Annotated in this window: 65 protein-coding genes (1 of these 65 only partly in view); 42 read left to right on the top strand and 23 right to left on the bottom strand. The window is 72.3% G+C overall.

Translation table 11 applies throughout. The features are described 5' to 3' along the window. The 4 genes from ACIGZJ_RS34625 to ACIGZJ_RS34610 form a co-directional block, all read right to left on the bottom strand. Positions 1 to 770, bottom strand: the 5' portion of a protein-coding gene (locus tag ACIGZJ_RS34625; RefSeq protein WP_396461008.1) for a hypothetical protein. The gene continues 67 nt to the left of window position 1, outside the view; the window shows 770 of its 837 coding nt (coding positions 1-770); the start codon lies at positions 768 to 770; its stop codon lies beyond the left edge, outside the window. A 139-nt stretch (positions 771 to 909) separates the two neighbouring features. Further along, on the bottom strand, positions 910 to 1182 hold the full coding sequence (locus tag ACIGZJ_RS34620) for a hypothetical protein (RefSeq protein ID WP_396461007.1): 273 nt from the start codon (positions 1180 to 1182) through the stop codon (positions 910 to 912). 61 nt (positions 1183 to 1243) lie between these two features. Then, a complete protein-coding gene (locus ACIGZJ_RS34615) occupies positions 1244 to 1405 on the bottom strand; it encodes a hypothetical protein (protein WP_396461006.1) in 162 nt (53 codons plus the stop codon). Positions 1406 to 1691: 286 nt separating this feature from the next. Next, positions 1692 to 2033: a hypothetical protein gene (locus tag ACIGZJ_RS34610; protein ID WP_396461005.1), complete on the bottom strand. Its 342-nt coding sequence runs from the start codon at positions 2031 to 2033 to the stop codon at positions 1692 to 1694. 176 nt (positions 2034 to 2209) lie between these two features. Here ACIGZJ_RS34610 and ACIGZJ_RS34605 point away from each other — a divergent pair, with 176 nt between their 5' ends. The 3 genes from ACIGZJ_RS34605 to ACIGZJ_RS34595 all read left to right on the top strand — a co-directional run bounded on the left by ACIGZJ_RS34605 (position 2210) and on the right by ACIGZJ_RS34595 (position 3878). Then, entirely contained in the window at positions 2210 to 2440 is a 231-nt protein-coding gene (locus ACIGZJ_RS34605) for a hypothetical protein (protein ID WP_396461004.1), read from the top strand. Positions 2441 to 2525: 85 nt separating this feature from the next. Further along, on the top strand, positions 2526 to 2963 hold the full coding sequence (locus ACIGZJ_RS34600) for a hypothetical protein (RefSeq protein WP_396461003.1): 438 nt from the start codon (positions 2526 to 2528) through the stop codon (positions 2961 to 2963). A 327-nt stretch (positions 2964 to 3290) separates the two neighbouring features. Next, the gene (locus ACIGZJ_RS34595; RefSeq protein ID WP_396461002.1) at positions 3291 to 3878 is read left to right on the top strand and encodes an RDD family protein; all 588 of its coding nucleotides are present in this window, start codon (positions 3291 to 3293) and stop codon (positions 3876 to 3878) included. Between the two features lie 25 nt (positions 3879 to 3903). Here ACIGZJ_RS34595 and ACIGZJ_RS34590 read toward each other — a convergent pair whose 3' ends face one another. The 11 genes from ACIGZJ_RS34590 to ACIGZJ_RS34540 all read right to left on the bottom strand — a co-directional run bounded on the left by ACIGZJ_RS34590 (position 3904) and on the right by ACIGZJ_RS34540 (position 14954). Then, positions 3904 to 4254, bottom strand: a complete 351-nt coding sequence (locus ACIGZJ_RS34590; RefSeq protein WP_396461001.1) for a hypothetical protein — start codon at positions 4252 to 4254, stop codon at positions 3904 to 3906. Positions 4255 to 4320: 66 nt separating this feature from the next. Further along, positions 4321 to 4596 carry a hypothetical protein gene (locus ACIGZJ_RS34585; RefSeq protein ID WP_396461000.1) on the bottom strand — a complete coding sequence of 92 codons (276 nt, stop codon included), beginning with the start codon at positions 4594 to 4596 and terminating at the stop codon, positions 4321 to 4323. A 115-nt stretch (positions 4597 to 4711) separates the two neighbouring features. Continuing rightward, positions 4712 to 5293 (bottom strand): telomere-protecting terminal protein Tpg, encoded by a 582-nt coding sequence (gene tpg / locus ACIGZJ_RS34580; RefSeq protein WP_396460999.1) that lies wholly within the window; start codon positions 5291 to 5293, stop codon positions 4712 to 4714. Positions 5294 to 5401: 108 nt separating this feature from the next. After that, positions 5402 to 7744 (bottom strand): telomere-associated protein Tap, encoded by a 2343-nt coding sequence (gene tap, locus ACIGZJ_RS34575; protein WP_396460998.1) that lies wholly within the window; start codon positions 7742 to 7744, stop codon positions 5402 to 5404. A 263-nt stretch (positions 7745 to 8007) separates the two neighbouring features. Continuing rightward, positions 8008 to 9435 (bottom strand): replicative DNA helicase, encoded by a 1428-nt coding sequence (locus ACIGZJ_RS34570; protein ID WP_396460997.1) that lies wholly within the window; start codon positions 9433 to 9435, stop codon positions 8008 to 8010. Positions 9436 to 9522: 87 nt separating this feature from the next. Further along, positions 9523 to 10692: a hypothetical protein gene (locus tag ACIGZJ_RS34565; RefSeq protein ID WP_396460996.1), complete on the bottom strand. Its 1170-nt coding sequence runs from the start codon at positions 10690 to 10692 to the stop codon at positions 9523 to 9525. After that, positions 10689 to 10949 (bottom strand): hypothetical protein, encoded by a 261-nt coding sequence (locus tag ACIGZJ_RS34560; protein WP_396460995.1) that lies wholly within the window; start codon positions 10947 to 10949, stop codon positions 10689 to 10691. The genes ACIGZJ_RS34565 and ACIGZJ_RS34560 overlap by 4 nt, the downstream gene beginning before the upstream one ends. A gap of 369 nt (positions 10950 to 11318) precedes the next feature. After that, complete coding sequence (locus ACIGZJ_RS34555; RefSeq protein WP_396460994.1) at positions 11319 to 12185, bottom strand: DUF1932 domain-containing protein; 867 nt, start codon at positions 12183 to 12185, stop codon at positions 11319 to 11321. Positions 12186 to 12223: 38 nt separating this feature from the next. After that, complete coding sequence (locus tag ACIGZJ_RS34550; protein WP_396460993.1) at positions 12224 to 13426, bottom strand: HAD-IA family hydrolase; 1203 nt, start codon at positions 13424 to 13426, stop codon at positions 12224 to 12226. Continuing rightward, positions 13423 to 14460 carry an AAA family ATPase gene (locus ACIGZJ_RS34545; RefSeq protein ID WP_396460992.1) on the bottom strand — a complete coding sequence of 346 codons (1038 nt, stop codon included), beginning with the start codon at positions 14458 to 14460 and terminating at the stop codon, positions 13423 to 13425. Before ACIGZJ_RS34545 ends, ACIGZJ_RS34550 begins: the two co-directional genes overlap by 4 nt. A 164-nt stretch (positions 14461 to 14624) precedes the next feature. After that, positions 14625 to 14954 (bottom strand): GntR family transcriptional regulator, encoded by a 330-nt coding sequence (locus tag ACIGZJ_RS34540; protein WP_396460991.1) that lies wholly within the window; start codon positions 14952 to 14954, stop codon positions 14625 to 14627. Between the two features lie 184 nt (positions 14955 to 15138). On the opposite strand from ACIGZJ_RS34540, the gene ACIGZJ_RS34535 reads away from it, so the two are divergent. From ACIGZJ_RS34535 to ACIGZJ_RS34440, 20 genes are all read left to right on the top strand, one after another. Next, complete coding sequence (locus tag ACIGZJ_RS34535) at positions 15139 to 15489, top strand: hypothetical protein (protein ID WP_396460990.1); 351 nt, start codon at positions 15139 to 15141, stop codon at positions 15487 to 15489. Between the two features lie 2 nt (positions 15490 to 15491). After that, positions 15492 to 15623, top strand: coding sequence for a hypothetical protein (locus tag ACIGZJ_RS34530; protein ID WP_396460989.1), 132 nt, complete (start codon positions 15492 to 15494; stop codon positions 15621 to 15623). Next, positions 15620 to 15790, top strand: a complete 171-nt coding sequence (locus tag ACIGZJ_RS34525) for a hypothetical protein (protein ID WP_396460988.1) — start codon at positions 15620 to 15622, stop codon at positions 15788 to 15790. The genes ACIGZJ_RS34530 and ACIGZJ_RS34525 overlap by 4 nt, the downstream gene beginning before the upstream one ends. Continuing rightward, positions 15790 to 16083, top strand: a complete 294-nt coding sequence (locus tag ACIGZJ_RS34520; protein WP_396460987.1) for a hypothetical protein — start codon at positions 15790 to 15792, stop codon at positions 16081 to 16083. The genes ACIGZJ_RS34525 and ACIGZJ_RS34520 overlap by 1 nt, the downstream gene beginning before the upstream one ends. Before the next feature lie 172 nt (positions 16084 to 16255). Then, entirely contained in the window at positions 16256 to 16843 is a 588-nt protein-coding gene (locus tag ACIGZJ_RS34515) for a hypothetical protein (RefSeq protein ID WP_396460986.1), read from the top strand. Positions 16844 to 16999: 156 nt separating this feature from the next. Beyond that, a complete protein-coding gene (locus ACIGZJ_RS34510; protein ID WP_396460985.1) occupies positions 17000 to 17131 on the top strand; it encodes a hypothetical protein in 132 nt (43 codons plus the stop codon). Between the two features lie 254 nt (positions 17132 to 17385). Next, on the top strand, positions 17386 to 17619 hold the full coding sequence (locus tag ACIGZJ_RS34505) for a hypothetical protein (protein ID WP_396460984.1): 234 nt from the start codon (positions 17386 to 17388) through the stop codon (positions 17617 to 17619). Continuing rightward, the gene (locus ACIGZJ_RS34500; RefSeq protein WP_396460983.1) at positions 17612 to 18469 is read left to right on the top strand and encodes a hypothetical protein; all 858 of its coding nucleotides are present in this window, start codon (positions 17612 to 17614) and stop codon (positions 18467 to 18469) included. The genes ACIGZJ_RS34505 and ACIGZJ_RS34500 overlap by 8 nt, the downstream gene beginning before the upstream one ends. Positions 18470 to 18471: 2 nt before the next feature. Further along, a complete protein-coding gene (locus ACIGZJ_RS34495; RefSeq protein ID WP_396460982.1) occupies positions 18472 to 19056 on the top strand; it encodes a hypothetical protein in 585 nt (194 codons plus the stop codon). A 24-nt stretch (positions 19057 to 19080) separates the two neighbouring features. After that, positions 19081 to 21333 (top strand): hypothetical protein, encoded by a 2253-nt coding sequence (locus ACIGZJ_RS34490; protein ID WP_396460981.1) that lies wholly within the window; start codon positions 19081 to 19083, stop codon positions 21331 to 21333. 274 nt (positions 21334 to 21607) lie between these two features. Continuing rightward, positions 21608 to 23881 (top strand): hypothetical protein, encoded by a 2274-nt coding sequence (locus ACIGZJ_RS34485; protein ID WP_396460980.1) that lies wholly within the window; start codon positions 21608 to 21610, stop codon positions 23879 to 23881. 155 nt (positions 23882 to 24036) lie between these two features. Continuing rightward, positions 24037 to 24273 (top strand): hypothetical protein, encoded by a 237-nt coding sequence (locus tag ACIGZJ_RS34480; RefSeq protein ID WP_396460979.1) that lies wholly within the window; start codon positions 24037 to 24039, stop codon positions 24271 to 24273. 143 nt (positions 24274 to 24416) lie between these two features. Continuing rightward, the gene (locus tag ACIGZJ_RS34475) at positions 24417 to 25334 is read left to right on the top strand and encodes a hypothetical protein (protein WP_396460978.1); all 918 of its coding nucleotides are present in this window, start codon (positions 24417 to 24419) and stop codon (positions 25332 to 25334) included. A 49-nt stretch (positions 25335 to 25383) separates the two neighbouring features. Then, on the top strand, positions 25384 to 25887 hold the full coding sequence (locus ACIGZJ_RS34470) for an AAA family ATPase (RefSeq protein WP_396460977.1): 504 nt from the start codon (positions 25384 to 25386) through the stop codon (positions 25885 to 25887). A 15-nt stretch (positions 25888 to 25902) separates the two neighbouring features. Continuing rightward, entirely contained in the window at positions 25903 to 26355 is a 453-nt protein-coding gene (locus ACIGZJ_RS34465) for an RRQRL motif-containing zinc-binding protein (RefSeq protein ID WP_396460976.1), read from the top strand. Next, positions 26352 to 26555, top strand: a complete 204-nt coding sequence (locus ACIGZJ_RS34460; RefSeq protein ID WP_396460975.1) for a hypothetical protein — start codon at positions 26352 to 26354, stop codon at positions 26553 to 26555. The genes ACIGZJ_RS34465 and ACIGZJ_RS34460 overlap by 4 nt, the downstream gene beginning before the upstream one ends. Before the next feature lie 17 nt (positions 26556 to 26572). Continuing rightward, positions 26573 to 27424: an ASCH domain-containing protein gene (locus ACIGZJ_RS34455; protein WP_396460974.1), complete on the top strand. Its 852-nt coding sequence runs from the start codon at positions 26573 to 26575 to the stop codon at positions 27422 to 27424. A 334-nt stretch (positions 27425 to 27758) separates the two neighbouring features. After that, positions 27759 to 28505, top strand: coding sequence for a ParA family protein (locus ACIGZJ_RS34450; RefSeq protein WP_396460973.1), 747 nt, complete (start codon positions 27759 to 27761; stop codon positions 28503 to 28505). After that, positions 28502 to 29581 (top strand): ParB/RepB/Spo0J family partition protein, encoded by a 1080-nt coding sequence (locus ACIGZJ_RS34445; RefSeq protein WP_396460972.1) that lies wholly within the window; start codon positions 28502 to 28504, stop codon positions 29579 to 29581. Before ACIGZJ_RS34450 ends, ACIGZJ_RS34445 begins: the two co-directional genes overlap by 4 nt. Before the next feature lie 258 nt (positions 29582 to 29839). Continuing rightward, positions 29840 to 30100: a hypothetical protein gene (locus ACIGZJ_RS34440; protein ID WP_396460971.1), complete on the top strand. Its 261-nt coding sequence runs from the start codon at positions 29840 to 29842 to the stop codon at positions 30098 to 30100. Between the two features lie 10 nt (positions 30101 to 30110). Here the strand turns inward: ACIGZJ_RS34440 and ACIGZJ_RS34435 are convergent, their stop codons facing one another. After that, positions 30111 to 31595 (bottom strand): hypothetical protein, encoded by a 1485-nt coding sequence (locus tag ACIGZJ_RS34435; protein WP_396460970.1) that lies wholly within the window; start codon positions 31593 to 31595, stop codon positions 30111 to 30113. 184 nt (positions 31596 to 31779) lie between these two features. On the opposite strand from ACIGZJ_RS34435, the gene ACIGZJ_RS34430 reads away from it, so the two are divergent. The 5 genes from ACIGZJ_RS34430 to ACIGZJ_RS34410 all read left to right on the top strand — a co-directional run bounded on the left by ACIGZJ_RS34430 (position 31780) and on the right by ACIGZJ_RS34410 (position 37429). Further along, positions 31780 to 32988, top strand: coding sequence for a type IV toxin-antitoxin system AbiEi family antitoxin domain-containing protein (locus tag ACIGZJ_RS34430; protein ID WP_396460969.1), 1209 nt, complete (start codon positions 31780 to 31782; stop codon positions 32986 to 32988). 94 nt (positions 32989 to 33082) lie between these two features. Continuing rightward, positions 33083 to 34009 (top strand): nucleotidyl transferase AbiEii/AbiGii toxin family protein, encoded by a 927-nt coding sequence (locus ACIGZJ_RS34425; protein WP_396460968.1) that lies wholly within the window; start codon positions 33083 to 33085, stop codon positions 34007 to 34009. Positions 34010 to 34292: 283 nt separating this feature from the next. Beyond that, complete coding sequence (locus ACIGZJ_RS34420; protein WP_396460967.1) at positions 34293 to 35195, top strand: hypothetical protein; 903 nt, start codon at positions 34293 to 34295, stop codon at positions 35193 to 35195. A 90-nt stretch (positions 35196 to 35285) separates the two neighbouring features. After that, positions 35286 to 36293 (top strand): diaminopimelate epimerase, encoded by a 1008-nt coding sequence (dapF, locus tag ACIGZJ_RS34415; RefSeq protein ID WP_396460966.1) that lies wholly within the window; start codon positions 35286 to 35288, stop codon positions 36291 to 36293. Between the two features lie 74 nt (positions 36294 to 36367). Next, a complete protein-coding gene (locus tag ACIGZJ_RS34410) occupies positions 36368 to 37429 on the top strand; it encodes a fatty acid desaturase (RefSeq protein ID WP_396460965.1) in 1062 nt (353 codons plus the stop codon). 86 nt (positions 37430 to 37515) lie between these two features. Here ACIGZJ_RS34410 and ACIGZJ_RS34405 read toward each other — a convergent pair whose 3' ends face one another. Both ACIGZJ_RS34405 and ACIGZJ_RS34400 read right to left on the bottom strand, forming a co-directional pair. Further along, the gene (locus ACIGZJ_RS34405; protein WP_396460964.1) at positions 37516 to 37887 is read right to left on the bottom strand and encodes a DUF397 domain-containing protein; all 372 of its coding nucleotides are present in this window, start codon (positions 37885 to 37887) and stop codon (positions 37516 to 37518) included. Between the two features lie 3 nt (positions 37888 to 37890). Next, on the bottom strand, positions 37891 to 38748 hold the full coding sequence (locus ACIGZJ_RS34400) for a helix-turn-helix domain-containing protein (protein WP_396460963.1): 858 nt from the start codon (positions 38746 to 38748) through the stop codon (positions 37891 to 37893). 380 nt (positions 38749 to 39128) lie between these two features. Here ACIGZJ_RS34400 and dapF (ACIGZJ_RS34395) point away from each other — a divergent pair, with 380 nt between their 5' ends. The 6 genes from dapF (ACIGZJ_RS34395) to ACIGZJ_RS34370 all read left to right on the top strand — a co-directional run bounded on the left by dapF (ACIGZJ_RS34395) (position 39129) and on the right by ACIGZJ_RS34370 (position 42073). Then, on the top strand, positions 39129 to 40013 hold the full coding sequence (dapF, locus tag ACIGZJ_RS34395; RefSeq protein WP_396460962.1) for a diaminopimelate epimerase: 885 nt from the start codon (positions 39129 to 39131) through the stop codon (positions 40011 to 40013). Positions 40014 to 40111: 98 nt separating this feature from the next. Continuing rightward, positions 40112 to 40495 carry a hypothetical protein gene (locus tag ACIGZJ_RS34390; protein ID WP_396460961.1) on the top strand — a complete coding sequence of 128 codons (384 nt, stop codon included), beginning with the start codon at positions 40112 to 40114 and terminating at the stop codon, positions 40493 to 40495. Next, positions 40492 to 41439, top strand: a complete 948-nt coding sequence (locus tag ACIGZJ_RS34385; protein WP_396460960.1) for an ATP-binding protein — start codon at positions 40492 to 40494, stop codon at positions 41437 to 41439. Before ACIGZJ_RS34390 ends, ACIGZJ_RS34385 begins: the two co-directional genes overlap by 4 nt. A 19-nt stretch (positions 41440 to 41458) precedes the next feature. Next, a complete protein-coding gene (locus ACIGZJ_RS34380; protein WP_396460959.1) occupies positions 41459 to 41605 on the top strand; it encodes a hypothetical protein in 147 nt (48 codons plus the stop codon). A gap of 112 nt (positions 41606 to 41717) precedes the next feature. Next, positions 41718 to 41903, top strand: a complete 186-nt coding sequence (locus ACIGZJ_RS34375) for a hypothetical protein (protein ID WP_396460958.1) — start codon at positions 41718 to 41720, stop codon at positions 41901 to 41903. After that, positions 41897 to 42073, top strand: a complete 177-nt coding sequence (locus ACIGZJ_RS34370) for a hypothetical protein (RefSeq protein WP_396460957.1) — start codon at positions 41897 to 41899, stop codon at positions 42071 to 42073. The genes ACIGZJ_RS34375 and ACIGZJ_RS34370 overlap by 7 nt, the downstream gene beginning before the upstream one ends. Before the next feature lie 49 nt (positions 42074 to 42122). On the opposite strand, the gene ACIGZJ_RS34365 is transcribed toward ACIGZJ_RS34370, so the two are convergent. Further along, positions 42123 to 42344, bottom strand: coding sequence for a hypothetical protein (locus ACIGZJ_RS34365; RefSeq protein WP_396460956.1), 222 nt, complete (start codon positions 42342 to 42344; stop codon positions 42123 to 42125). A gap of 451 nt (positions 42345 to 42795) precedes the next feature. Here ACIGZJ_RS34365 and ACIGZJ_RS34360 point away from each other — a divergent pair, with 451 nt between their 5' ends. Next, the gene (locus ACIGZJ_RS34360) at positions 42796 to 42990 is read left to right on the top strand and encodes a hypothetical protein (protein ID WP_396460955.1); all 195 of its coding nucleotides are present in this window, start codon (positions 42796 to 42798) and stop codon (positions 42988 to 42990) included. Between the two features lie 63 nt (positions 42991 to 43053). Here ACIGZJ_RS34360 and ACIGZJ_RS34355 read toward each other — a convergent pair whose 3' ends face one another. Then, positions 43054 to 43596 carry a hypothetical protein gene (locus ACIGZJ_RS34355; RefSeq protein WP_396460954.1) on the bottom strand — a complete coding sequence of 181 codons (543 nt, stop codon included), beginning with the start codon at positions 43594 to 43596 and terminating at the stop codon, positions 43054 to 43056. An 808-nt stretch (positions 43597 to 44404) separates the two neighbouring features. On the opposite strand from ACIGZJ_RS34355, the gene ACIGZJ_RS34350 reads away from it, so the two are divergent. The 5 genes from ACIGZJ_RS34350 to ACIGZJ_RS34330 all read left to right on the top strand — a co-directional run bounded on the left by ACIGZJ_RS34350 (position 44405) and on the right by ACIGZJ_RS34330 (position 47886). Continuing rightward, complete coding sequence (locus ACIGZJ_RS34350) at positions 44405 to 44644, top strand: hypothetical protein (protein WP_396460953.1); 240 nt, start codon at positions 44405 to 44407, stop codon at positions 44642 to 44644. A gap of 9 nt (positions 44645 to 44653) precedes the next feature. Continuing rightward, positions 44654 to 45703, top strand: a complete 1050-nt coding sequence (locus tag ACIGZJ_RS34345; protein WP_396460952.1) for a helix-turn-helix domain-containing protein — start codon at positions 44654 to 44656, stop codon at positions 45701 to 45703. 226 nt (positions 45704 to 45929) lie between these two features. Continuing rightward, positions 45930 to 46604, top strand: coding sequence for a hypothetical protein (locus ACIGZJ_RS34340; protein ID WP_396460951.1), 675 nt, complete (start codon positions 45930 to 45932; stop codon positions 46602 to 46604). After that, the gene (locus ACIGZJ_RS34335; protein WP_396460950.1) at positions 46601 to 47335 is read left to right on the top strand and encodes a hypothetical protein; all 735 of its coding nucleotides are present in this window, start codon (positions 46601 to 46603) and stop codon (positions 47333 to 47335) included. The genes ACIGZJ_RS34340 and ACIGZJ_RS34335 overlap by 4 nt, the downstream gene beginning before the upstream one ends. A 278-nt stretch (positions 47336 to 47613) precedes the next feature. Next, the gene (locus tag ACIGZJ_RS34330; protein WP_396460949.1) at positions 47614 to 47886 is read left to right on the top strand and encodes a hypothetical protein; all 273 of its coding nucleotides are present in this window, start codon (positions 47614 to 47616) and stop codon (positions 47884 to 47886) included. Positions 47887 to 48047: 161 nt separating this feature from the next. On the opposite strand, the gene ACIGZJ_RS34325 is transcribed toward ACIGZJ_RS34330, so the two are convergent. Next, positions 48048 to 48731, bottom strand: coding sequence for an HNH endonuclease family protein (locus tag ACIGZJ_RS34325; RefSeq protein WP_396460948.1), 684 nt, complete (start codon positions 48729 to 48731; stop codon positions 48048 to 48050). A gap of 281 nt (positions 48732 to 49012) precedes the next feature. After that, positions 49013 to 49222, bottom strand: coding sequence for a hypothetical protein (locus ACIGZJ_RS34320; RefSeq protein WP_396460947.1), 210 nt, complete (start codon positions 49220 to 49222; stop codon positions 49013 to 49015). Between the two features lie 349 nt (positions 49223 to 49571). Between ACIGZJ_RS34320 and ACIGZJ_RS34315 the strand changes: the two genes are divergently transcribed. Beyond that, entirely contained in the window at positions 49572 to 50291 is a 720-nt protein-coding gene (locus ACIGZJ_RS34315; RefSeq protein ID WP_396460946.1) for a hypothetical protein, read from the top strand. Positions 50292 to 50309: 18 nt separating this feature from the next. Beyond that, positions 50310 to 50813: a Pycsar system effector family protein gene (locus ACIGZJ_RS34310; RefSeq protein ID WP_396460945.1), complete on the top strand. Its 504-nt coding sequence runs from the start codon at positions 50310 to 50312 to the stop codon at positions 50811 to 50813. A gap of 60 nt (positions 50814 to 50873) precedes the next feature. Here the strand turns inward: ACIGZJ_RS34310 and ACIGZJ_RS34305 are convergent, their stop codons facing one another. Continuing rightward, positions 50874 to 53468: a Helicase associated domain protein gene (locus ACIGZJ_RS34305; RefSeq protein ID WP_396460944.1), complete on the bottom strand. Its 2595-nt coding sequence runs from the start codon at positions 53466 to 53468 to the stop codon at positions 50874 to 50876. Between the last annotated feature and the right edge of the window lie 487 nt (positions 53469 to 53955).

Genomic DNA, 53955 nt, shown 5'->3' with positions numbered 1-53955 from the left:
AGGACGCCGCGGTCGACGTACGGCTCGACGGCGGCCATCAGCAGCCGGTGCAGGTCGTCGCGCTCCAAAGCCTCGATCTCCCACTGGACCGGGCGGGCCGGGTCGAAGCCATACTTCGCCGCGAAGCGGGGCCAGCGCGGGTCGCCCTTCTTGCCCTCGGCTGGCGGCAACCCGTACGCGATCCGCTGCTCATTGGTGAGCAGCACCCGCTCGACGGTGTCCCAACAGCCGGTGCGGGCGATCCAGTCCTCCTCGATCCCTTCACCTGAGCAATCGAAGTCCCCGAAGTAGGCCAACCTCACCTCCCGCTCTTCCTGGGCGGTGCGGTCGCGGACCATCTGGACGTAGGACTGGGAGCCGTAGCCGCGCACCACGATCACCGGGATGCCGAGTTCGTCCAGCCAGCCGGTGAACTGTGCGCGCAGGGTGTCCTTCTCCGCCGCGACGTACAGCGCCACGTGCTGGCCGCGGGTGCGGTCCAGGCGGAACCAGCCGGGCATCTGGGCGACCATCGCCCCCGCGTCGTCCCAGGCCGCCGGTGCGTGGACCTGGCGCAGTGTGTCGATCAGGTCTGGGAAGCGGCCTTCGCGGCGGGCCTTCGCCAGGTGGGCGGACAGGTGCTTGTAGGCGGAGGCGGTGTGCGGGATCACCGCCTGGGTGATGAGTTTGTAGTAGACCTGGCGCAGCGTGCAGTCGCCGCCGTAGCCGACCACCACCAGCCGCGCCTGCTCGACCACCTCCGGCCACCTGGTCCGCTCCATGGGGGACATGTACCCATTCCGCGGCGGTATGGGACACGCTCCCCGGCTGCTACGGGCCGGGGTGGACCTCCAGGGCTGTTGAAGGCGGCCAGCAGCACGCCGGTATCGGCGACCGCCAGCACCGGGCCGGGCGGCGCAGTGGGTGGGGTCACCTGCCGAAGCCTTCGGCGAGGTGCTCGTCGGCGTGGGTGGCCAGGTCCGGCGGGCCGTCGAACAGCGCCCAGTCCGCGAACTCCGACTCGCCGATGCTGCTGGTGGGCAGCTTCAAAGTGCCAGCCGCGTACTCCAGCGCCAGTGCCTCCGGTGACCGGCCCAACACGCCGGCCAGCTCGCACAGCACCGCCGCCTCCAGCCCGGTCACCGTCACCTGCGCCGTGATCGGCCGCACCTGCGGCCTCGGCGGCTCTGCCTGCTCGCCCATCACCAGTACCTCTCTGTCCAGGACCAGCCCGGCCGGTACGGCCCGACGCAGCGGGTGGTCGTTATCGGGGCGGCAGCAGGACGCCGAGCTCGACCAGGCGGCGGCGCTTGGCGTCGCACTCGGCGGCCTCCTTCGCGAGGCCGGCGGCCCAGTCGGCGAGCTCCTGGGCGAGCTCGGCCACCGGCCGGCCGGTGTTGAGGTGGTCCTCCCTGAATCGCGTCATCGGCCCGAATCCGCGGCCCGTGCCGGAGCCGAGCCCGCGGAAGGCATCCGAGATGCCGTGCATGCCGCCCATCAGGCCGGAGTGGAGGAGGTTGTACTCCTCAGCCGGCTGCGGTCGAGGTCGGTGTCATCCGTTTGGTCGGTCACGGCGCCAGCCTCCCACCCGCGCGCCCGTCCGAACCGGATTCACCGAACGGGGGACACCGCGGGCCTGCCCCGGCCGCGCTGTTCCAGCCACCAGAGCGCCTCGGCCACGTCCAGGCCAGTCGGCTGTTGGCCTTGGTCGGTCACTCGGCACCCTTGCGGGCCAGCAGTTCGGCCACGGCCGCGTCCACGGCGGCGGCGGCCTCGGGGTCGGCGGCGAAGAACACCCGGCCCCGGTAGTCGGCCACGATCTCACCGACCGCGAAGAGGTCGATCACCGCGCCGACCTGGTCGACTTCCTCGATGCAGTCGACCGGCACCCCGCGCAGCAGCAGCTCGGCGAGCTCGGCGTCCAGGCACTCGGCGTCGCCGGGTGAACCGTGGCCGGCCCGCAACGCGGCGCGCAGTTCCTGGACCGTCTCCATCGGCGGCAGCCCAAAGCTGCTGCCCTGGCCGGATACGTGCTCGGCGGGCTGAGCACTCATCCCTACCAACCCCTCTCCACGTCGGCTGAGCCCGGCGCCGGGCCGAGCCCTGTGCCATCGACGGTAGCCGCCCCGGGCCGATCCGTGGGCCGTTCGGGTCGGCCTCACCCCGTCGCCTCGTATCAGCTCGAGTGCCGTGCCGTCGGCAGCACGGGTGTGCGACCTACGATGGGCCGGTGTCCGACACCGATTTCCCCGCTGACCTGCTCGAACTCCAGCGCCGCTGGTACACCGCCGAGGCCGACTGGGCCGCCGGCCCGACCGAGGAGAAGCGGAGCGCGTTCACCGCGGTCGGTGCCGAGCTGCACGCCCACCCGTACTGGGCCGGTGCCGAGAACCGGCACAAGGCCGCGATGAAGCTCAAGCAGGCGACCCGGCCGAACGCCGTGCAGGGCCCGGCGGCCTGACCGCCGGTCCGCCCTGCGTGTGCGTCGGCCTGCCCCCGGGCCGGGTGATGGTGAAGGGGACCAGCGAGCACTTCGGGAGGCAGCGGTGGCAGGCCAAGTCGGGGCCGACGGGACGGACGAGGCGCACCGCCGGCCGCCGGGCGTGGACGACGCCACCGTGATGGCGCTGGGGATGCTGTCGAAAGCCTTGGAGTACACCGAGCGGGCCCGCGGCCACCTGTATGCGGTGCATCAGATGACCGGCGGCGCCGACCGGATGCTCGCCGAGGCGGTGCGGATGCTGCGCCAGGCCGGGCGCGGGGAGCAGGCCGACCTGGTCGAGCGTGAGCTCCTCGGGCGGGACGTCGTCCCGGGGATGTGGACCTACCAGCTGATCGAGGCGTACGACCGGACCTACTACAAGGTGTTCGCCGCCGTTGAGGAACAGGTTCGACAAGACCTCGCCGCCGGCCGCCGGCACCTTGCCGAGGCCGGGATGCAGCGGGCCGCCCGCTCCCGCCGCCGCGGCTTCAAGGCTCCGTAGCCGTCCGAGCGCCCGACGGGCCAGGGACGGGGCGCAGGCGGCCGGGGCCCCGGGGGACGAGGGGGGCGTTCCGCGGGGCCCCGGCCGGTGGGAGGTCAGCCGCACCCAAAGCCGGGCGCGACTGCTCTGCTGGGCGGCCCAGGAATGCTGTGGCGGGCCGGCCGTGCCGGGAATGCTAGACCCGCCTATCGGCGGGTGACCAGGGCTTTGACCTGCAATATTTCGGCCGCGAACATGCCAGATGAGGGCGCATGGCGTCCGGGGCGCATGACGTGGTCCGCGCCCCGGCGTGGCGTGCCCCGACCCGCCGAGGGGCGTTGACCGGTCATGACCGATCACACGCTGTTCCCCTCCCAACCGCCGACTGTGCCCTGGTGGCACCCCGGCGCGCCGGCCGGCCCGGCCCCGGCCTCGCCCGCGAGGAGGACCGGCATCCCCGGCCTGGCCTCCTGGGCGCAGCGGGCGACGGCGGCCGGGATCGAGGTGGGGATCGCAGGCGGGCTGATGACGGCGTACCTGGCCGCGTTGTCGGCGCTGGCGCCGGCGTTCGCGGCGCTGCAGTTGCTGGCGCTGCTCGCGGACACGGACATCCGGGGCGCGCTGGCGGGCGGGTACTGGGTGGTCGGAGGCGGGTGGCTGGTGCTCCAGTGGGCCGAGCGGGGGCGCACCGGGCAGGGCCTGGGCGGGCGGCTGGTCGGGATCGTGACGGTCGATGAGGACACCGGGGCGCCGATCGGCGCGGCGCGGGCCGTCTGGCGCGGTGTCCTGCACGGCCTGGACGCGCTGCCAGCCTTCGCCGGCTTCGTCCGCCCCGTCACCCACGTGCGGCGCCAGACGTGGGCCGACACCATCAGTCGCAGTGTGGTGGTCCGACGGGAGCTGATCGACCGGATCGCTCTGCCCCGCCAGCAGTAGCCGGCGGTGACGGCCCCGTCCGGTGCTACAGGTGCGGGCCGATCAGCAGCACGGTGAGCACCGCGCCGGCCCCGCGGCCGTGGGCCTGGTCGCCGCCGTCGGCCGGGCCCCAGGTCCAGTAGATCCGCCAGGCGCCGGCGCCGGTCTCGATGTAGGAGTCGAAGACGCGGCGGTGGCCGTGGCCAGGCAGGGCGCGGTAGCGGTGGGTGCGCAGGCCGGGGTGGCGCGGGTCGGCGGCGAGCCGCTCCAGCGCGTGGCGCACCCGGCGCAGTTTCACCGAGTCGGCCCGCCGTCCGCGTTCCAGGCAGGTGAGGGTGCGGGCGGCGGCGGGGTGTAGTGCAGCGTCGGCATCGCGGTCTCCTTCGGTGCAGGACATGCGAAGAGGGCCCGGCTCCCCGGTGTGCGGGGAGGCGGGCCCTCGGTGGGCGGGTTGGGTGGCGGGTCAGTCGGCGGGGTCGGCTTCCCGGCCCGTGGCCGCGATGCACTCGACGTCGAGCTGGTCGGCGTAGCCGGTGAGGTCGGCGGCGTAGAGCTCAGCGGTGCGGCGGCAGTCGGTGTCGTCGCAGGGGGAGGCGGTCCAGCCGGCGGCGATGGTGCGCAGCAGGAGGGTGACGGCGGTGGCCGGGATCATCAGCCGGCCGCTGAGCAGGTCGTGGACGACGGTCAGCGGCAGGGACGGCGGACCGTCGTGGGCGGTGTGGTGGAAGTGGTCGCTCATTGTGTTCTCCGAATTTCGGTGAATTCTGTTCGGGGTCGCGCAAATAGAAAGTCCCGGCCGCTTGGGAGCGACCGGGACGGTGTTTTTCGGCGACACGGAGGGTATCGGGACCGGTCTACAGCTCCAGGTCCATCCAGTTGATGCTGTTCAGCTCGACGTCGAGGCCTCGGGCGCGGCCTCCCCGGGCCTGGAAGTAGTGCTCGCGCAGCGCGTCGGCGAGCAGCTTCTCCTGTTCGGCTTCGGTGGCGCCGGTGTCGCGGGCGGCGTAGAGGGCCTGGGCGACGCTGCCGGGCATCCGGAGGTTCTCCAGGAGCCGGTCGCGGGGGTCGTCGGTGGAGCCGCCGGACGCGCTGAAGCCGAAAGTGGCGGCGAGGTGGAGCGTGAAGCCATTCGTCTCGGCGTCGCGGCGGACCCGGTTCTTCACCCGGGGCTGCCAGGCGGTGCGCACGGCCTGCTCGACCTTGGCCGCGTTCGCCTTGGCCATCGGGATGTCGCCCTTCAGCTCCCCCTCGGCGACGGCCTTGAGCGCGTGCACCCAGCGCTGCGCGGTGCGCACCGAGACACCGGCCGCCTGGGCGAGGCGGGCGGTGTCCTCCTTGGCGACCTTCTCCCACAGGAAGCGCACGCGGGTGTTGAGGTGCACGGGGATGGGGCGGGTGCGCTCGGCGCGCTCCAGGCCCTCGTCGATCTCTCCCACGGGGCATCGGTTCCTTCCTACCGCCCCGGGGTCCGGGGCGGCGTCGCGTCGTGGCGGGCGGTGGGGCGGCCCGCCGGGCGGGTGCCGACGGGCCGCGGTGAGGGCCGGCTATTCGTCGTCGGAGACGACGCCGCCTGGCTTCATGCGGCGGGCCGGGTTCTCGCCGTCGGCGAGCATCCCGGTGATCTCCGGCATCGGGCGGGAGCCCTCGTGCTTCACCAGGCCCGGGCTGACGCCCAGGCGCAGCGCGGTGGTGAGGGTGCCGTCCGGCTTGGTGAGGATGTTGAGGGGGCCGGGGCCGGGGGCGGCGAAGACGGCGCAGTCGGAGAGCACCGCGAAGGCGTGCAGGCCGGTGTCGGCGGTCATCTTGCGGAGTTTGCGGTGGAGGTTGACGGTGGCGGTGTCGATGATGAGGGCGCGGGTGAGCGGTTCCCAGGTGGGGCGTTCCAGGGCGGCCCAGGGGTCGCCGGGCTTGTAGCCGTGCTGGCCGCGGGGGCGTTGCCGGAAGGCGCCGACGGTGGACTTCGCGGTCTGCTTGATGGCGGCCAGGACCGCGAGTTCGGCCGGGTCGCCGGTGGTCTTGAGGGCGGCCATCGCGTCGAGGAACGCGAGCGGGTCGGTGTCGGCGAGGTCGATCGGGATGCCGAGGGCGGCCATGGTGTCCAGGTACGCGGCGCGCAGCCGCTTGTGCCACGGGTCCAGGTAGGGGCCGCTCTCGTGCCGCAGCCACCCCTCGGTCGGCTGGACCTGGGCGCCGAGCTCGATGGCGTAGGCGACCTTCACCGTGGAGTACCAGGCCGGGCCCATCGGCCGCGCGCCGTCGGGGGAGAACGGCGAGGGCAGCAGCGGGTCGGTGTCGACGTGGGACAGGTCGACCAGCCAGGAGCCGGGGACCTTCTTGTCGAAGACCGGGTTCAGCTCGTGCACCGCCCCGGACAGCGGCAGCGTCAGCCGGCCCGCGGCCGCGAGGAACGAGGTGTTCACGTCCAGGCCCACCGCGAACGGCGCCGCCTGCTCCTCGACGGTCAGGTCGCGGCACCAGTCCCACGCCTCGGTCACCAGCTCGCCGCCCGTCTCCCGGCCCTGGGCGAGCGGGTGGATCGAGGGGACCTCCGACGGCGCTGGCTCCAGCGCCTCCTGACGGGATCCCTCCACCGGGCCGGACTTCCAGCCGGCCTCGGTGCGCACCGCCATGGTGGGCGGGCGCAGCGCGGTGACGAGTTCCAGGCCGGAGGAGGCGGTGGAGCCGCGCGGGGTGATCACGCGCTTCGCATAGGTGCCGAGGAGGCGGGCCAGGCCGGGGGCGTCCAGGCCGTCGGGGATGGACCAGCCGCCCGAGGCGAGAGCGCCCCAGCCGGGGATGCACAGCTGCACGCACTGGCGCTTGCCGTCCTCGGGGGTGCGGTAGATCCGCGCCCAGGGACCGAGGCCGCGCTGGGTGAGCTGCCAGCCGGCCTTCTCCAGGGCCTTCACCGTCTTGTGGGTCTTCGCCAGCTGGCCCAGGCGCTGGACGAAGTCCTTCTTCTCGTCGCGGCCCATCGGCGGCAGGCCCAGCTCGGCGAGCGCGGCGTCGGTGAGCACGACCAGGGCGTCGCCGTCCTTGCCGTGCCGGTGCAGACGCGGCGAGCCGAACCTGCTCTCCAGTGCCCACTCCACGACATCGGCGAGCGTGCGCCCGGCCGGCGCGGCCGGCGCCTGGGTGCCGTCGGCGAGGTAGGCCACCAGCGCCCGGCCGGACGGGGCGACGTCCAGCACCGCCAGCGGCCCGTCCGGGAACCGCGCCGCCGCGGCCTGCTCCCAGTCGGCCGGGCCCTCGGCCGCGGCGGCCTTCTTCGCCGGCGCCTTGCGCGCCCGCGAGGACGCCGCCGGACGCGACGACCCGGGACGGCTCGGCGCAGCCGCAGGGGCGGCCTGGCGGGGCGCGGCGACCGGAGCGACCGAGGCAGCCGGCTCCGGCGCCGCCACGGCGACCGGGGCAGCGGAGGGGCGGCAGAACCCGCCCAGGTGCATCGGGTGGCCCTGGGCGCGGTAGACCGACGGCTGCCCGCACTGCACACACGGCGCAGGCGCGGCCATCAGCAGCGAGCCGTCCGGGTTCTGGTCCAGCATCACCAGCTGCGCGGCCGGCGCGGACGGGGCCGGCTGCTCGGCCACCGGGGCGGCGGCGAACGCCTCCGGCACCACGGCCGCCGCCGGCGGCTGGGGCGCAGGGAAGCGGGCGGCCAGGCCGCGCAGCAGCCGGGCGTAGTCAGCGCGCTGCGGCGGCCGCGGATCCGAGCGGCCGGTCTCCCAGGCCCAGATCGTCTCCTCCCTCACCCCGATCCGCTCGGCCACCCGGCCCCGGGTCAGCTTCGCCGCCAGGCGCAGCCGCTTGCGTTCGGCCGGCGGCGGGAGCTCCTCTTCTTCGATCTCCGCGAGCAGCGCGTCGATCGGGTCGATCCCCTCGGTCATGACGTACCTCCTGTCACCCATCGTAGTGCAGTTTCTAAGCCTGGATCTAATGATTTGCTAACCCGCGAGGATGGTTCCGAGCCGCTCGGACTGACCGGGGGGCCTCCCCACCAGCCGCCCAAGACCGGCCGTTTTCAAACGGCCGTCCCGGGCCAAGCCCTAGATCGTCTCCTGGCGGCCGATCTTGACCCCGAACGGAGCGACGGCGCCGGAAAGGGCGTCCAGGTCACCAGAGGGGCCGTCAGGGCCCTTCTTGGGGCGGTTCAGTCGTTGGTCATGGAGGCGAGCCTGGCCATGTGGCCCTGGAAGGACAGCTGGACGATCCGGCCGTTGGGCCCGTTGCGGTTCTTGGAGACGATCGCCTCGACGGTCCCGGCGGTCGGACCGGTGTCGGTGCCGTCCTCGGCGAGCTCGCGGTGCAGCAGGATGATCACGTTGCTGTCCTGCTCGATCGAGCTGGAGTCCTTGAAGTCGGAGACCAGCGGCCGGCGGCCGACCGCGCCGCGGTTGAACTGGGCCAGCGCCACGACCGGGATCTCGAACTCCACCGCGATGTTCTTGAGGCCCCGGCTGATGTCGCCGATCTCCTTGGCCCGGGTGTCGTTGGCCTTGGAGTTCTCCGGGGTCATCAGCTGGAGGTAGTCGGCCACCAGCATGGCGGGCGGGTGGCCCTGGGAGGCCATCCACCGCAGCTTCGCCCGCAGCTTCGACAGGGTCTGCCCGGGGGCGTCGTCCAGGACGAAGTTACGCGCGTTGCGCATCCGGTCGGACACCCGGGCGATGCGCTCCCAGTCGTCGTCGTTCAGCTTGTGCTTGACCAGGCGGTCCAGCCAGACGCCGGACTCGGCGGAGGTCAGGCGGGCCATCAGCTCGTGGCCCATCATCTCCATGCTCGCCACCAGGACCGGCCGGTTGCGGTGCAGGGCGACGTGCGCGGCCAGGTTCATCCCGAACAGACTCTTGCCGCCGGCGGTCGCGGCGCCGATCATCACCAGCTGGCCCGGGAGCAGCTGGACGACCTCGCTGATGTCGGGCCAGGGCGTGTCCAGGGCGCGCGGGTCGACCCCGGCCTCCTGAGCGTCGATGAAGTCCTGCCACCGGTCGGCGACCGACAGCTTCTGCTCCACGACGGCGGTTCCCGCAACCAGCTGCTGGAGCTCGGCCATCGCGGCCTGGACGACCTCGGGGGCCTCGCCGATCGCGGCGTAGCCCCGGGCGGCCATCCGGGTGCCGGTCTCGATGACCTTGCGGAACGCGGCCAGGTCGCGCACCGTCTCGGCGTAGTGCTCGGCGTTGGCCGACGTCGGCACCGCGTTCACGCAGGTGTGCAGGTAGGCCGGGCCGCCGACCTTGGTGAGCTCGCCCCGGGAGGTCAGCTCACCGCCCACCAGGATCGGGTCGATGTCGACCTTGTCGGCCGTGCGGTCGTGCAGGTCCCGGATCGCGTTGTAGATCAGCTCGTGCGCTGGCCGGTAGAAGTCGCCAGGCCCACGCAGCGTGCCCAGCACCGCGTCAATCGCGGGCCGCGACAGCATCATCGCGCCCAGCACGGCCTGCTCGGCCCTGATGTCGTTGGGCTGCTCGCGTTCCAGCGCCTGGCGGGCGGCCGGTACTGGCAGGTTTCCGTCGTCGCCGTCGGGCGCCGGGCCGTAGGCGTCGGCGTAGTCGCGGGAGTCGTCTGCAATGCTCATGGTGGAACTCCTGGTCAGTCAGTGAGTGGGCGGTTCCGCAGGGCGGCTGGACCATGCCGGGTCCAGCCGCCCGCTTTCGCTACCGGGTCAGGCCGTGGTCTGGCACTGCGGGCACGCCTGGAGGCGCAGAATCCCGGCCTTGTCCCGGACACCGCGGGTGCGGGTGATCGGGTCGCAGTCCAGGTCGCCGCAGTGCTGTGCCGGGCGGACGTCGTCCGGCGCGGTCCGGGGCCGGGCCACCGACGGCGCGTCGCGGTCGCGCAGCACCACGTGCCGGGCGCGCAACTTGTCGATCCGGGCACCGATCGCCGAGGACGGGTCCTTGAGGCCACCGGCCGAGCGGTGGGTCAGGTCGTAGACCAGGACGTCGTCCAGCTCGGTGTAGCCGAGCAGCGGCAGGGCCGCCAGCAGCCGGGACGCGAACTTCTTCGCGTCCCGCAGCCCGCACGCGAACGGCGCGGGCAGCTCCATCAGGAACCGGACGACCGCCTGCTGCTCCTCGGTCATGGGCGCGGGGTTGTTGTTCCTCGCGGAGCGAGTCCCGCTCCCCCTCCCCGTCACGGTGTCAGCCGAGACGGAGGGGTCCGTTGTGGCACGGGGGTTAGGGGGGGTAGTTCCTACCTCCGGGGGGTGTGGGGGGGAAGCGCTACCGTGACCGGCAATGCCGTCCACGGTCTGACCTGCGGAAATGCGCTTCTCACCGTGACCGGCATTGCCGTGGGCGGTGCTACCGTGACCGGCAATGCCGTCCACGGTCTGACCTGCGGAAATGCGCTTTCGACCCTTTCGGGCCCCAGCCGTGCCCGGCATTGCCGTCTGCGGTGTGACCTGCGGCGATACCGGAGCTCCATCAGCGCTGAGCGGCTCCGACGGCATCCAGTCCGGGTTGTACGCGGGCCGCCGGTACAGCTCGTACCCGGCTCCGCCGAACCGCCCCTTCTGTCCCTGGGCCTGGCCGATCCGGCGGAGGAACCCGGCCTCGGTCAGCCGGCGGAACGACGCCTGCACCGCGTCGCGACCGATCAGCCCCGAGCCGTTGCCCGCCTGGACCCCTTCGGCCCGGAGAGCGGCCAGCACCTTCGCCGCGGTGGGCGAGGTGCCGCCGGCCACCATGAACATCAAGTGCAGGAGCACAAGCGTGTCCAGAGGATCGGGCAGGTTGGAGCCGTAGACCATGTGCATGTGCACGGTGACTTCGGTGACCGGCTCGGTGCCCGGGACGACCCGCATGGTGTCGTCGTCGTGCGACGTGTTCATCGGGTGCCCCCAAAGTCGCTGGCGGCCTCGCGGATCAGCACGGTGGCGTCCACGCCAGCGAAGTCGAACCACTCACCTCGAAGTCGAAGGGGAAGTGCGACTTCTTCCCGCGGCTCAGGAGCCCAGCCGGTGTAGAACTCGGCGCCGGACCTCACTTTGGCCACCGCCGATCCGGCGGCGGGCACCAGGAGCAGCCCGGCCTGGACGACGGCAGGGTGGTAGGCGGGCGGGTGCTGGACATGAGTGTGGTTCTGCATGCCCCTAGAGGCCGGAAGTCCGGGCACGGTGTGATCCGGGATGGGGTGACGTGCGTCATAGATGGGTGGTGCGGCCGGAGTGACACGGCGGCGCCGGGGGGCGGGGTGGTGCAACGAGTGCTCGCTCTCCCGCCGTTGCCAATCCGTCGGCACCAGGCGCTCGCCCGGCTGGGCGATGAGACAGGTGTCTCTCGCCCCAGGCTGGGTATGCCTGGTACCGTCGGACCAGCAACGGCTGTTTCTTGGGCGCTCACCTGGGTGTCCCTGGTAAGAGCCTGAGTTTTGAGAAGCGCAAGCGGCCCAAGTTTGGCGACTGGGGGCCGCTTTCGCGTTTTCTGGGTCTATATGCCGCCCGTGCGGGCGACCGGCTTAGCTTATTCGTCTCCCAGGGTCCTCGGACTGTTCGTCCTTGGCGTGTCGGCTGGACAGCTCAGCCTCGGCGCGGATCAGTTCATCCAATGCCTGGTCGGCCGACATCTTGGTGTTCTTGGAGTCGTCCCACCGGCTTAGCGTGGATGCTGCCGAGCGAAGCAAATCCTCCGGGAGGCCTGCGACGGCCATAGTGTCGGCGGCTTCCTGTAGCTCGGGGCCCCACCGCCATGCTCGGGCAGCGGTCTTGCCAATGTAGTCAGTCTCCGTCAGGTACGAGCCGGCCCGCTGGCCGGCGACATCGAGCAGTGCCTGCTCGACACCATGCTCCCTCGCGAGGCCGTAGGACAGCGCGGCCAGCAACCGGGATGCTTTCTGGAAGGCTGTGTATGAGATCTTCAGAGCGCTAGCCTGGCCGATCTCCTCGCCCAGTACGCGTGTCGACACTGCGGTGCCGGAGAAGAGCTGCTCGACCATCCAGACCTCGTCCGCTGGCCCGGAGAGGTACAGCCGGGGTCGCTTCGTACCGACCGGTGGCGAGCCGATCACCGCGCCGTCGATCACAGCCCGCGCCGTGCGGCCCACCAGCTCGGCGATCCGCTGCGCCCGCTCCGGGCTGATCGCATTGCCCTCCACGAACAGCCCGGTGAACCCGTACTGGGCGACCTCGGCTGCGACGATCTCCGCAGCAGCTGGCGGGCAAAGGCTCAGAACCACCTCGGCTCGCCCCAGCAGCTCCTCCAGCTCGGCTACTGGCTCCAGGCCGAACCGCTGGGCACGGGCAGCTGTCGCGTCGCTCCGCCCTGCCTCGCACCACAGCACCTGAGCGCCGGTCGACGCGGCGCAGCCTGCGACTGCGGCGCCCATGCTGCCTGGGTGTAGGACACCAAGCACTTGATGGCCTGTCATCGGACACTGCCGCGGACGTGGGCCACGGCGGCTAGGACGTCCTGCGCGATGTAGTCCGGCTCCGTGCCACCGGGCCACGGTCTGCCGTGCGACACCCAGACGGTGCGCAGCCCGGCCCCGCGGCCGCCGACGATGTCCAGCTTGGCGTTGTCCCCTATCATCCAGCCGCCTTGGGCGAGGCTTTGGCCGACGCTGGCAGCCGCTGTCTCGAAGATGATGCGCTCGGGCTTTCTGGCGCCGACCTCCTCGGAGATGCATATCGCGTCGGCCCGATTGACGATGCCGCTCGCCTTGAGTTTGGCGCGTTGGATCTGGCTGCCGCCGTTGGTCACGATGACTACGCGCCATCCCTCGGCTCGGGCGACGTCCAGCGCGTCAAGAACCCCGGGAAAGGGTCGGACCGTAGCAGCCAGTTCGTTGCCATAGCGTGCCCAGAGGTCTGCAGCCGACTCGGCCAGGCCGAGCTCGGCACGCAGCGCCTCGAACGTGCTCAGGTCGGCGCGGACCTGCATGGCGTCGAGCATCCGACGCCTGGCGTCGGACGCTAGGCCGCGCTCGGCGCAGTACGAGGCGATCCAGGAGGTGACCGCCGCGTGGCGGGCTATCAGTGTGTCGTCGAAGTCGACCATCAGCAGGCGCTGGCCGCGCGATTCGAGCGCTTGGGAGACCTGCTCGGCAGCCTGCTCAGCGGAAACGGTGTCGGTCCGGATCACCAGGTCGAAGCGGAACCCAGAGTTGGCGTCCAGGTCCGCGCGGGTTGCTTCCCACGCAGACAGGCGCGCCAGGGTGTCCCCGTCGCCGCGCTCGGTCGACCGGCTGGCTGTTACCTCCTGGGGGCACCACAACAGGACACTCAGCCACGTGGCCTGGTAGTCGTCCAGTAGCGCGCGGACCCCGTCGACCTGCCCCAGGTGTACCACCGGGACCCCGGCCTCGAAGGCGGCATCAAGTCCGGGCCGGTCGACGACGTAGGTGTTGCCGTACCGAGAGTTCGCGTAGACGACGTCGTTCGCCGCCGCCAGCTCCGCCAGCTGCGCCTCGCTGCCCATTCGGTAGCCGGCCGCCTTGCCGGTACCAATCTTCAGCCGCTCGAATTGATGGTATTGCTCGTCGTGTCGCGTTAGCGCTGCGGTGATGGTGTCCTTGCCGGAGGCGGGCGGCCCGTACAGGAGCACGCCGCGCCGCTGCTGGCTGGTCATACACGTACCTCCGCGAGTGCGAGACGGGCCTGGTCTGCCAGCGAGATTGCCGTCCCGAGGCGGTTGTCGACCACCAGGTGTGGCACCACCGGTCGTAGCTCTGTGTCGACGGTGGCGATGTAGTCGTCCCAGTGGGCCAACTTCCATGCGTCGCGGGCGGCTGAACGGAATCCGATGTACTCGCGCATCGACTCCGCGTCACAGCTCACCCAGATCGGCGCCACGTCGACCCCTTTGGCGCGGGTGCGGTTGATAAGCCGGGTCATCCACGCAGCGTCCGTCATCTCGGCGATGAAGGGTGCGGTCAGGACCGTGCTGATCCCGCAGGCTACGTTGGCGTAAGCGGCCTGCATCAAGCAGTCGTACTCCAGCGCCCGCACTTGGCTTCGGTACAACTCCGTGTGTCGGTCATTGGGGTCGCCGCCGAGCGAGACCAGCAGCCGTTCTACCAGCGCCCGGGTCAGTGGGTCCTTGTCCAACAATGGCCAGCCAGTCAGTTGGGTCAGGAACCTGGCGAGCTCTGTCTTCCCGCTGCCAGCGTATCCGCCGACCAGGACGATCAAGGGTTGGTTTGGGTCACCGCCCGTGTGGCGCCGCCGCCATGCATCCATGATCCGTTGTTGTACTGCCATGTTGTCGGTCTCGGCTGTACCCGGTGCGATCCGGTGCACTGCCCGTTCGACAGCCAGTACGTGAGCGCCGTTGTTGGTCGCGGACATCGGAGTTAGCGCAAAGGTGGTGTTCTCGCCCGGCAGCGGATTCCGGAAACCGAGCTGCGGATCCGTCGCCCGGTAGAGCGCGCAGTACGCCCGTCGGTAGTCCGGGCCCGGGTAGATCTCACCCTGCTCGTGTTGCCAGATCGTCTGAGGGTGCGCCGCCGGGACGTTTTTCAGTCCGGCCTGCTCCGCCACCGTGCGGAGCCGATCGCCGGCGTCCTCAAGCGTGAGGCCGTGAGCCTCCCGTTGCTCGCGCAGCTTCTCGGGCCGCCACCCCAACCGCACCTTTGCCATGCTCCCCGCCTCCGCTGTCGTCATGCTCGCGAGCCTAGGGGCGGAGCCCCAAAACCCATGTGTACGTGGATATTGAGAACGCGTTGATGAGCTCGCGTACGGATCTCCCCATGGAGATGTGATGGTCAGTCACTACCTGGGCGGGATTTGATTTGTCTATCAGAACCGCCTGAGGGAGTGCCTGTGGATCACGTCCTTTTGAAGAGCTCATGCTCGACCCGCTCCAGGCGGGCAGTCAGCGCGCTGACCTGCTCCCGTAGCTCCTGGAGTTCGGGTGGCGCCTGGGGTTCGTCTAGCGCCTGTCGCACGAAGCTCCCCTTCCCCTGATGCGAGTAGATCAGCCCGGACACCCGGAGGTCGGCGAGTGCCCTCTGTACGGTCCCGTGGGCCACTCCGTAATGAGTGGCCAGCTCGCGGGTGCTGGGCAGCTTGTCGTCTGGCCGAAGTCTGCCTAGACGGATTTGATCGCGCACGTCCTCCACGATCCGCTGGTAGGGCTGGGCGGGTGGATCAGTCATGAGCCACATCGTAGAGCCACCTCTCTGGCATAGATAGCTGTACCGGCTTAGTTGACACAGTGACTGTACCAGCTAAGCTGGCTAAGCCGACATGGAAGTACTCGTGGAAACGGCAAGACCCCGGTGCGCCTGGACAGCATCCACCGGGGTCTCGACGGACCGACTCGTCAAGGGAGTGATCCGCATGACCAGCATCGCGCACCAGAACCCGATCGGGAGCACCGGGGCAACCCTGACCCTCCACCCCCAGGCGCTCAGCGTCCAGAGCATGGTGGACGCCCTCACCGCCCACCGCAGCGCCCCCCTGCAGGTCCAGTACGAGGACCAGGTCATCGCCCTCGTGATCCGGGACCTGACGTCCGCCGACCCGGCCGCCAGCGTCGGCGCGGTGAACGCGGTCGTCGCCGAGGTCTGGAAGCAGGCCGCCGAGCACGTCGAGAAGGCCGCCACGACCTGGACCCACATCAGCTGGTTCGTCCAGAACGCCGTCACCGAGTTCATCGAGGGCCTGCGGCCGCAGATGGCGGGGTGCTGACGTTGATCGACACCACGATCGCCGCTGGGCCCGCGCCCGTTCCGCCTATCGACTCCAAGCAGATCGCCGACGCGGCCAAGGCCGCCGGTCGCCTGCTCGTCGGCCTGCTCGGCCGCAAGGGCGGTGGAAAGTGACCAGCGAGCAGCTGTACTCCGCCGTTGCGAACCTCAACGGCCAGATCACCGCCCACACCACCGCTCACGGCATGACCGGTCAGCCCCCGGCCGATGCCCAGATCCCCAGCCCCCAGCCGGCCCCGCAGCCGACCGCTGGCCAGGGCGCCGCGGGAGGTGCGTCCTGATGGCGGGACGAATCGCCGCGTTCCTCGGCTTCGGCTCCAGCAACTCGTCGAGCTCCACCACCTCCGGCGGCACGAGTACTCGGACTGACGGGAGCTCGTCGACAGGCTGGCACTCGTCGGCGCCGCTGCCCGGCGGGCGCGAGGTCCACCCGGCGCCGGCGGCGACCGACCGGTCCGGCCGGCGGGTGTACTCGCCGGACCCGTACACCGGGCCGACCGCCTCCGCCGCGCGCCGCAACTTCGGGCGTCCGGGCCCGTGGCCCGAGCCGCCCGCGGGCAGCCCCCGTCAGTAAGTCCGGACCGCCCTCCCCTCCCCTCTTTCAGCAGCACGGCCTCCCGCCGCCTGCCTCTCGGAGCCGTCCTGGCATGCCCATGCCGGAACGGCGCCGGGAGTGGTGCGGCGGGCCCCGCCAGGGCCCACCACCAGCAACGTTCCCGCTCTCGCCCGATCCAGGAGGCACCCGCATGTCCCACACGCTGACCGGCCGCCGCCCGGCCGCCGTCCCGACCAGCGGCGCCGCCGCGCTCGCCCGGCACATCGTCCGCGCCACCACCACCGCCTCGCGGTCGTGGACCGAGACCGCGCAGCGGTTCGCCGCCGAGGTCGCGGCGCTGACCGGCACCGACCCGGAGATGTGGCTGGAGAGCGACCTTGACGGCAGCGAGACCCGACGCCGCCTGCTGGCCCAGAGCGCGGACGCGATCGTGCGCACCGACGCCTCGATCGTGGTGGTCCTCCCGGCCGAGGCCGGCGACGACTTCGCGGAGCTGGAGGCGGAGATCGCCAACGAGGCCGCCGCCGACGCCGCTAAGGAGGCCGCGACCACCGCCCGGCTTCGGGTCGCCGCGAAGGCCGACCGGCGCGAGCGGGCCCGCGAGCTCGCCCTGCAGGAGTACACCGCCGCCGAGCTCGCCGCCTTCGGCGACGACCCGCTGGACGCCTGGAGCCGCCACGAGCGCGAGCAGGTCAAGCTCTGGTCGCCGTTCCGGGACGGCCCCCGCTGGAGCGAGACCCCGCGGGCCCTCTCCGGCCCCGCCGCCGTCCGGGACTAGCCGCCCGCCGCACCGCCAGCTCCACCCGTCGCCCACCCGGGTTCTGCACCGATCAGCTCGCCGTCCGGTCCCGGCCGACGGCGCGAACCGCACCACCCGGTACAGCCGTCCGGCCGCACCGGCCCCGATCCACCACGACCCGTCAGGAGAACCATCGTGACCACCACCAGTACCGCCCAGCCCGCCCAGGCCCCGGCCGTGCAGGGCACCCACCAGTACCTGCTGACGATGCAGAAGCCCTTGCCGAACAGCGGCGGCTACATGGTCAACACCTACGCGGGCCACTGATCCCCCAGCGCCGGGCTGTCCCGCCACGACCTCTACTAGTGGCTGGTCGGCGAGATGTTCCGCCAGAACCCGCACATGAGCGGCGCCGCCACCCTCTTCTTCGACGTCCAGCCCAACCGGCTCTGACGAGCCCCGCGCCGCGCTGGCCACCCACACGGGTGGCCGGAAGGTTGACGCGCCGTGCATCACCGTCACCCAGTGACCTGACCCGCCGCGCTCCTGCGCATCCGTCGACTCCCAAAGGGGGGAGCACCATGCACCACCAGCCCTTGATTCTCTACTTCTTCGTCGGTGCCACGGCCGTCCCGGTCCTGGTGCTGCTGGTCTGGTCCGTCAAGCAGCACCGCAAGCAGGTCAAGGACAGGGCCGTGACCGTGACCGTGGCCGAGGAGTCCGGCGCCACGCTCGGTCGCTGGAGCGCCCGCAACACGGACCCGGCCGCGTTCATGGCCGAGCGGATCCGGAAGGCGGCCAGCAGCGATGTCTGACACCACGACCAGCGCGGGCACGTTCTCCGGCCTGTTCAACACCGCCACCGCCGGGCCGGGGGGCCTGGACGGCGTCGAGATTGTCGACGCCGAGATCGTGGAGGACACTGTCCCGCCTGCCTCGGTGCCCGGCGGCCGGGCGCCGCACTGGTGGGAGACCCAGCGGATCTACGCCCCGCCGCCCGCGCCCCCGTCCCCGCCCGCGCCCCCGTCCCCGCCCGTGCCGCCGTTGGCGCCGCCGTACGCGGACTGGGCGGCGCACGGCTGGACGGCGGACGCGGCGATGGCCGGCCCGGCGTACTACGCCCCGCCCCCGCCGCCCTTCGTCCCGGCGCCGTCGCCCTTCGGCGCCCCGGACCCGGGCATGGTGGTGCCGGTCGAGGTCGTGGCTCCGCAGCCGGTGCCGGTGATGGTGGTCGCTCCGCCCGCCGAGCCCGAGCCGTTCTGGGACTTCTCGTGGCTGCAGCTGGGCGCCAACGCCACCGCGGCCGCGCTGGCCGCTGTTCCGGCCTGGCTGCTGCACCACTACCAGCCGGGCCTGACCGGCAACTACGGCGTCGACGCCGCTGCGGCCATCGCGGTCCTGTGGGGCGGCAAGCCCGCCCTGCGCTCCCTGTTCCTGGCCGGCGCCGCCTACTACGGCTGCGCCGCCTTCCACGCCGACACCGCGACCACCGCCGCTGTCGAACTCGTCGCCATCGCCCTGCCGCTGGCCGGCGCCAGGCGGGCCGAGATCTCCCCGCTGCGCCGCGCGGCGGTGTGGCTGCCCGTCCTGTCCGGCTGCCTGTCGCTGCCGGCTCTCACCGACGCCATCACCTGGCTCACCACCGCATTCACCGGAGGACACTGATCATGGACGTCACCCTCGGCACCTACGCCGCTGTCTTCGGCCTGACCGGCTGGCAGCTCGCCCGCACCTACGGCATCCCGCTCCCGAAGATCGGCGGCAAGGGCGGCGGGGCCTTCGGTCGCAGCGGCGACGCCGACCACGCCCAGCTGATCCCCTACGCCATCGGCACCGGCTTCGGCACCCTGTGCGGGCTGTGCGCCGGCGGCATCCTCGGCGGCCTGGGCTGGCTCGGCTACAAGGCGAGCGCGTGGGGCGGCCAGCTGTCCCTGTGGTCCAGCACCGGCGCGGCCTCCACCGCCCAGTTCCACGGCGCGAACCCGGTGCCGGTCGGCGGCGGCGGCGCGCTGCTGCTGTTCGTCGTCGCCGTCGTGCTGGCCGGCGCCCGCAAGTCGGCCAAGGGTGCGGCGGGTCCGCGGACCCCGGGCGCCACGGCCTCGGGCCTGGACAAGTGGAAGGTCAGGTTGGGCTTCGTCAACGGCGCCGCCCTGGCCTCGGTCCCGCTGGTCACCTACTACGCCAACGAGGCCCTCTCCAAGGGCGGCCAGGTCGTCCTGGACGCCCTGAACCACGTCGCCTCCACCCGCTGAGACCCGACCCGGAAGGGGGAGCCCGTGAGCATCGACCTGCGCGTGGAGCCCGCCGAGGAGGAGATCCTCGAGGGCGAGCTCCTGGACGACGACGACCCGGGCCCGCGCCCGGCCGAGCCGGCGCCGTGGTGGCGCCGCCAGATGGACCACGTCCCCGCAGGCCTGCGGATCCTGGCCGGCGAACGTGCGGCTTGGCTGTTCGTCACCGAGGACCACCTCACCGACCGCGCGGTGGCCCTGCACATCCTCAACAATCGCCACCAGGTGTGGGAGGCGGCGCGCGGCGCGGAGCACACCGCCCTGGCCGCCCGCGCCGCGCAGGAGCTGGCCGCCGCCAACACCTCGGGCGCCGCCGCCCAGGCCCAGGGCGTCACCCCGGCCGGCCACACCGCGGCCAAGCGCGCCGAGCTCGCCGCCCGCACCGCCGCCGCCCAGTGGGAGCAGAAGGCCGCGAACCTGCTGGCCCTTACCTACACCGGGCACGCGCCGGTGACTCCGGGGGAGGTCGGCGACCACCGGCGGCGCATGTCCCACCGGCGCCGTATCCGCCTGGCGCTCACCGTGCTGGGCACCTACGGGCTGCCCGGCCTGCTCGGCGGCCTGCCCACGCTCACCGCGGAGGGCGTGGCCACCGGCGCGGCCGTGGTCCTGGCTGCATGGGGGAAAAGCGTTCTTCCCCGGTGGCGGTCCGCCCGCCGCGCCGAACCTGACCTGGCCTACCCGCTGCCCGACGGCGGTGAGGTGATCGCCCCGGCCGGCCAGCAGGCTGCCGGGAACCCGGCGGCCGCCCCGGGCGGCGCCAGCGGCTCTCCCACCGCGCCGCCGGCGCCACCCACCGGAAACCCGTACCCGATCCGCCAGGCCCAGGGCGTGCAGCAGGCCGCCGAGTGCATCCACCTCGCGCTGCTCGCCGAGGGCCTGGCCATCGGCCAGGTCACCGACGTCACCCAGGAACGCTGGGGCTGGCGCGCCATCGCCCACCTGACGAAGGGCAAGCCCGCCGGTCTGGTCGCCAAACTCGCCGAGCTGGAGGTGCTGCTCGGGGTACGCCAGGGCGGGGTGATGGCCCAGCCGCAGCAGGCCGCCGCCGGATCCGTGGTGCTGCGCGTGCTCACCGGCGACCCGTTCGACCCGATGCCGCCGCACCCGGTCTACCCGCCGCGCTCGAACAGCATCCTCAAGCCCATGGTGCTCGGCCCCTCGATGGACGGCGAACCCACCAGGATCACCCTGGCCGGGCAGAACGTGATGGTGATCGCGGTGCCCGGCGGCGGGAAGTCCATGATCGTCCGGGCGATGGCCGACTACATCACCAGCTGCACCGACGCCATCGTCATCGACATCGACCCCACCGGCCGGGGACTGGGCCCGCTGCGCCGCCTGGCCGCGATGCGGGCCTACACCGAGAAGGCGATCGACGACGCGCTGGACTGGGCGATCCGCGAGGCGGAGCTCCGCACTGAGCAGATGGGCGACGACGTCGACAACTTCCAGGTGGACGACGAGAACCCGGCCGTGTTCGTCATCGTCGACGAGCACCCGCAGCTGACTCCGAAGCAGAAGCAGAAGGTCATCAAGCTGGGGCGGATCGGCCGCAAGGCGAGGGACACGGTGATCCTGCTCTCCCAGGACGCCACCAGCGAGGTCGTCGGCGACGCCATCGCCGACGTCTTCGGCATCCGGATCATGCTGCCCGCCCGCAAGGCCGACGTCCCGCTGGTCGTCGGCAGCGACACCGCGATCTCCGAGGGCTGGATGCCGCACCGGCTCACCCCCTCCCCCGGCGACTGGGACCCCGCCGACGCCGGGACGTTCTACATCCTCGCCCCGGGCCTGCGGGACCCGATCCTGCGCCGCGCCACCCACCTGGACGCGGCCACCGCCACTCTCCGTACACAGGAACGGCTCGCCGCCGGCACCGTCACCATCACCCCCGAGCCCGCCGACAGCAGCGACAACGAGAAACTGCCGCTGGTGCTGCTGGCGATCCGGGCCGCGTTCGAGAAGCACGGCGACCCGGACTTCCTCACCACGGACGAGGTCCTGGACCACCTCGCCACCATCGGCGACGAGTGGCGGAAGTGGGACGGCCAGGAGCCTGCCGACCGTCGCCGGGAGGGCGTCAAGAAGATCGGCAAGGAGCTCAAGGAGGCCGGCATCAAGGACCTGTCGACGGTCCGCCGGTTCGACCTCGACAAGAAGAACCCGCCGTCCGGCTACTGGCTCAGCAACGTCGAAACGGCTTTCACTTCGCTCCCCGACGAGAACGCAGCGTAGCCACACAGCGGCCCCGCTGATCCGTGCCGCGATCCGTGGCCGATCCGTGCCGATCCGTGGTGGACACGGATCAGCCACGGATCGGCACGGATCACGAAACGGATCGTGACCTGTGGAAACAGATCAAACGGATCGGATCCGCGCACCCCCCGGAAACGACCCCGACACCGCCGGTCGGGGCCGCTTCCACACCCTGGCCGCCCACCGCCGCCGGGACCCCGCTCGGCCGCCCAGGCCGCCACACACCGTCACCAGCAGACAGGAGTCCCCGGCCATGACCCCGGCCCGCACCACCGCCCCGCGCCGCGCTCGTGCCGCGAAGAAGCCCACCGCCAAGACCCCCGCCGACGCCTCGGCGAAGACCCCGGTCGAGGTGTCCGAGACCTTCGCGGCCCGGCCGGCCGCCGACCCGGTCCTGGCGGATGCCGCCGACCGCGCCGCCGACGTCCTCGCCCTCGCCGACGACCAGGCGCTCGCCGTCCTGCACCGCGCGGCCGCCACCGCCGGCCGCCAGCTGGCGACCGCCGAGCAGTGGGCGAGCGAAGCCGAGCAGCTGCGCGCGGACGCCGCCGCCGAGGCCGAGACCATCACGCAGCGTGCCGAGCAGACGGTCCGGCGGATTCTCGACCTGGCCACCGACCAGGCCGACCTGATCCTCCAGCACGCCCGGGAACAGCGCGAGGAAGCCGACGCCGACGCCCACGCGGCGGCCGACCGGCTCCTCGAGGAAGCCACCGGCCGGGCCCAGGCGCTGCTGGCCGGCGCCGAACAGCGCGCCGCCGCCGTCCGCACCCAGGCCCAGGCGGAAGCGGGCCGGATCGTCGCCGCCGCCGAGCAGCGCGCCCAGGCCGTCGCGGCCGGTGTCACCGAGGCCGCCGAGGAGCAGGCCGCCAAGCTGCTCGGCGAGGCCGGCCGCGAGGCCGAGCGGACCCGCAGCCGGGCCGCGGCCGACCTCGCCGACGTCCAGGACCAGGTCGACCAGGCCCGCCAGGCGCTGGAGCACACCCGGACCCGGACTGCCGCCGACCGCGCCCGGGGCGAGCAGGAGCTGACCGACGCCCGCGAGCTCGCCGCCACCGTGCAGCGCGACGCCGCATCCGCGGCCGACCGCACCCTCACCGAGGCCGCCACGCAGGCCGCGGCCATCCGCACCCGGGCCGCCGCCACCGCCCGCGACATCCTCACCACCGCCGAGACGCAGGCCGAGGAGCTGCACACCGACGCCGAGGAGCGGGCCGCCCGCCTCACCGAGACCGCCCTCGCCGACGCGGACACCGCCCGGGAGGAGGCCGCCACTGCCGCCGACCAGCTGCGCACCGAGGCCGAGGCCGAGGCGGCGGAGCTCCGCGAGGAGGCCGGGCGCCAGGCCGCCGAGCTGCGCCGACGCGGGCAGGCCGACGCCCAGGAGCTCCAGGCCGAGGCGCAGCAGCAGATCGAGCAGGCCCGGCAGCAGATCGGCGAGCAGCTGCGCCAGGCCGGCTCGGCCCGTGGCAAGGCGGACGCCGACGGCCAGCGCCTGCGCGCCGCCGCCCGGCGGGACGCCGACCAGGTCACCGCGGACGCCCTCGCCGAGCTTGCCGAGACGCAGGAGCAGCTGGCCGCGCTGCGTGCCGAGCAGGCCGAGCTGGAGGCGCGGCGGGCCCGGAAGGAGCGGCGGTGGTGGCGCCGGGTGCTGCGCCGGGCGGCGGCGAGCCGGGCTCACCTGGTGCCGTTCCTGCTGACCCGCACGGTGCTCGGGGCCGGCCTGGCGTACACCTCCTACAAGGAGCACCAGCTGGCGGTGACCGCCGGGATGAACTCCGCGCTGGCGTGGCTGCTGGCGGTGTGTGTGGACGGGTGGGTGGTCGCCGCGACCCGCAGCAAGCTCAAGACGGAGATGCGGATCGCGCTCGCGGTGATGATGCTGTGCCAGATCGCCGCGATCCTGACCGACCTGCACCTGCTCGGCGTCAAGCTGGACGCTCACGGAGTGTGGAAGATCCAGTGGGAGCTGGCGATCCCGCTCGCCATGGTCGTCCCGATCGCCATCTGGCGCGTGCACGAGATCATCGACCACGCCAAGGGCGCTCACGGCGAGCACGGCGTGAGCGCTCCGTCCGTCGACGCGCTCACCGGCACCGGTGGCGGCGCTCACGAGGACCCCACCCCGCGCCCGCCGTACGGCGGACAGCCGCTGCCCACCGCCCACGCCACCCTGCTCCCCGCGCAGGGCGTCTACATCGAGCGCTCACCTGAGCGCGAGATCACCGCAGGTGGCGGGACGAACGGCGCTCACCGCGCACTGCCGGGCGCTCACCCGCAGACCGCCGACGCTCACCCGCCGGTCGCCCTGACCGGGGCCGCGCTCACCTACGCCCGGCGGGCGACCGTCCGCCAGCTCTACACCGCTCTCGACCGCCGTCCGCTCGTCTCCGAGATCCATGCCGCGCTCACCGCCAAGGGTCTGCTCACCGGCGACGAGAAGACCACGCGCTCGACCTGCCAGCGCGTGCGCAGCGACGTGGAGGACGCCGAGCCCGCGCTCAAGCCCGCTGTTCGTTCTGCGTGACCGAGCGCCCAACGCGAGCGGCCTCCGGGATGAAGAAGACACCCCGGAGGCCAAGGCACCCGAGGGTGCCGGCGGGTCGGCCTCGCCGCCGACCCGCCCCCATCCTCCCGCACCGCGAACCACCCACCGAACCCGATCCCGGAAGAGGACTGCCCTTGTTCGCCATCGACCGCGACGCCCGCATCGCCGCCCTGCGCACGACGCACCACGAGCGCGGCCAGACCCTCGCCACCATGCCCAAGGGCTCCCGCTCCCGCGCCCGCCTGCTCGCCGAGTGCGAGGACATCAGCGACGAGATCGACCGTCTCACGCGGTGCATCGACATCCCGCGCTCCGTCGCCCTGGCCGTACCCGTGCTGCTCGCCGTCCTGGTCCTCGCGCTCATCAGCTGACCCGGCCGTCGGCCTCGCCCCCGGACCACACCGCCCGCCCGGCACCCAGCCCGGCGGGCGGCGCGCATCGGGGGACGGGACCGGCCGCCGGTGACCACTGTCTGCCCGACCCGCCGAACCCGCCCGCTGGAACGGAGATCCGCATGCCCGCTCTGCCCGCCATCACCTTCAACCGCTTCCCCACCTCGCCGCTGGCGCTGCGCACCAACGACCCCGCCGACCAGGCCCGCCGCCGCGCGTTCTCCTGCCGGATGGCCCAGGCCGCCACCGCCGCCCGCGACCACCTCGCCGACCTCCTGGCCACCACCACCGGCACCGAGGAGCGCGTCGCCGCGCTCGCCGCCGTCCACACCTCCGTCACCGACTGGCGCTACCAGGCCGCCGCCCGCGCCACCGGCCGCGTCGGACGAGGCATCGCCTACAACCCGGACCGCTTCCGCACCCCCATCGCCGCAGCCGGCACCAACTACGACCGCCTCGGCCCGGTCGGCCGACTGCGCGACGGCTCCACCTGGCACCCGGCCACCCACACCTACCGCGGCGGCGACGACACCCCCGCCTCCCGCGCCATGGCCCACTACGGCCTCGCGGCCCTGCGTCGCTTCGCCCGCGAAGCCCCCAGCGCCGACATCCTGCAGAACCGCGCGGTCCTGCCCGACGGCCGCACCATCGCCGGCAACCAGCTCCTCCGCGGCCAGGCCGCCCGCCAGGCCGGCGCCGAACTCACCGCCCGCATCGCCGCCCGCGGCCTCGACACCGCCCACGTCGAAACCGGCGGCCACCCCCTCTACACCGCCACCCCCGCCCCGGCCGACGCCGCCCTGCTGCGCGACGAGGCCTTGTGCATCCTGGCAGGCCCCGGCCTCACTCCCCAGCTCTTCCTGACGGCCCGCTACCTCCTCTTCCAGGCCCCGGTCATGAAGAAGGGGTCCGACGCCGTCACCCGGGTCTTCACCGCCGCCGTCGCTGACCTCCTTTTCGGCACCGACGCCCCGGCCCTGCCCGCCGACATCGACCTGCGCTGCTACGTCCTCGGCCAACAGGCCGCCACCCGCCCCTGACCACCGGCGACACAGCCCCCCACACCCACCACCGAGAGGACCCGCCCTCGTGAACCTCACCTTTGAACCGGGCTCGCTCGTCGTCCTGGTCGGCGGAAGCGGCGCCGGCAAGACCGCCTTCGCCACGCGCTACTGGCCGACGACCTGGCGGCTCAGCCTGGACGACTACCGCGAGATGGCCACCGACTCGGCGGCCGACCAGAGCGCCACCCCGGTCGCCGACCAGGTCCAGACGCTGCTGCTGGACGCCCGGCTCTCGCGCAATCTCGCCACCGTGGTCGACAGCACGGCCCTCCAGCCTCACGTCAGGGCCGGCCTTCTCGCCCGCGCCCGCTACTGGCAGCGCCCCTGTGTCGCGGTGCTGTTCGACGTCCCGCTGGAGCGCCGCCGGACGCAGAACGCCGCCCGGGAGCGGGTCGTACCCGACCACGTCCTGCTCGACCAGGAGCACCTGGTCCCCACCGCCGAGCAGCTGCTCGGCGAGGGCTTCGCCCGGGTCGAGACCGTCACCGCCATCAGCCCGGCCTACCTCGAACCGGCTCACGCCCGCTGACCCCGGAGGAGACCCGTGCGCGCATCCGACCTCGACCCGACCGGCGAGCACCACGGCGGCCTGCCCACCTACCCCTGGCGCTGGGCCCCCTCCCCGGACCTGATGACCCGCCGACAGCTGCGCGCCGTCGGCCTCCGGATCGGCGGCCAGGAACCGGCCGCGCAGGTGGTCTGCCGAGGCGGCCGCTTCGGGTACCTGTACCACCGCTCCCTGGCCCTGCCCGTGCGGCCGATGACCCCGGCCCGCTGGCAGGCCCACCAGCGCATGATGCTCGCCCGCCGCACCTGCCCGCTGTGCCGCGCCGTCGGAGAGCACTGCATCCCGACGTCGCTCGGCTGCTGCCTGGAGTGCGCCGACGGCCTCGCCCTGGCCGAGCTCGAACAGCTCCTGGCCCTCGCCCGCGCCGCCGTCCCGGCCCGGCCCGCCCACCTCGGCGGGCCGGGCCCCGCTTCCCGGAGGCCCCGATGACGCGCGCCGCACCCGGCCCGCACCCGCACCCGCTCACCCCGGCGCAGCTACCGCCCGGCACCGACTGGTGGAGCTCCTGCCCCGACTGCCGCACCCCGATCCAGGGCGGCCCGCTCGGACTGCGCGCCCACCGCCGCACCGCCCACCGCCCCGACCCGACCGACCGCCGACCGACCATCACCATCCGACTCGACCGCTGAGGAGAACCCACCCGCGCATGACCGTCATCACCCTCACCCCCGACTCCCCCGCCAGCCACGCCGTGGGCGTGGACTACGACCTCACGCTCGTACGCCATGACCAGGGATGGCAGGACGGCCGCATCTACGGCGAACCCATCCCCGGCGCCCTCGAAGCGCTGCGCACCCTCCAGGCCCGACGATCCGTTTTCGTCGTCACCGCCCGCAGCCGCAACCACCACCCCGCCATCGCCGCCTGGCTGGTCCGCCACGGCTTCGACGCCGTCGTCGACAACGACCCCGACCGCGCCTACTGGCTCGGCCAGCAGATTCTCGTGACGAACAAAAAGCTGGGCGCGGCGCTCTACATCGACGACCGCGCCCTCGCCTTCACCGGCGACTGGGACACCGCCCTCCCCGAGGCACTGCGCCGCATCGGCGAGCCCCCGGACCCACCGGCCCCTGACACCGTCGCTCCGGCCTTGACGATCCGCCAGCCCTGGCTGGCCGCGATCCTCGCCGGAGACAAGCGCGTCGAGAACCGGTCCTGGCCGACGAAACACCGCGGCCCGGTCGTGCTGCACGCCGCCCGCGCCCTCGCCCGCGACGGCCAGGCCGACCCGCTTGTGCGGGCCGCCCTCGCCCGCCCCGGCGCCCCGGCGCTGACGACCGGCGCCATCGTCGCAACCGCCAGCATCACCGACTGCCACCGCGATACCGGCTGCTGCCGCCCCTGGGGCCTGCCCGGCCTGTGGCACTGGACCCTCACCGACGTCCGGGCCCTCGCCGACCCCATCCCCGCCGCCGGCCGCCTCGGCCTCTGGCGCCTCGACCCCGGCCAGCACGCACTGCTCCACCGCCACCAGGCCGGGGCGCTCGCCCGCCACTGACCCACCCGCCCCGAAGAACGCCGAAGGCCCGCACCCCCAAATTCGGGGGTGCGGGCCTTCGGCGCGTTCAGGCTCCAGGCAACTGGATGGAGTTCGTTCGATCCATTTTCGATCGTGAGGGTTGGTGTGGTGGGTTCCGGGAGTTTTACGGCCGTAAAACTCCCAGGACTCGCATGTCTCGCGGGCGCCGCCCCGGTCGGGGCGGGGAGCCAGTTTTACGGCCGTAAAACTCCGAAGCCTCGCACGCCGTGCGGGTACCGCTCTGATCATCTGAGAGGATGCTTCCCATCCATCCGAAGTACCGGGTTTCCGGGAAGTAGTCGGAGAGCAGTTCATGCCCTACATCACTGTGCTCTTGAACCGTAAGGGCGGGGTCGGCAAGTCCCTCCTGTCGGTCAACCTCGCCGCGGTCTACGCCGAGATCCTCGGCTGCGACCCCGAGTCCTCAGACGGCCCGTCCGTTGCGGTCGTCTCAATAGACCCACAGGGCACCAGCATCGAGCATGCTGAGAAGGTCCGGAAGGCCGGCCGACCCGTCCCGTTCCGGGTGGTCGACGCCAGCCAGAGCATCGACAAGCTGCGCCGGCTGCGCAGCGCCAAGGCCGACATCATCATCGTCGACACCCCCGGCTTCATGCCGCTGAGGGCCGAAGACGACGACGAGTCCATCGACCCGCTCGGCGACGGAACCACCGGTGACGCGCTGCGAGCGGTCCTCGACGTCGCCGACGACGTCATCGTCCCCCTGGAAGCGGAAGGCTCCGCGTTCACCCCGACCAGGGTCACCGTGGAGCGGGTTCTGATCCCCCGCCAGATCCCCTACGGCGTCGTCGTCAACAACTGGGACCCCCGCGACGGCGTCGCGGACCGCGATCGCACCATCAGCCTCGTTCAGAGCAGGGGCTGGGAGCTCTACCATGCCACCGTCCGCCACTACAAGCCGCACACCCGCGGCATCACCAACGGACGGGTCTGCACCCAGTACGAGTCCAACCACATCGCCACCAAGGCCAAGCAGGACTTCGTCTCCCTGGCCCTGGAGCACCAGCTCCGCCGCCAGAAGTACACGGCGGGCCGATGATGACCAAGCACGACGAGTTCGACGACTTCTTCGGCGATGACGAAGACACCCCAGTCGCCGACACCCGGGCGGCCGGCCGCCTGCTCCGCGTTCCCCTCAACCGGCTCGCCCCCAACGACGTCAACCCGCGCACCGACTTCGGTACCGAAGCCGAGTTGCTCGACCTCGGCAAGAGCCTGCACCGCCGCCAGATCCAGGCCTGTCCCGCCGTCAGCCGCAGTGCCTACCTGAAACTGTGGCCCGACCACGCGGAGCAGATCGGCGACGTCGACTACGTCCTCGTCGCCGGTGAGCGTCGGTACCGTGGCGCGGACGCCGCCGGCAACCCCAACCTGGACTGCGTCGTGGACGACGGCCTGGCCAAGGACCGCAAGACGTTCGTGGAGGCAGTGGTCTCCGAGAACGTCGACCGGCAGAACTTCGACCCCGTCGAAGAGGCGTACGCCGTACAAGCCCTCGTCACCGAGTTCGGCTCCAACCGCGCCGTCGCCCAGCACTTCGAGCGGGTCGACGGATGGGTCACCCAGCGCATCCTCCTCACCCACCTGGCTCCGGAGGTCCAGGAGCTCGTGCGGAAGAAGGCCATGCCTCTCGAGGCCGCCCGGTCGCTGGGCAAGCTGGCCCGGGACAACCAGTGGGACCCCGCGAAGCAACTGGCGTGGTGGCAGGACGAGCAGGAGCAGAGGGCGGCAGCATCTGCCGAGCGGTCGGCTGCCAAGAAGGCTGCCAAGAAGGCCGCCGTTTCCGCCCCGCTGACAGGAGAGTCGGCTGCCGGTCCTGACCAGCCCGGGGCAGACCCGTTTTACGGCCGTAAAACGGACCAGGCCAACCCAGCGCCGGCGGAACCCGCTCCCACGGAGCAAGACGCCCCTGCCAGCGCAGGGCAGTCGAGCGCACCAGCCGTTCCTGGACAGGCCAGCCCAGCCGAAACGACAAGGGAACAGCAGCCCAAGCCGTTCCCCTACGAGGACGGTGCCGCCGCAGCGCGCTACCTGATCCACACGATGCCGACTGACGAGTTCGACAAGATGCTGGACCTGCTCAACAAGCACAGCGAGGCTGTGCCTGTCGGTTGACCACGTGGTCCGAGCGACTCGTTGGAAGCGGCGGCGGCCTACCCCTGTTGGTGGGCCGCCGCCGCGCGCATTGTGCCGAGCTGTAGCTCACCCCGGACCCGCTCAGGTGAGGGGAGCGGCACAGCGTCGTGGAAGAAGGCGGTCCAGGCCGAGGCTGCCACGGCGGCACGCTCTGTGGTGACTGACGCTCAACACCCACGGGCACGCTCCCCGCAGGCCCAGCAGCACGAGGAGGACCCGGCGGGGGCGAAGGAAGCCGTGCAGCAGATCGTGAAAGTCCTGCTCGGCCAGGACTCCCACCACGACCTGTCCTACGACCTGCGCCGGGCCGTCGGGACGGCCCGCGACCGGATCGAGGAGAACGGCGACAAGGGCCGGCGCCTGCCGCCGGACTCCCGCTTCCTCCACCTGCGCGACGTCACCTATCGGGACGGCCGGTCCACCCACACCCTGCCGACCTGGCGCGGCCCGGTCGCCGCGGTCAGCGGATGGACCCTTGGCGAGCCCGAGAAGAGCTGAGATTCGCCGGTCACGGGCGCAGCCCGAGGAAGGTCCGCCACCGCTCCCGCAGGCCTTGGCGGGGCAGGTCGGTATGCGGCTGCGGGCCGATAGCCGGCGGATGCGTCGGAGGCGGTGGCAGAGTGGCGGGCGGGCCGGGCGGGCCGGGCGGGCCGGGCGGGCCGGGCGGGCCGGGCGGTTTGGGCGGTGCGACCGGCCGGGCCGGAGTGATGGGTGGCTCGGCCGAGGCGAGCAGGTACACGGAGTCCTTCATCGGCTGCTTGACGTCCGGGGCGCCGGACGGCTCGGACGCCTCCACGCGCCGCTGCTCCTGGCTGTCCGGATCGGCCGCCCGCTGCCCGCCCGGGCCGGGATTGTCGTCCTGGTCAGCCAGGGCGGGCGAGGGCGGGGCGTCGGCGGGCGCCCGCGGCTGCGGCGGGGCGGGAGCGGTCGTCGGTGCCGGGTCCGCCTCGGGTTCGGGCACGGGTGCGGCCAGGAGGGCCGGGGTGGGTTCCCGCTCAGGGTCGGGCACCGAGGGCAGGACAGGCTGGTGGCGTTCGCGGTAGAGCGTGGCGGCCTGGTTGCGGCGGTAGCTCCACCGCCCGCCCTGGGACTGCTCCAGAGCAAGCATCAGGTCGTTCGCGGCGGACAGCGTGAACACCCCGCGGCTGCGGGTGAGCTCCTCGAAGGCGACCGGCGCCAGACCCCACCGCGAGGCGTCCACGGCGGGCACCGGACGGCTGATCCGCCAGTCCCGGCGGAAGTCGCGCCTCCAGTCGGGGAAGTCCCAGTCCTCTGCGGCCCGCTGCTCGTGTTCGAAATCGTGCACGCCGTACGGGACCAGGACCTGCTGGCCGTCCAGGAAGTAGACCCGGCCGCCGCCGGCGATGACGGCCAGCTGCTGCCCGGTCGGCGCGATGCTCGCGTGCCGGGTCTTCGGCCGACCGCGCGGCGCTACGGGCAGGTCGGCCAGCCGGGCCGCGTGGAGCGCGTCGCCCGCCCAGAACCAGACGTGCCGCGCGCCGGCGCCGTACCGGGCCCGCACCGTGCGGATCCGCTCCTCCACCTCCACCACACCCACCGGCCGCCGGGGCCGCTCCACCACCACGACGTCCCTGCCGCCCTGGCCGCTGCACACGACGACCGCCGGCGGCAGCACGCCCGCCGGGCCCTCCGCGCCGCCGTCCAGGCCGACCGGAACCTCCAGCACGCAGTGCATCCCCGGCCAGGCCCGGGCGATCCGCCGCTGGAACTCGATGACGACCCGGTCGTCCAGCTCCAGCTGCTCCCGCACCGCCGGTGAGGCGGAGCACTCCGTCCCGGCCTTGTGCGAGAAGTGCGGCGAGTTCACGGCCCCGGGCCGGGCGCTGCGCAGGATCAGGCTCTCCCGGCAGGCCCGGCACACGTACCGGTTCCCGGCCAGGCCAGGCTCCAGCCCGGCGACGCCCTGCGAGAGGTCGACCCACCGCTTCGCCACCCGGTCGTACACCCACGGGGCCGACGTCTCATCACCCATGCTCGTGATCATGCCGGGTTCGGAGCCGGATGTCCGGAGTTTCGGGGACCCGACCCGCGCCGACGAACCGGTTCCGAGGCAGCCGACGTCCAGAGTCCCGACTTGTGCGATGAGAACCATTGCCCGCAGCGTTTGTTACCTCCTGGGCGTAACGAACGCTGCTCAGGCGTGTAAGTATTGATGTATGGAGCGGGCTGAGCAGATGGTCATCGTCGGCGGCATCGCCGCTGACCAATGGGGCCTGGTCACAGCGAAGCAGGTCGCGGAACAAGGCGTGAACGGTGTGCGGCTCAAGCGCCTCACCGACGCCGGCCTGCTGGAACACGTCAGCCGCGGGGTCTACCTGGTGCCGGGCGCGGGCTACCCCCAGCACCTGGAGATCAAAGCCGCCTGGCTGCGCCTGGCTCCAGCCAAGGCGGCCTGGCAGCGCGAGTCCACCGACCCGGACTCCGGAGTGGTCTCCCACACCTCCGCGTGCCTTCTCCATGATCTCGGCGACATCCCGGCCGGCGACGTGGAGATCACGGTCCCAAGGCGCCGTGTCTCCCGGGACCCGGACGTCCGGCTGCGGATCGGCGCCCTCGAACCGGCCGACATCACCCTGATCGACGGCCTGCCGGTCACCACGGCCGAGCGCACCATCGTCGACCTGCTGCGCTCGCGCGCGGATGCCGGCCACATCGGCGGCGTCATCGCCGACGCCGAGCACCGCGACCTCATCGCGCTCGACGCGCTCGCCGACCGGGTGCAGGCCTTCGCGAAGTCCTACGGCGTATCCCCGACGGCCGACGGCCGCGTACTGATCGACCACCTGGTCGCCCAGGGCGGCGCACGGCTGCGCGCCGACGACGTCAGAGACGTGGCCCTGGCGGCGTATGGCAACGGAGCCGCGGACATGGTGAGAGGTTTCGCCATCGACACGTCCGCGCTGCAACTGGTCATCGCCGGTCTTCCGCTTCAGCTGCCCACCATCCTCACCCCAGAGCTGCGTGAGGTTCTCCGAGCGATCGCTGCCCCGGCGGACGCGGCACTTCTCGAGAGCTTTCGTGCCGCGCTCGCACCGCTCACCGCCGAGACCAACGGTCACCTGAAGGACGCCGTCGACCGGATGGCGACGCCGATGGCCGAGGTTCTGCGTGAGAATCTGCGCCACCTGGACGTGCCCTCGGCGGCGTCCATGCGGCAGATGCTCGGGCCCCTGGCGGGCCTCGAGGAGACAGGCCGGCAAAGTCCCCGGCACGCGCTATCGGCGATACCCGCCGCGGACGGACCACGTTCTTCGCCGGCGCTTCCGTCGGCCGCTGCCGCTGCCGATGTCGAGGAAGCCGAAGCCGAAGATGCAGTGGACCGGCCGACCGGCGCCCGGGGCGAACCGCCGGTTGTCGGTCCGTAGCTCCGCGCGGCGGCGGGGCCCGTCCTCGTAGTCCGCGAGGGCGGGTCAGGTCTTGCCCCTAGGCTCTCCGAAGGACCGATCAACGGAGCAGCGAGTGGGCAAGACGTACGACACCCCCGGGGCCTTCCGGACAGCCCTGAACCAGGCCGCCCGCAAGGCGGCGAAGGAACACGGGCTGAACATCGCGGAGCTGATGGCGGTCTTCTACTTCAGCCGCCTGGCCGCGCGGGTCTTCACCCACGATCCGCACGGATGGCTGATCAAGGGCGGCCAGGCCCTGCTGGTCCGCTACGCCGGATCGGCCCGCCTCAGCCGCGACCTCGACCTCCAGTCGACGTCGGCCGACCTTCCGGTCGAGGCCGCGCTCGAGGCGCTCGTCGCGGCCGCCGGCCACCAGCTGGAGGACCACCTGCGGTTCGTGGCCCGGCCCGCCAGGCTGCACGCCGATCCCACCAAGGGGGCCGAGCAGCCCTTCGACGTCTACCTGGGTTCCACGAAGGTCCACAGCGTGAAGGTCGACGTCGTCGTCGGGCGCACCGTCATCGGGACACCCGAACTGCGGGCCCTGGCGCCCATCGTCGGGCTGGAGTGGCCGGTGGAGTGGCCGCAGGCCATGCTCTACCCCGTCGTCGACCACGTCGTGGACAAGATCTGCGCCATGTACGAGGAGCACCCCAACGGTCCCTCCGGCCGCTACCGCGACCTCGCGGACCTGCTCCTGATGAGCCAGCAGGAGAGCCTCGACGGCCGCACCGCCCACGACGCCCTTCGACGCGAGGCCGCCCGCCGGACGGCCAGGGGGTCGAAGGTGAACCTTCCCGTGACCTTCGCCCTGCCGGACGCCACCTGGAATGCCGGCTACCCGGGGGCGGCGGCGCTGGTCATCGGCCTCAAGGGCTGCGGCGACATACCCGCCGCCACCTTGGCCGCCCAGGCCTTCATGGACCCGCTGCTCGCCGACGGACCGCTGCACGCGACGTGGGACCCGGCCGTCGCGGCGTGGCAGCCGCACGACGGGTAGTCGGGCCGTCCGGCCGTCCGGTTCGTTGGCGATGCCGGGGTCCCGGCCGCGGCGAACGCGCCGACCGGCCGGGACCGGCTGTTGGCACCCGAACGCGGGTCGGCGACGGCGGCCACCGGCCCGGCGCGAGCCCAAGCCTACGCATGAGCGTCCCCCGGCCGAACCGGGTGCGGTCGTCCTGTGAGGAAGCGGTCACAGAAGTAGCTGTGCGCCCTTGTCGGGCGAGGCCGGTGTCCGGGATCATTCGGGGGTTGAGGGGTTACACGAGGGGGATTTCGCGCACATGGCCGCACCACGCCGGGACACGACCACCAGGATCGCCGACCTGCTGTCCTCTCCGCTTCTGAACGGGGTGATCGGCGTTGTCGGCCTGGCGACGCCGATCATCGGCTGGGTGAGCAGCGCGGTGAGCCTGGAAGCCGTCCTGGTGGTGGAGACGGTGCTGGTGCTGCTGCTGGTGGCGAACCACATCTGGATGCGGCAGGTCTACATCCACCTGCGGCGTGCCAACAACCGGTCCATGGCGGACGCCCGCTACTTTGACCTGGTGCGCAGCCAGTTGGAGCAGGAGCTCATCGCGGACTTCGGGGAGATCGCGGACGGTCACCTGCAGGTGTACGCCTCGGAGGTCCCCCGGCTGTCGGTGCTGCTGCTCCAATCGCTGATCGACTCCGGTACCGAGCCGAAGCGGGTGCTGGCGGCGGACCTGACGACGAACCCGAACCTGCTGACCCAGCGCCGGGAGTACCTGGCGGTCAACCGTCGGCTCATTGAGGCGGGCGGGACGATTCAGCGCCTGTTCATCGCCTTCGCCGCAGACCTCGTCCGCGAGGACTACGCGCGCCCGCTGCTGCAGCTCGTCGACCACCACCGCTCGCTCGGCGTCACGTGCGGCATCGCGGTGCGCGAGCGGCTGCGCGCGGACCAGGCGATCGACTTCGTCGTGGTCTCCCGGGCCGCGGTGCTCGTGGAGGAGGACCAGGGCGACGCCGACTACACCCGCGGCCGCTCGTCGGTGTACTTCAAGCAGGTGGACCGCTGGACGGGGCGCTTCGAGTCGGTCTGGGGCCACGGCGCGAACGCGGCGCCCTTCGCCCTGCAGTCCTACGAGAGCGCGGCCCGGCCGATGCTCGACGCCGGCACCTGGGACACGGGGCGGGCGGCGGAAGCCGTCGACAAGCTCTGATCTCCGCCGCCCGATGCCGGTGATCACCGGCTCGGTACGATTGGCGCACCAGCCGGCTGGCAGGCGCCGGTGCGAGGCGGAGAGCGGTTCATGTCCCATCTTTCGATTGCCAAGACCCACGGCTCGCGCAACGACATCTTCGTGGTCGACGGCACCCCCGGAGACCACTTCTCCTCCGCCGACCTGACCCGGGCCGTGACCAAGCTGTGCGACCGCAAGAGCGGCCTGGGCTCGGACGGGGTCTACTTCGTCGCCGACCACGGCAACGGCACTGCGGACGCCTGGTTCTTCAACCCCGACGGCTCCGCGGCGCTGCTGTGCGGCAACGGGATGCGCTGCGCGGGCCGGCTGCTCCTGGACCGCCACAACGCCGACAGCTACACGGTCAACACCGGTCCGTACTCCTTCACCATCCGCAGCGCGGACTTCACCCCGCAGGGTGTGCGGCAGGTCTCGGTCGAGCTGCCGCCGGCGGACTTCCTGCCGCGCGAGGCGATCGTCGCCGGTGTGGCCGCGCCGTTCATCGGCAAGGGCCTGCCCGCCTTCCACCCGTCGCTGGCCGTGTCCGCGGTGGCCATGCCCAACTCGCACCTGGTCAGCGTCGTCGGCTCCTACGACGAGGCCGACCTCATCGCGACCGGCACCCGCGTAGCCGAGACCTCCGATGTGTTCCCTATCGGCGCGAACGTCTCCTTCGTCCTGCCGGCCGGTGGCGACGGTGGCGACGAGGTGTTCGTCCGCACCTTCGAGCGGGGCGCGGGCCTGACCCCCTCGTGCGGCTCCGGGAACTCGGCCTCCCGCGCGGTCCTGTCCCAGCTGGGTCTCGCCGACCCCGGCCAGCGCGTCGTCATCCGCAACGCCGGCGGCCCGGCGCGCAGCTGGCTGCAGGAGCGCGACGGCCAGTGGCAGCCCGTCCTGGAGGGCAACGCCACCATCGTCTACCGCATGGAGCTCGACGCGGCCGCCCTGCTGGGCGACGGACCGCTCGACACGGTCGGCGGCCAGGTGTACACCGCGGAAATCGAAGCCTTCGACCTCCTGTACAAGGACAATCTGAAGGCACTGCAGGAAGCCGGAGTCAGCCCGGCCCAGATCTAGCCGGTCCCGTCCCGGGACCTCCGCGGCCGCAGGCCCGCGGCCGGATACGGGCCTGCGGCTGGAGGGGATGGGACATGGGCACGTACTTACTGGTCGTCGCCGCCGCGATCGCGGTGCGGCAGGTGGACCGCTGGTGGTTCAGCCCCCGGCGCGGCGCAGCGCCGGCCACGACGCGGCGGGACCTGGCGCTGCTGCAGCGCTCCCGGGCCAACGATCTGACGCCGGTGCTGCTGATGGCCGGGCACTGGGCCGAGCTGGCCGGCTGGTGGGGGGTGGCCGCGTACGGCGGCGCGGCCGGCGCGGCCGTGGCGGCGTGCGCGGTGGCGGTGAAGTTCCGCCACCTCCAGGAGGTCAGCCACTTCGCCGTCCACGGCGTCCTGACCCGATCCCCGCGCGTGGGCACGGCACTGGCCGAGGCGCTGGTCCACATGCCGATGGGCCTGGTCCCGGTGGCCGTACGCCGCGAGCGGCACGTACGCCTCCACCACCCGAACGCGACGATTCCCGGAGCGGACCCCAACCTGGCCGACCTCGAGGAGGCCGGGCTGGTCCCGGGCGTCGGACCCTGGCGCTTCGCCCGCGGCCTCCTGCACCCGCTCACCCCGGCAGGCATCGCGGGCACATGCCGATCCCTGGCCGCAGGCCTCTCGCCCCGCACCGGCCCGTGGCGCCTGCCGGCCTTCGCCGCGGCGGCGGGCGCGGCCTACGCTGTCGGCGGCTGGCGGGCACTGCTGCTCGCCTACGTCCTGCCGCGCCTGCTGCTCTATCCGCAGCTCGCCTGGATGTCGCTGATCGTCGAGCACCGCTGGTTCGACGCCGAACCCGCCGCCGGCACCCCCGCCGAGGTGGAGGCCGGCCGCTGCCTTCGCCTGTACCCGACCGGCCCCGCGCTCGCGCTGCTCGCCCGCGGTACCTGGCTGCCGTACGGCGACCTGTTCCACTACGTGCACTCCGTGCACCCCGCCGTCCGGTGGAACTACCTGTCGGCGCTGGAGCGCGCCATCGGGATGCCCCACTACACCCCGGCCGGGTTGCTGGCAGGCCCGTCCGCGGTGGTCGGCCACCACCGGCGCTCCCTGGGCGCCGGCGTCCGGGCCGGGTCCCCGGCGGCCGGGCGCGGGGCGGCGGCACTATGACGGCCTCCTGTGCCGACCCATGACGTCGCCCCCGGCCTTCTGGCCGGGGGCGATTGCTGTGTCCGTGTGTGCCGGGCGCCGGGTACTCAGGCGCAGGCGAGTTCCGGTTCCAGGTTGCGCACGCCGTCGAGGAAGCAGTCCCACTCGTGGGCGGTGTAGGAGTGCGGCGGCGTTCGGTGGGCGAGGTCGTGCAGGGTCACGGCGCCGTCGGAGGCGACGTCGACCCGTATCCGGTCGGTCGTGACGGGGGCGGCGCCGACCTGGCGCAGCCGGGCGGTGAACTCGCGCCACGCGCTGCGCGGGTGCAGGTGCGGTGCCAGGGAGCGGTCCTTGCTGTCGCGGACGGCGACCAGGTCCCCGAGGTCCGCGACCTCCACGCAGCCGCCGGTGGCCGAGCTGGCGCGGGCGGTGTGCCAGCGGGCGTGGTCGGTGCCGGGCACGGGGCGCTGGACGGGCATGGCTCAGGTCTCCTCGATGGCTCGGGTGATCAGGCGCAGGGACTCCTCGGGGCCCAGGGCCTTGGCGCGCACGCGCTGGTAGATGCCGTCGAGCTGCTCGACGTCGCGGTCCTTGTGGAGGAGGAGGTTGCCGGCCGGGGAGTCGACGTAGACGACCGGGGGCTGGTCGCCGACGTCGAACAGGGAGAACGCGCCGGACAGCCCGGCGTGGGCGCCCCGCTCGTACGGGACGACGAGCACCGTGACGTTGGGCAGCGCCGCGGTGCGGGTGACGGCGGCGAGCTGGTCGCGCATGACGGCGGGGCCGCCGACGGGGCGCCGTAGCGCGGCCTCGTCGAGGACGACTTCGAGGTCGAGCGGCTTGGGGGTGCGGTGCAGTACTTCGGGGCGGCGGGTGCGCAGGGCGACCAGGCGCTCGACGGCGCTGGGGCTGTGGACGCCGGCCTCGGTGAGGACGGCGCGGGCGTACTCGGGGGTCTGGAGGAGTCCGTGGACCAGGACGGTCTCCAGCGCCCGTTCTCGGGTGGCCGCGGTCTGCAGTCCGAGGAGGGAGTCCATGCCGCTGGGCATGACGTCCTCGTAGGGCTCCCACCAGGCGGTCTGTTCGGTCTCGGCGAGCAGGTGCAGGAGTTCGTCGACGGTGCCCTGGTCGTGGACGCCGAAGAGGTCGGCCAGGCGGCGCAGCTCGCCGGCCTTCAGGGTGGCGCCGGTGAGCTTGCCGGTCTCCAGGCGGGAGACGCGGGGTTCGGAGCAGTCGAGGAACGCGGCGACCTGGCGCATGGTCATGCCCTTGGCCTTGCGCAGTCGGCGGAGCTCGGCGCCCAGGTGCAGGCGGGAGTCCAGCGGGTTGCTCAGGCTCACTCGGAGGACTCCTCGGAAAGGCTCGTTCTTGCGCGACGCAAGTGCGTGACGCAAGTGTGCCTGACGGATGCTGCGCGGTGCCATGGGGGCCTCCCAGCTGGTGTCCTGCGGCGCGGGGGCGCGCGGCCGACACCGGGTCACGAAATTTCGTGACGCACTTGCGTCGTACTTGCGCGAGGGTCCACTGTAGAGCCCGGCGCCTCACCACGCAGGCGCCCCGCGACGGCTCCCGGCCCGGACCGCAAGGAACCCGGGCACCGCCGCACACAGCACCGAACCCGCCGGCACCCGCCGCACACCAGGAACACCCCCTGGCCCGGCCGGTGCACGCCACCCCGCCCAGGACCCCGCACCCGCCCAGCAGAAAGACCCCACAGCACGTGAGCACCCTGACCTTCGCCAAGGGACACGGCACCAAGAACGACTTCGTCCTCATCGCCGACCCGGACGCCCGGCACGACCTCACCCCCGAGGCCGTCATCGGCCTCTGCGACCGCAGAACCGGCATCGGCGCCGACGGACTACTGCGCGTCGTCCGCTCCGAGGCCCTCCCCGAAGCAGCCGCGATGGCCGCAGACGCCGAGTGGTTCATGGACTACCGCAACCCCGACGGCACCGTCGCGCAGATGTGCGGCAACGGCATCCGCGTCTTCGCCCGCCACCTCGTCGACACCGGCCTCGCGAAGCCCGGCACCATCCCCATCGCCACCCGGGCCGGCGTGCGCCTGGTCCACATCACCGCGGACCCGGACGGCGAGGTCAGCGTCGACATGGGACGCCCCGCACTGCCCGGCCCCGACGGCATCAAGGTCAGCGTCGGCCCGCGAAGCTGGCCGGCCCTGCACGTCGACACCGGCAACCCCCACGCCGTCGTCCTGGTCGACGACCTCGCCCACGCAGGCGACCTGCTCACACCCCCGCTCGTCGACCCGGTCGGCGCCTACCCCCACGGCGTCACCGTCGACTTCGTCGCCGCCCGGGGCCCCGCCCACCTCGCCCTGCGCGTCCACGAACGAGGCGTCGGCGAGACCCGCTCCTGCGGAACCGGCGCCTGCGCCGCCGTCACCGCGGCCCGCCACCACGCACACCACCCGCCCGCCGACCACTACACCGTCGACGTCGCCGGCGGCCGTCTGCGCATCACCGTCCAACCCGGCGGCGCCATGCGGCTGACCGGCCCCGCCGTCCTCGTCGCCCGCGGCACCGCCGACCTCGACCGCATCACCAGGCCCCGCCCCCACCGCACACCACCGCAGCCGTCCTGACCACCGTGCCCCGCGCAGCCACCCCCGGCCGCGCGGGGCACGCGCCCCCTGCGCTCGGCCACCCACCCCGCCGGCCCCTCCACCGAAGGAGAGCCCGCATGCCAACCACCCCACCACCCGCCCCACCCCTCACCCCGAGGCCAGCCACGGCCGTCGGCTACGCCTGCGCCGCCCCCGACGAGGCCTCCGCCGGACTGTTCACCGCCTGGTGCGAGCGCCGAGCAGCAGCCGACGGCTGGACGCTCGCCGGCCTGGTGACCGACACCGACGACCTGCTCCCCCTCGCAGAGCGCCCCGGCTGGCAGCACGTCACCGACCTAGCCGCCGCCGGAACCCTCGACGCGGTCATCACCGTCACCCGGCCGATGATCGGTCCCACCACCCGCGACTGGGTCCGCGTCTGCGACCACCTCGCTGGCCTCGGCGTCACCCTCACCACCATCGGCGCCGCCTCCCGCACCACCCCGGAACACGCCCGGTGACCGCCGACCGCACCCCGCAGCACCCCGCCGCGGTGTACCGCCTGACCCTCGCCGCCACCTCCCCCGACCCACACGAGCGCACCGCCTGCGTCCCCCCGGCCCGCAACGTCGTGCGCGCCGTCGCCACCGGCTGGGGCGTCACCGGCACCGCGCTGGACGACCTGGTCGCCGTCGCCGGAGAACTGCTCGCCAACGCCGCACTCCACGCCGGACCCGACCTGATCCACGCCCGGATCCTCCTGGACGCCGGTGGCAACCAGCTGCGCATCGAGGTCGCGGACAGGGCGGCCGCACTTCCACGGGCAGTGACCGGACCCGGCGACGACCGGGAAGTCACCGGCAGAGGCCTGCTGATCGTCCAAGCGCTCGCCGACCGCTGGGGTGCCGACCCCACACCCGCCGGAAAGGCCGTCTGGGCCGAGCTCGACCTACCGCAGCCGCTCGACGAGTTGGCCGTCGCCGCCCGGGCCCGCCAGGAGAACGCCCGGGCCGACTACACGGCAGCCGCCCGCATGGGCACCGCCCCCGTCCGGCTGCCCACCTCCCGCCGACCCCCAGCCGGCCACCCCTCGGGGCCGCAGCCGAGCGCCCACTGCATGCCCGGGACCGTCGTCCGCCTCCGAGGCCCTGCTCCAGCCCGCCCTCGCCTCTTCCCGTCAAGGCGACAGACGTCGAACCCCGTCCAGCCCCCACCTCGCCGCCGACCAGACAGCACCGCTCAGCCAAGCCGCCCCCACGTCGGCTTCCCGCAGCCCGGCTGCCCGCCCGGGCCGCCGCCGCCGTCCTTGGACCCCCTGCAGCAGCCGACCGTCGATCGGGCCCGCGAGGCACTCCCGCCCCGCTGCCGCACAGGGACCGCGCCGCGGCCGACAGGGCGCAGTAGCCTGGGCGGCCGGCTTTCGAACGGGAACCGAGGAGGTATCCGTGTCTGCTGTGAACCGTGACCTCTCCATACTCGGCACCATGGCCGAATCGGATATCCGGCCACCGGACGGACCCGTGTCGGAGCGGGTCCGCGCCGTCGTCGCCGCCCATGCCCGCGGTCCCGAGGACGAGCAGCTGCTCCTGTCCGCGCTCGGCCTGGAGGGGCCAGCCGATCAGGCCCTGTGACGCGGCCCGCCGACCGTGGAACCCACCGCATCGTAGACGCACACCGGGTCTGGCCTGCCCGCGAAGCACGGCCTACAGTGACCGGACGATCAGCCTCACCCGGGGAGTTCCTGTGGCCAAGCCGCTTTCCGCCGCGATCCTGTTCGACTCGATCTGGGGCGGCGAGACGCCGACAGCACCCGCACGCGGGCAGGGGCCCGTTATCGACTGGAGGGAGCTGCGCAAGCTCCTCGACGACAACGGCCACGGCAAGGTGAGCATCGACGTCATGGCCGACAGCAGCATTCGGCTGTGGTGACCCGTTCCGCCACCCGGCAGGACTGCAGCCGGACACCGCTGGCCGACCAGCTCTCCGAAGGCGCCGCGCTGATCACCGAGATCGGCGCGTACGGCCCCGGAGGCCGCGCCCACTACGAACCCTGCCCGGCCGACCCGCGCCGCTGGGGCTGGTGCGGCGACACGCCCTGAACCGGTGCCGGCCGGACCGCCCGCGGGCAGTCCGGCCGGCACCGGCCTTTCAGCGCAGGGTCAGCTGGATGTGCTCGGCCAGGAGCTGCACCGCCCAGATGGCGGCCGTCGCGCCGACGTGTCCGGTGAGGCGGGCCAGGATCTGGCCGCGCATCCGGTCCGGCGACCGCCAGGGCGACCGCACCGCCGCTGGCACGGCCGCCGCCGCCCGCCGTTCGACGCCGTCCCACCCCGCCGCACTGTGCTCCCCGTGCGGCCTCATCTCGTTCACGATGCTCTCCATTCGTCTCGTACGGATCGGTGAAGACGAAGGCCGACAGGCCGGAGTGCAGGGGCACGCTGTGGCGTGTCCGGACCGGTTTCCGGGGCCTTCGGAGCCGCACAGTAGGCCCGTGAGAACGCCGGTCAACCCCCCGCCGGAACCGGTTCCGGCGCCGACCGCAGAGGTGCCCCCGCCCATGCACGGGACGCCCTCTACACCACCCAGGACGCCGGTCAACCCCCTCCCACCAGCACCGATCCACGAGCGCCCGGACCCGAGCCCAGAGCCCGCCCACACTTGATGGGAACGAATGCTTGAATTAAGTGGAGGGGTGGCCAGCGTCATTCCGTTCTCCCAGCCCCGCCACCCGGACCACCGGCCCGGAGACGCGGCTCGGGCGCCCCAGGAGTTGATGTCGGGTCCCGGCCGGTGCTGGGACGCCGATCCCCGCTGGCGGTGGGTGGACATCCGCATCGCCGGCCGATGGCGGCCGGGCCGCGTCGAGCGCTGGCGCCTGCACCACGGTTCGACCCACTGGGTCGCCCTGGTCCGCTGGGGCCCGGACACCCTGGACTGGTCCTGGTACCTGTACGACCCCGCCACGATCCGCCAGGTCCCCGAACCGACCGACCCGCACGGCCCGGCCGCCTGGTAGAAGCTGCCCCGTATGAGCGGAACCCCGCCGCAGGGCCGCGGCGGGGCACACGGCCGCCTGGTGTCAGACGAGGCCGGCTGCTGCGGCAAGCTGTGCCACGTTCATCGTGTGCTGCAGCGGTGCAGGCTTCCAGCCCAATGCCTCCTGCACGAAGCCGCCCTTGTCGCGACGGTGCTCGTTCCACCCCAGGTCCTCGACCGGCAGCCGCAGCCAGTTCAACGGCTCGCCGCTGACCGCGTGCACGGGCGGGGTGAAGTGGGTTCGGAAGTCCTCAAGGCCCTCCAGGCCGGGCACGTGCTGCTGGAACGGCGCACCCTCGAAGACCCGGTCCGGACGGTCGGGCGAGGTGATGAACCAGGAGATGGAGACCTCGCCAGCCACATACCGGCCCGGGTGGTCGGCCGCCAGGTGGTTCTGGCGGCGCCCGGCCCACTTCAGGTAGAGGTCGCGGGCGCTGATCTCCTCGGGCAGGTAGTCATCGGACATCGACGAGTAACTCGCCTCCCACACAAAGGCGAGCTGGCAGATCAACTCCCCGGCGCCATGCAAGCGGGGGCGGAATCGCCACGGAGTGTCGGCGGGGTACGGCTGGACGATGCTGCTCATCGTGGCTCCTCAAGGGACCTGTTAAGGCGCCGATGCCGGCGCGAGCCTCACTGTGGCCGAGCACGCAGAACTGTCGCCAGCACGCTTGCGTCGACCCTTCCGCCCCGTCACAATGCGCGCGCCGCCAGGGCTGACATGGAGCGCGGTTTGCCGGCATCGCCGTTCGGGTCGGCGCCGACGAGGCCCTGTCGGCCGACCCGGCGGCCGCTCTGGATCCGGCCAGTGCGGCCCCGCTGCCCGCCGGCCGCGGCACCCCCCCGACTGCTGTACCGGTGCTCGACCCGGGTGACACGGCTTCCCCGCTCGCCAGGCGATGAAGGCGAGCGGGGAAACAGCAGAGGGTGGCCACACCCGGTAGGTGCGAGCCACCCTCATGGGCGCCGCGCTGGAAGTCGCGGTGATGCCCGATCCCTGTTCGTGGTGCAGCCACTGCGCCAGGGAAGGTCCCCGACCCGATGGCCGGAAAACAGCGCCACCGGAAGACTGTCATCACACCGGCCAGGTCGGCAATCCCCCATGGTCGAAATTGAATGAACCCGTAGTGTTTACCCACTATGACCTGGGACAACGCTGAGGATCGAACTTCAGGGGACATCAATTCGGCACCTTTTCGGGCGAGCCCGATGGTCGATTGTGAATCAATCCGCCTGCTCCTCCTGATACGGATTGTGATCGCCGCGTCACCGGTGAGAGGATCACACCGGTCCGGCGCCCAGGGGTCTGGAAGCCCCGCCGGACCGTAGTAGGTGCAGCCGCTCAGTCGCGTCCGCAAGCCGGGCGCGACTGAGTCTGATTGAGGGAAGAACACATGCGCTCGATCCACACCACCGCCCCGCAGGTTCCGGACCGTCCCGGACGTTCCCTGACCGCGGCCGAGGCCGCCATCATCATCGTCATCGTGCTCCTGGCCGGCGCCCTGGCCGCCGCCGGACTGCCCGTCTTCGGCGTCATGGAACTCGTCGGCGCCGCCGCCTACCTCGCCTGCCGGACCATCAAGGGCCTGCGCGAGCAGCCCCCCGCCGACCAGGCTCTGGCCGACGCCACCTGATCCCGGGCCATGGGACGGCGTGAGAACGCCGTTGCCAAGGTCACGGACCAGCTGACGGATCTGGCGCTGTGGCTGCGCGCCCAGCGCCAGAACCGCAACCTGACCTACGCGGCAATGGCCGAGAAGACCGACTACACCGCCTCCATGCTCTCCCGAGCCGCCAGCGGCGCGACAGTCCCCTCCTGGAGAATCGTCGAGGCCTACACCCGGGCATGCCAGGGTGACCTACGCACCGCCCACCGGCACTGGAAGGCCGCCCGCTGGGCCGAACAGCACCGCCGCCGCCGCGAACGCACCGACGAGATCCCCCTCGCCGCCTTCGCCGCCAAGTACTACAACGTCTTCGCCACCAAGCCCCAGCTCATCGACGACTTCACCAAACTGCGCGTGGGCATGATCGGGCTGCGCGCCAAGGGCGGCGAGCCGTCCCTCGAGGAACTGCAGAAGCGAGCCGGCCGGATGTCCAACGGCGGTTGGCGCTTGCCCGCGAGCAGCCTGAGCGCGGTCCTGCGCTCCGAGGCGGTCCCGATCCGCCGCCATGTCACCGCGCTGGTCACCGTCATGGGCGAGGCGCCGCGGACGGTCCGGGCCTGGGGCGAGGCGTGGGACCGGGCGGCCGGCAAGACAAGGCGCCGGACAGGACCGGGTCCCCACCCTGCCCACCGTGCCCCTCGTACGGACGCCGCCCCACAACCGATGCGGGGCTTCCTGCTGGAGGGAGCGGAGATCCGCATCGCGGACATCCCACCCCAGGGCCGCGTGCCGAACCCTTTCGCGGACACCACGGTCAGGATCCTGGTCCGGACCGACACCGGCACTGACCCCGGGGCCGGCGCCGCGAGCGGGCTCAAGGCCGAGGACGTGGAGTTCCTGACCACCCACGGTCTGACCGTTGCACAGCCCCGCCCCGGCCAACCCCGCTCAGACATCGGCCCCACCCTCCCACTGCCACCGGCCGGCTACACCGCCGCGGGCCTGCCCATCCGTGTGCCCCGCCGCAGCCTTCCCCCACCGGCCTTCGGCGGCACTGCAGGCCCGACCCTTGCATGGCGCCACTAGCCGCCACCCGAACCCCGCCACCAGCGAACCCGTCCACCCCGACCTACTCCGGGGGGAGAACGCCATGACACCAATCCATCCCGGACAGCGACCCCAACCAAGCTGGTCGCCCGCAGCGCCGACCGTCGTCGCGACTCCCGGGAGGTGCTCAAGGTCCTCGTCCGCCGCAGCAGCCGCTGATCGGCTGACGTTTGATCACTTGGGCAAGTTATCGAACAATAGTTCTATGACCTCAGCTGTGCCGTTCTCCCGCCCCCGGTATCCCGATGGGCAACCGGGGGATGCCGAGCGGGCGCCGCGGGAGCTGATGACGCTGCCCGGCCCCTCCCGGGACGTGCGCAGGTGGCGCCTGGTGGAGATCCGGCTCGGCGGCCGGTGGCGGCCCGGGCTGCTCACGGTGTGGCGCCGCCCGCCCGGCAGCCCGCGCTGGGTGGTCCACGTGCGCTGGGACGACGACGCGACCACGGCCGGCGGGCAGGCCTGGGGCTGGTTCCTCTACTCGGAGCAGACGGTGCGGCCGCTGCCCGAGCCTGCCGGTCCGGCGCCGGTCGCCGGGCCGTACTTCGGCCGGTGGCGGGACGCCGTCGCGGTGCCGGCCGAGATGGCCGGCGCTCCCGACCCAGGGGGTGCGGACCGGTGCTGGCGGCTGGCCTGGGTCCGCGCCGAGGGCCGGTGGTGCTCCGGTCTGGTCACCGCCCGGCGCCGCCCGGGTCCCGGTCCGTGGATCGCGCACGTGCGCTGGGGCGAGGGCGCGCAGGCCGCCGCCTGGGTGATCGCCGACGCCGCAGTCCTGCAGCCCGTGCCCCCGGACACCGAGCCCGCCCGCACCGACGAGCCGGGCCCGTCCCCGGCCGCCGCCCTGCCCGCCGGCGACCCCACTTCCGGCCGGGTGGCCCGGTGAGCGCGCTCGCCGCCATCCACGATCAGGCCGCAGCCGAGCGCGCCGAGCACCTGGCCGACCTGCTGGAGGTGACCAGCCCGGCCACCCGCGCCCGCCAGGCCCAGGCCGCGGTCCTGCCGGTCCTGGAACCGCTCGCCGGGCTGCTGCCGCACGGCGGCCTCGCCAAGGGCACCGTCACCGAGGTCACCGACCCCGGGCTGCTCCTCGCGCTCGCCGCCGGACCCGCCACCGCGGACCCGCACGCCTGGACGGCCGCGATCGGGATGCCGACCCTGGGCCTCGCCGCGGCCGCCGGATACGGCCTCGACCTCCAGCGCCTGGTCGTCGCCGACCACCCCGGCGACCACTACCCGGAGGTCCTCACCGCCCTCGCCACCGCCTGCCCCGTCATCATCGCCGCCGCTCCCGACCACCTGCCGCCCCGCACCACGGAGCGCCTCGCCGCCCACCTGCGCCGCACCGGCACCGTCCTCATCACCCCCGGCCCCTGGCCCGGCGGCGCCCGGCTACGCCTGGAGGTGACGGCGCGGGCGTGGTCGGGGCTGGGAGACGGGTGGGGTCAGCTGACCGGGCGCCGGGTGACGGTCGAGGTGTCCGGGCGCGGGGCCGCGGCCCGCCCGCGCAGCGCGCAGTTGTGGCTGCCGGACGCGAGCGGCAGGCTCAGCGCCGTAGCCGAAGCGGTCGGCGCCGGCGCGGTTCCGGGGAGCGCGGCGGCGGCAGCGTCGGCGTAGTGGCAGGGGCCGGGTCCTGCCGGGCGTCGTCCGCGCCGCCGTGGCGGCGGCTGACCGAGTCGATCGAGGAACGGGTCGGCGGCGCACCGGCCGACGGAGCCGCGGCGGGCAGGTGTCTTTGGCACCGGGGCGCTGCGGAGATGGCGAGAGGGTGGTGCACCGAGGTGCTCCGCCGCTACCTCACCGCCATCGCCGCCGCGCGCCCTCCTCGCCCTCCTCCCCTCCGCAAGCCCTGACCACCTGTCGACCTGCCAGTGCCGCCTGGGATGCTGGCGGCCATGGACGACGAGGCGCTCATGCGCGGCCGGGTGTACGGGGCCGACCACGACGACCCGGACCCCGGCCCGCAGCCGGGCCACGAATACCGGGAGCTGGTCGGCGGCCCGCTCGACGGGCTGCTCCTGGATGTCACCGGCTGGGACGCCGAGCAGCTCGCCGATGGCGCCGCGCTGATCACCGAGATCGGCGCCTACGGCCCCGGCGGGCGCGCCCACTACGAGCCGCGCCCCGCGGACCCGCGCCGCTGGGACTGGGCCGGCGACACCCCCTGACACGCTCTCGGCCTGTCGGGCCCCGGTGCCACCACGGCGGTGACACCGGGGCCGCGCAACGCCAGGGCCCGCCCATCGTGCTGTCCGCGCCGCCGGGCCGTGCGGTGCCGGGGCGGCGCCGGATCGGTTGGGGTCCGGTGTTGCGGTTCCGGGTATGGAGGTCAGCGGGCGAGGGTAATGGTCAGGGTGTCGTTGGGGCAGGTCGCGCCGAGGTCGCGCAGGACGGTCTTCTCGGTGGTGTCCACGGTCTGGCCCCAGCGTGTCTTGGAGACGGTCCAGCGGGCGACGTAGTCGCACTTCTCGGTCTCGACCGGACGCCACTCGGCGATGTCCTTGTCGGACTTCTGCCTGTTCGAGCGGGCGGTGACGGCGACCAGGTCGCGGGGCTCGTCCAAGTCGTTGGCGTACGCCTGGCGCTCGGCCGCGCTCCAGTTCGAGGCCCCGCTGTCCCAGGCCTCGGCAAGCGGCACCACATGATCCACATCCAGGCCGGCGGCGTCGGTGACGGTCACCCCGTCGTAGATCGAGTACCAGACGCCGCCGGTCAGCGAGCAGCCCGGGCCGACCTCCGGCGCGACGACCGCCTCTCGGAGGATGACCTCCTTCCTGGTGTTGCAGCCGTCGCGGTCCGCGTCGATCCAGTGCCTGAACTTCGTCCTTTCGTAACCAGCCCGGTTCTCGTCCGCGACGGGCAGTGCCTCGATCGCGTCCCGCAGCGGGATGGTCACTTCCTCGCCGGCCGCACGATGCGGCGCGGCGGAGCCGGCGGCGTGGGTGGGCGAGGCGAGCAGGCCGAGGAAGGCGGCGGCCGAGAGGACAGGCACGAGTACGGGACGTGTGCGCACGAGGTCTCCAGGAATGGGCAGGCAGCAGGACCGCACGGCGCAACGACGCCCGGCCGCAGTGGTCACGGCGCCTGACCGAAGTTCACCGTGTCCGGTAGACGTTTCGGCGGGCAAGCATGGACGACGAGGCACTGATGCGCGGCCGGGCTCGGCCGCGGCTCCGGTACCACCGCCGTGGTGGTACCGGAGCCGCGGCACAACGGGCCCGCGTGCACCGTGGCATCGCGCCGTCGGCGCCGCCGGGCCATTCGGTGGTGGCCCGCCGCACCTGGCGGGCGGGCCTACGCGATGAAGTCGGACAAGACCTGCAACACCTTCAGCCCGATCCTCGAGCCGAGCTCGCTGGCGGTTCGGACCAGGATCAGGCCGGGCAGCCGGTCCGGCGACCACCAGGCCGGGTGGCCAACCGGGTCCGCCGTCGTGCGGCGGCGCTCGGCCCCGTCCCACCCCGCCGAGCCCGGCTCCTCGCCGCGCGGCTTCGTCTCGTCCATTGCCATCTCCTTCTGCGTCGTGTGCGGTGGGTACGGGCCGCGGACGGGAGGACCAGGGCGCAGGAGGGCGCCACGGGCCCGCTTCCGGCGGTCCGTGGTGCCAGACGCTAGGCACGGGAGACGGCGGGTCAAGAGAGGGACAGGTACCAGTTTCGCCGACAGCATCAGCCCAGTGAGGTGCAGGACCAGCGGACGGTACACCGCTCGGACGGCTGGTCAACCCCACGCCCGGAAGCGGCTTCTGCGACCTGCCCAGCAGACCGACAACACGGTTCGAGAAAGGCCATGTTGGTTGTCAGAGGGCGGTGCTATTTTCGGGCCAAGCGCACGTATGAGAAGTGGATGACATATGGCACTTGGTGACGAGCTGCGGGCCGATCTGGCGAAGTTGATCGGCGAGCCGTGGAACATCCGGGACGGCAGGGTCGTGCCAGGCACGAAGGACGTCGGACTCTTCTCGAACGACGCGGTCAAGCTGGATGCGGTCTACCTCTATGCCGACCTGCTCGGCTCGACCAAACTGGCGCGGGACTTCACTCCGCAGACGGCCGGCAAGGTCATCCGGGCGTCTCTGCGGACGGCCTCGCGTCTGATCAAGGGGTTCGACGGGCAGATCCGTAGCTACGACGGTGACCGCGTTATGGGCATCTTCATCGGGGACTCCAAGAACACCAACGCGGGCAAGGTCGCTCTGCGGCTCAACTGGGCGATGACCAACATCGTTCAGCCTGCCCTGTACAAGGAGCTCCCCACGCTTAAGAGCGCCGGATACCAGCCCCGCATGTGCGTGGGCATAGCCTCCGGCGAGACTTTCATCGCCCGAGCCGGAGTCAAGGACAGCAGCGACCTGGTCTCCATCGGTCGCGCGCCCAACGTGGCGGCGAAGCTCAGCGACATCCGCCAGGGGAGGTACCGAACCTTCATCACCAAGGACGTCTACAACCGCCTCGAAGCTGCGGTCAAGCGCACGAAGAAGGGCGAGGGGGAGGACATGTGGGAGATGTTCACCCAGGAGGTCGCGGGTGAGCGGATGACCATCTATCGGTCCAGCTACTGGTGGTCGTTCTAGCCACGGAAGAGACACACCATGACGAACCCGAATGAGGCAACCGAGACGGCCTGGCGGATCCACGGCGCGATCGGTGAATGGACGGCGCGGGTGGACGCGAAGGCGTCGTTCGCGCTGACCCTAGAGTCGGCGGCGGCGGCCGGCATCGTAGCTCTGTCCGCAGACGACCACATCTTCGCCCACATCCACAGCTGGGGCGCGCGCTCGCTGCTCTGGACCGGAACCATCCTCATCCTGGCCGGCGCCGTGTTCGCCATCCTGGTCGTCATCCCACGCCTACGTGCGGCACACACAAAGGCAGAGGCGCCCGACAACTTCATCTACTTCGGTCACCTCATACACCGCGAGAAGACCGAACTCGCCACCGCCCTCCAACAGACAGACATGCTGCCTGTACTGAGCCAGCAGCTGATCGAGATGAGCAAGATCACGTGGGCTAAGCATCGACACGTCCAGTACTCCTTCCTGCTCTTCGCCATCGGCGCCATACTCGTCTTCCTCGCCGGAATAGCGGCGGCCTAAGTATTGAAGAACACCACGTACGGGAGAGGGCGGCCCCCGGTAAGGGACCGCCCTCTCCCGCTACGCCCACTCCACGCCGTGTTCGGCGAGCTGTGCGAGCTGGCCCGGGGTCAGCTTCGCCCGGCGGGCCTTCTGGTTGTTGAGCCAGGTACCCAGCGCGAAGTGCGACACCACTACCTGTTCCTCACCTCCGGGCCCGGCCTCCACGGTCTCCAGCGGCTCCTTGTGCGGGCGAGGCACCCGGGGATGCCGCTCGCGCTCGACGAAGGCGGTCAGCGCGGCCAGGCCCTGGGCGAACCGGTCTGTGCGGGACACTGTCGGCTTCGCCTCCGCGGCGGCCTTGGCGGCCACCAGCTCGGGGTCGGCCTCGATGCCGATCGCGGCGAGCAGGTCCCGTTGGTCCTCCTCCAGGCCGGGCCACCCGCCGCGCTGCGCCTGCACCCAGCGGCCGAGCTGCTCGCCCTCGTACACCGTCTCCACCGGCAGCACCGTCCAGTCGACCAGGCCGTCGGACTCCAGCCACCACTGCCGGGCGGTGGCGTAGGCGCGCTGCCAGGTGATCGGCCAGGCCGGGCACCACCACGGGTCGATCTCCTCCAGCGCCCGACGCCGCTCGGGCGACAGCGCTCCCTGCTCGCCCGTCGGCACCTGGGCCGCGGCCCGCAGCTCGGACAGCCAGGTGCCGATCGCGTACCCGCCGACCGAGGCCCGCGCCGGCGCGGCCAACGATCCGCCGTGGTCCTTCGCCCACACCCGCGCCCAGTCCAGCCCGGCCCCGAACCGGGCGTCGGAGACGGACCAGATCATCCCGAACCCGTCCAGCTGCGTCACCCGCCATGACGCCAGCTCACCCGCCGCATTTTCCGCCCGCCGGTCCGACAACCACTTGCCCAAAGGGAAGTTCTGATTTTCTCCAACCAATGCCGAATAGGGAACATCGAGACCGCCGGTCTCCTTGAACCAGTGCCGTACGTGACTGATCGCCTCACGCCACAACTGCGTCTCGCTCGTCAGTACCCGCGAGGCGATGAACAACGCCAGGACGTCATCACCCGGGTCGCTCTCGAACCGCACCGGCAGCGTGAACGCCCCCGCCCCGCCAGCACCCCCACCACTGCCCTCACCAGGGGCGAAGGCCGCCTCGGCGCTGCGCCCGGTGGTCCGCTTCCCGGACTTCTGGGGCACCGCCAGGGCCTCGACCATGCGGGTGTCGTGTGACCTCAAGGCGGTCAGGATTTTGACGAGCCCGCCATAGCTGTCCGACTCCAGGATGTCCCCGGGCTTCTCCCCGGGCTTGAAGAAGACCGGCACGATGAGGCTCGCCATCTTGCCCTCGCCGGGCTTCATCCGCAGGGCCCGGCCGACGGCCTGGACGATATCGACCATGCTGCCCCGGCCCATGAGGAGGATCGAATCCGCATTCGGGATATCGACTCCCTCGCCCATGATCTTGCACTGCGAGATCACCCGATAGCTCAGACCATCGTCTTCCTCGTCCTGTCCGAACTCATCGATGACCTCCTCACGGAAATCCACGGAGTGCTCGCCGGAGAGCCACTGCGCCCAGATTTCCTCCGGGTATTTCTCCGGGTTCTGGAAGTGCAGCCGTTCTACCGTCTGGTTCAGCGTCTCGCTGAAATACCGCGCCTCAAGGGTGCGGTTGTGGAAGGTGATGGTGCGCTTCAGGCCGCGCTCCGCGGCCACCTTGAGGAGGCCGGCCTGCATCGCGGCCAGGTGCTCGGCCGGCACCTCGTCCTCGCTCCCGTCCTGCGCCTCGCCGACCCCGGCCCCCCAGGGCACCGGCTGCTTGCCGGCCTGGTCGCGGTCGGCGAGCGGGTCGCGCAGCTCCAGCACCACCACCTCGAACGGCGCCAACAGGGATTTCTCGATTGACTCGGCCAGTCCTAGCGAGAACACGTGGGGCCCGTAGACGCGCACGTCGTCCATGGACACCGCGAGCTCCTCAGGCAGCGGCTGGTGGGCCCCTTCGCGGGCCTTGAGCATCCGCGTCGGCGGCGCCCAGATACGCGGGGTGGCGGTCATGTAGCACCTGCGGGCCGCCGGGATGGAGGCCTGGTCGTGCACCACCGTCCACGACTTCTCGACACTGCCGGAGGACCGGTGCGCCTCGTCGCAGACCATCAGGTCCAGCTCGGGCAGCAGCTCCTGCTTCTCCCTCGCCCAGTAGGCGTAGGCGTCGCGCACCGCGCCGACCGAGGCGTAGGTGGCGAACAGCGTCATCGGCCGCCGGCCCCTGGCCGCCTTGGAGATCCAGTCCCCGACGATCAGCCCGCTGGTGGAGGCCAGCACCCCGGCCGGGAGCTCCTTCTGCATCAGGGAGCACACCGCGTGCATCTCCCCGGCCCGGCCGGCCTCCCGCCACGAGCCCATCATCTGGAGCAGCAGGTTCAGGGTGGGCACCACCACCAGCACCACACCGCGGGGCGCCAGCCGCTGCCCGGCCACCGCCCCCACGTAGCTCTTGCCAGTGCCGGTGGCCATCTGCACCGTCACCCGCAGACCGTCCGGTGCCACCTGCCCAGGACGCAGCGTCAGCCCCCGCACGATGGCCGCCAGGGCCTCCTCCTGGTGCCCCCGCAGCGTGACACCCCTGGTGGCTTCCACGGCCAGCAGACCCGGCTTTACGACACCCACGGAACTTCTCTCCCCTCACCCGAATTCACGACCCCGCACACGGCATCTCACGGGATTCCCTGGCAGTGCGATCCTGATACATTCACCAGCCGACGACCGGAAAGCTTCGGACTGGAATTCAAGTCACTTCACGACAGCTATCCGGCAGGCTATCAGTCGGACGCCAAGATTTCTTGGGAATCTGCCAGAAGTGGGGTCCGCAGGCTCGCTGCGGCGGGATCTTCTGACGGTGCAAGGTTGATACACTCGGTCTCGTTGCTCACCCTCCCAAGGTAGCGCACCCCGACCCCTCATGGAGGTGAAACAGTGGACTGGACCACGGTCTAGACCAATCTGGCGGGAGTGAAGCCGACCCGCACGCGCCCCCTCGGCGCCCACCCCTCCCCTAGTCAGCCTGTCGTGAGTTCAGCCAAAATGCCAGTTCAGCGATGTGAACGGGCATCAGCCCACCGGAACCATGGAGCGGAGCGGAGTGGTGCCGGCCCGA

The sequence above is a fragment of the Kitasatospora sp. NPDC052868 genome, assembly GCF_044547105.1.
Lineage (GTDB): Bacteria > Actinomycetota > Actinomycetes > Streptomycetales > Streptomycetaceae > Kitasatospora.
This window is presented reverse-complemented; position numbering and strand designations above follow the sequence as displayed.

What these genes read in the sequence shown, in the direction of transcription:
- ACIGZJ_RS34585 (WP_396461000.1), bottom strand. Translation starts at nt 4,596, where the DNA reads ATGAGCGACCACTTCCACCACACCGCCCACGACGGTCCGCCGTCCCTG.
- ACIGZJ_RS34495 (WP_396460982.1), top strand. Translation starts at nt 18,472, where the DNA reads ATGGACGTCACCCTCGGCACCTACGCCGCTGTCTTCGGCCTGACCGGC.
- ACIGZJ_RS34355 (WP_396460954.1), bottom strand. Translation starts at nt 43,596, where the DNA reads ATGAGCAGCATCGTCCAGCCGTACCCCGCCGACACTCCGTGGCGATTC.
- ACIGZJ_RS34420 (WP_396460967.1), top strand. Translation starts at nt 34,293, where the DNA reads ATGGCCGCACCACGCCGGGACACGACCACCAGGATCGCCGACCTGCTG.
- ACIGZJ_RS34405 (WP_396460964.1), bottom strand. Translation starts at nt 37,887, where the DNA reads ATGCCCGTCCAGCGCCCCGTGCCCGGCACCGACCACGCCCGCTGGCAC.
- ACIGZJ_RS34550 (WP_396460993.1), bottom strand. Translation starts at nt 13,426, where the DNA reads ATGACCAGCCAGCAGCGGCGCGGCGTGCTCCTGTACGGGCCGCCCGCC.
- dapF (WP_396460966.1), top strand. Translation starts at nt 35,286, where the DNA reads ATGTCCCATCTTTCGATTGCCAAGACCCACGGCTCGCGCAACGACATC.
- ACIGZJ_RS34345 (WP_396460952.1), top strand. Translation starts at nt 44,654, where the DNA reads ATGGGACGGCGTGAGAACGCCGTTGCCAAGGTCACGGACCAGCTGACG.
- ACIGZJ_RS34520 (WP_396460987.1), top strand. Translation starts at nt 15,790, where the DNA reads ATGGCGGGACGAATCGCCGCGTTCCTCGGCTTCGGCTCCAGCAACTCG.
- ACIGZJ_RS34310 (WP_396460945.1), top strand. Translation starts at nt 50,310, where the DNA reads ATGACGAACCCGAATGAGGCAACCGAGACGGCCTGGCGGATCCACGGC.
- tap (WP_396460998.1), bottom strand. Translation starts at nt 7,744, where the DNA reads ATGACCGAGGGGATCGACCCGATCGACGCGCTGCTCGCGGAGATCGAA.
- ACIGZJ_RS34475 (WP_396460978.1), top strand. Translation starts at nt 24,417, where the DNA reads ATGCCCGCTCTGCCCGCCATCACCTTCAACCGCTTCCCCACCTCGCCG.
- ACIGZJ_RS34615 (WP_396461006.1), bottom strand. Translation starts at nt 1,405, where the DNA reads ATGACGCGATTCAGGGAGGACCACCTCAACACCGGCCGGCCGGTGGCC.
- ACIGZJ_RS34545 (WP_396460992.1), bottom strand. Translation starts at nt 14,460, where the DNA reads ATGACGACAGCGGAGGCGGGGAGCATGGCAAAGGTGCGGTTGGGGTGG.
- ACIGZJ_RS34565 (WP_396460996.1), bottom strand. Translation starts at nt 10,692, where the DNA reads ATGAACACGTCGCACGACGACGACACCATGCGGGTCGTCCCGGGCACC.
- ACIGZJ_RS34380 (WP_396460959.1), top strand. Translation starts at nt 41,459, where the DNA reads ATGGCCGAATCGGATATCCGGCCACCGGACGGACCCGTGTCGGAGCGG.
- ACIGZJ_RS34555 (WP_396460994.1), bottom strand. Translation starts at nt 12,185, where the DNA reads ATGGGCGCCGCAGTCGCAGGCTGCGCCGCGTCGACCGGCGCTCAGGTG.
- ACIGZJ_RS34390 (WP_396460961.1), top strand. Translation starts at nt 40,112, where the DNA reads ATGCCAACCACCCCACCACCCGCCCCACCCCTCACCCCGAGGCCAGCC.
- ACIGZJ_RS34445 (WP_396460972.1), top strand. Translation starts at nt 28,502, where the DNA reads ATGATGACCAAGCACGACGAGTTCGACGACTTCTTCGGCGATGACGAA.
- ACIGZJ_RS34315 (WP_396460946.1), top strand. Translation starts at nt 49,572, where the DNA reads ATGGCACTTGGTGACGAGCTGCGGGCCGATCTGGCGAAGTTGATCGGC.
- ACIGZJ_RS34450 (WP_396460973.1), top strand. Translation starts at nt 27,759, where the DNA reads ATGCCCTACATCACTGTGCTCTTGAACCGTAAGGGCGGGGTCGGCAAG.
- ACIGZJ_RS34515 (WP_396460986.1), top strand. Translation starts at nt 16,256, where the DNA reads ATGTCCCACACGCTGACCGGCCGCCGCCCGGCCGCCGTCCCGACCAGC.
- ACIGZJ_RS34410 (WP_396460965.1), top strand. Translation starts at nt 36,368, where the DNA reads ATGGGCACGTACTTACTGGTCGTCGCCGCCGCGATCGCGGTGCGGCAG.
- ACIGZJ_RS34340 (WP_396460951.1), top strand. Translation starts at nt 45,930, where the DNA reads ATGACCTCAGCTGTGCCGTTCTCCCGCCCCCGGTATCCCGATGGGCAA.
- ACIGZJ_RS34455 (WP_396460974.1), top strand. Translation starts at nt 26,573, where the DNA reads ATGACCGTCATCACCCTCACCCCCGACTCCCCCGCCAGCCACGCCGTG.
- ACIGZJ_RS34610 (WP_396461005.1), bottom strand. Translation starts at nt 2,033, where the DNA reads ATGAGTGCTCAGCCCGCCGAGCACGTATCCGGCCAGGGCAGCAGCTTT.
- ACIGZJ_RS34435 (WP_396460970.1), bottom strand. Translation starts at nt 31,595, where the DNA reads ATGGGTGATGAGACGTCGGCCCCGTGGGTGTACGACCGGGTGGCGAAG.
- ACIGZJ_RS34460 (WP_396460975.1), top strand. Translation starts at nt 26,352, where the DNA reads ATGACGCGCGCCGCACCCGGCCCGCACCCGCACCCGCTCACCCCGGCG.
- ACIGZJ_RS34320 (WP_396460947.1), bottom strand. Translation starts at nt 49,222, where the DNA reads ATGGACGAGACGAAGCCGCGCGGCGAGGAGCCGGGCTCGGCGGGGTGG.
- ACIGZJ_RS34505 (WP_396460984.1), top strand. Translation starts at nt 17,386, where the DNA reads ATGCACCACCAGCCCTTGATTCTCTACTTCTTCGTCGGTGCCACGGCC.
- ACIGZJ_RS34560 (WP_396460995.1), bottom strand. Translation starts at nt 10,949, where the DNA reads ATGCAGAACCACACTCATGTCCAGCACCCGCCCGCCTACCACCCTGCC.
- ACIGZJ_RS34430 (WP_396460969.1), top strand. Translation starts at nt 31,780, where the DNA reads ATGGAGCGGGCTGAGCAGATGGTCATCGTCGGCGGCATCGCCGCTGAC.
- ACIGZJ_RS34570 (WP_396460997.1), bottom strand. Translation starts at nt 9,435, where the DNA reads ATGAGCATTGCAGACGACTCCCGCGACTACGCCGACGCCTACGGCCCG.
- ACIGZJ_RS34350 (WP_396460953.1), top strand. Translation starts at nt 44,405, where the DNA reads ATGCGCTCGATCCACACCACCGCCCCGCAGGTTCCGGACCGTCCCGGA.
- ACIGZJ_RS34500 (WP_396460983.1), top strand. Translation starts at nt 17,612, where the DNA reads ATGTCTGACACCACGACCAGCGCGGGCACGTTCTCCGGCCTGTTCAAC.
- ACIGZJ_RS34330 (WP_396460949.1), top strand. Translation starts at nt 47,614, where the DNA reads ATGGACGACGAGGCGCTCATGCGCGGCCGGGTGTACGGGGCCGACCAC.
- ACIGZJ_RS34535 (WP_396460990.1), top strand. Translation starts at nt 15,139, where the DNA reads ATGACCAGCATCGCGCACCAGAACCCGATCGGGAGCACCGGGGCAACC.
- ACIGZJ_RS34485 (WP_396460980.1), top strand. Translation starts at nt 21,608, where the DNA reads ATGACCCCGGCCCGCACCACCGCCCCGCGCCGCGCTCGTGCCGCGAAG.
- ACIGZJ_RS34620 (WP_396461007.1), bottom strand. Translation starts at nt 1,182, where the DNA reads ATGGGCGAGCAGGCAGAGCCGCCGAGGCCGCAGGTGCGGCCGATCACG.
- ACIGZJ_RS34595 (WP_396461002.1), top strand. Translation starts at nt 3,291, where the DNA reads ATGACCGATCACACGCTGTTCCCCTCCCAACCGCCGACTGTGCCCTGG.
- ACIGZJ_RS34590 (WP_396461001.1), bottom strand. Translation starts at nt 4,254, where the DNA reads ATGTCCTGCACCGAAGGAGACCGCGATGCCGACGCTGCACTACACCCC.
- ACIGZJ_RS34540 (WP_396460991.1), bottom strand. Translation starts at nt 14,954, where the DNA reads ATGACTGATCCACCCGCCCAGCCCTACCAGCGGATCGTGGAGGACGTG.